Here is a 50,716-nt window from a genome sequence, read left to right on the forward strand (position 1 = left end):
GGCCCCGTCCGTCGGTCAGGACCGTCCAGAAGTAGTCATTGACATGGCGATGAAACGGCAGCCTTTCGCCCGGCTTTAGCGTCAGGTGCCAGACGCGCACCCTTTCGGTTTCGGAGACCAACACCGTTCCGACGCGGCCAGAGAGGCCGCGTTCGCGCAGTTCGTCGCGCAACTGGCGGGTCCAATACATGGTGTCGAAAGACCCAGCCGCATTGTCCATTGTCGTGCTCATTCCCCAATCTCCGCCCAAAGCACGACGAGCGATGCGCATCCGAGCGGCATCTGGGGATTGGTGTAGATCATGCGGGTGTGGCGCCCGCGCGCGCCGAAGATGTCATTGAGCAGATCCGAGGCGCCGTTCAACGCCTTCGGGTGGTCCTGGTAGCCCGCGCCGACGCCGAGCGTGCCTTCGAGCCGGACGATCTGCTTCACGCGGGACAATTCTCCCAGCGCGTCCTTCAATTGCGAGATCGCGTTCAGACAGGACAGTCGGCAGGCTTCGTAGCCCTGTTCCGAGGTCAGATCAGTGCCGATCTTGCCCTTGTAGAGCAGCTTCCCGTCGATCCAGGGCAACTGGCCCGACGTATAGACGATGCCGCCGCTGATCACCCACGGCGCGTAGTTCGCCACGGCGCTCGCCACCGGCGGCAGGGTCAAGCCGCTTTGCCTCAACCTTTGCTCGGGCGTTTCCACCCGCTCGATCCCCAACGCCATGACCCGCCTCCTCTGCGTCGCGTTTTCCATGTTGCAATGTTTGCAACGTTGTTATAATCGGTCAAGTTAACGGACGTTGCAATAATGTCAACAATCCTCGGGAGGGCAATTCATGACGCGCCGCAAATTCATTCAGGGCTCCGTTGTCGCCGCCACGGCCGCTACCATGATTGCCAAGCCCGCATTGGCGCAGTCCTCGCCGCAGATCAGTTGGCGCCTCGCCTCGAGCTTTCCGAAATCCCTCGACACGATCTATGGCGGCGTCGAGTTCATCTCGAAGTACGTCTCGGATCTGACGGACGGGAATTTCAAGATTCAGCCGTTTGCCGGCGGTGAAATCGTCCCTCCGATCCAGGCGATCGACGCGGCCGCTACCGGCACCATCGAGATGTGCCATTCGACCTCGTTCTATAATCTTGGAAAGGATCCGGCCTGGGCGATCGGGGCCGCCCTGCCCTTCGGGTTGAATGCGAGGCAGCAGAACGCCTGGATGTTGCATGGCGGCGGCAACGAGTTGCTCGATGCGTTCTATGGCAAAAACGGGCTGGTTGCCTTCCCGGCGGGCAATACCGGCGCCCAGATGGGCGGCTGGTTCCGCAAGGAGATCAAGACGCTCGCAGACATGAAGGGACTGAAGTTCCGCGTGACCGGCATCACCGGTCGCATTTTCGAGAGGATCGGCACCGTTGCCCAGGCCATCGCCGCGGCGGACACCTATCCCTCGCTTGAGCGCGGCACGATCGATGCCGCCGAGTGGATCGGCCCCTATGATGACGAGAAGCTCGGCTTCCTCAAGGTGGCGCCGTATTACTACTATCCGGGCTGGTGGGAAGGCGGCGTCGTCGTGCACGCCTTCATCAACCAGGCGAAATGGGCCGAGCTGCCGAAGCCTTACCAGGCCGCGGTTCGCGCCGCCTGCCTTGCGGCGAACACCGATATGCTGGCCAAGTACGACGCGCGCAATCCCGTCGCGCTCAAGCGCGTGGTCGCTGCCGGCGCGCAGCTGCGGCCGTTCCCGAAGGATATTCTCGACGCCTGCTACGCGGCTTCGAAAGAGGTCTATGCCGAGGCTTCCGCCAAGAGCCCCGACTTCAAGGCTCTATACGACAGCCTGCAGGCCTTCCGCGGGAACAGCTATCTCTGGTGGCAGATCGCGGAAAGCGGCTTCGATATCTACAATATCCAGAACCGCCTTCGCTGAAGGGCGCCACAATGTCCCGCATTCGTCTCGGGCATATTGCTCTCTCTTTCCATGAAGCCAGCGCGGCCGTCGTGCAAATCCTGCTGGAGCGCGCCGGGTATGAAGTCGAACTGTCAGCGGCACCACATGCGCAGATGTTCGAGCGCTTCGGCTCGGGCGAGGTCGACGGCGTCGTGTCGGCCTGGCTGCCAGCGAGTCACGGCCTCTATCTCGATCCGCTCGCCGACCGCGTGTCGAAGCTCGGGGTTCTGTACGAACCCTACTGCATCTGGGGCGTTCCGGACTATGTGCCCCAGGACACGGTGGCCTCCGTCGGGGATTTGCTGAAGCCGGAAGTGGCGCAGCGGATGACCAAGCTCATTCAAGGCATCGGTCCCGGCGCGGGTATCAGCCGCTTCTCCGCTGCCATGGTCGAGGAATACGGGCTCGGCTCGCTCGGCTATCGGTTCCAGCCGGGCAGCGAGGCCGATTGCTTCGGCCGCTTCCTCGAGGCGGTCGAGCGGGCGGAATGGATGGTCGTTCCGCTCTGGCATCCGCAATGGCTCCATCACAGGCACCGGATCCGTGCCTTGTCGGAGCCCAAAGGGCTCCTTGGCGGGGTGGATCAGGCGACGCTCGTGATGAGCCGGAAAGTGACCGAAACCATGGAGCCTGCCCTCGTCGAGGGGTTGCGGGATCTGCGGATCGGGAACGCGGCCGTCACCGCGCTCGACCATGCGATCTGCCGAGAAGGTCTGTCGCCTCGGGAGGCTGCCGAGCGCCTGCTTCGCACCGAAACCATCGCCGGCTGAGGTTCCGGAGCTCCCCTTGAGCCGCCGGGGCGGCGGCGACGAGCGGCAATAGTTCTCTGCCGCAAGAGGTATAGATGTTCAAGCTTTGGTTGGCGCTCGCCACGGTGGGCGGCATGGCTGCGATCGTCTGGCTGGCCTGGACCTTCTGCCGCCAGCTCATGCCGGTTGCCCGGGCGATTGACCGGCTCGGCGGCTTCCTCGGTGTCATCGCGAGCTGGCTCGTCCTGCTCGCCTGCCTGATCAGCGCCGGCAACGCCACGATCCGCTATCTCTTCTCCTCCAGCTCCAACGCCTGGCTGGAGCTGCAATGGTACATGTTCGCCGGCATGGTGCTGCTCGGCTCGGCCTACACGCTGCGGGTCAACGAGCATGTCCGTGTCGACCTGTTCTACGGCGCGGTTTCGGATCGGATGCGGCACTGGATCGACCTCGTTGGCGGGGCCGTGTTCCTGCTGCCGATGTGCCTGGTGATGATCTGGTTCACATGGCCCTGGTTCGTGCAGTCCTGGACGCTGAACGAGGCCTCCAACAATGCCGGCGGCCTGATCCGCTGGCCGGTCATCCTGCTCCTGCCGGTCGGATTCACCCTGATCCTGCTGCAGGGCCTCTCGGAGATGATCAAGCGCGCCGCAGCGCTGCGCGGCTTCCACCAGCACGAATACGCTTACGAGAAGCCGCTGCAATGATCGACGCCATCCGCGCCAATCTCGGCCCCATGATGTTCGGGGGGCTGATCGTCTTCCTGCTGATCGGCTATCCCGCTGCCTTCTCGCTGGCGGCGGTCGGGCTGTTCTTCGGCTTCATCGCGATCGAGATGGGGGTGATCGCGCCCCAGTACATGGGCAATCTCACCTTCCAGCTCTATTCGATCATCTCGAACGACCTGCTGCTCTCGATTCCGTTCTTCACTTTCATGGGCGCGGTGCTGGAGCGCTGCGGCCTGGCCGAGGACCTGCTCGATTCGATCGGCCAGCTCTTCGGCAGCGTCCGCGGCGGCCTGTCCTATGCCGTCATCTTCGTCGGCGCGATCCTCGGCGCCATCACCGGCACGGTCGCCGCCTCGGTGATCGCCATGGGCGTGATCTCGCTGCCGGTGATGATGCGCTACGGCTACAACATGCAGCATGCGACCGGCGTCATCGCAGCGTCCGGCACGATCACCCAGCTGATCCCGCCCTCGCTGGTGCTGGTCGTCCTCGCCGACGTGATGGGCAAGTCGGTCGGCGACATGTATGCCGGCGCGATCGGCCCCAGCATCGTCCAGGTCGTGCTGTTCTGCATCTGGGTCGCGATCCTCGGCATCCTCAAGCCGGCCCATATCCCGGCGCTGCCGCCGGAGGCGCGCACGCTCAAGGGTTGGGCGCTCGCCTTCAAATGCGTCCGCGGCATCGTCCCCTCGGCGGCGCTGATCTTCCTCGTGCTCGGCACGATCTTCATGGGTCTGGCCACGCCGACGGAAGCGGGCGCCATGGGCGCGGTCGGCGCACTCGCTCTGGCGGCGCTGTATCGCACGCTGACCTGGAAGCTGACCTATCAGGCGATGTCCTCGACCATGCGCATCACCGCGATGGTGACGATGATCCTGATCGGCGCGCGCGTCTTCAGCCTGGTCTTCCAGGGCGTCGGCGGGGGCTTGTGGATCGAGCACATGCTGACGGGGTTGCCCGGTGGTCAGGTCGGCTTCCTGGCCTTCACCATGGTGTTCGTCTTCTTCATCGCCTTCTTCCTCGATTTCTTCGAGATCGCCTTCATCATCATCCCGCTGCTGACGCCGGCGGCGGCGAAGCTCGACATCAACCTGATCTGGTTCGGCCTCCTGATCTGCGCCAACATCCAGACCTCGTTCATGCATCCGCCCTTCGGCTTCGCGCTGTTCTATCTGCGCGGCATCGCGCCGCCGACGGTGAAGAGCCGTGACATCTATTTGGGATCGATCCCCTGGATCGTGCTGCAGCTCATCCTGGTCGCGCTGATGATCGCCTTCCCGGAGATGGTGACCTACTGGCTGGAGCAGCCAGCAGCGCTCGACCCTGCGGCGGTCGAGCGCCAGCTCCAGAGCCTGCCCGGCCTCGACAATCTGCAAGTGCCAAGTCAGCATCCCTGACATCTGCGTCAGACTTCCCTGCGGCCGCTACCGGCGACCTTGTGATCATCTGGAGCGTCGCGCCCGCTCTGCACGTGCCACGCCGAACTGCTTGAGGTCGCGGGCACCATCCGGCATCGTGGGACAGCCCGCGATCAATGGAAGGCGAGCCCGTCGAGCTGATCAGGCCAAAGGAGCGAGAGATGGGCGCGGTGAATCTCGAAATCGACCTGTTGCGCTGCTTCGTTGCCGTAGCCGATACCGGCAGCTTCACATTGGCCGGCGACGTCGTGGGCCGCACGCAATCGGCGGTCAGCCAGAGAGTGAAGCGGCTTGAAGATCTGGTCCAGCGGCAGCTTTTCCTGCGCAACAGCAGGGAATTGTCGCTGACGCGCGATGGCGAGCTCCTTCTTGGCCATGCGCGGCAGATGCTGAGCTTCAACGACACGGCCGTGAGGACGCTCGCGCCCCGGCAAGTGCGGACGCGCCTTCGCCTCGGTATCGCCGAGGATTTCATCCCCCGCCAACTCGCCGGCCTGCTGGAAGACATCCGCCGTGGGCATCCGGGTCTCACCGTCGAGGTGCAGACCGGGATGAGTTGCGGCTTGACTCGCGCCTTCGACGCCGGCGAGGTCGATCTCGTCTTCGCGAAGAAGGATGGCGACGCACAGCGCGGCCGCGTGATCTGGCGCGAGCCATTGTGCTGGATCGCGGGAGAAGGCTTTCGATACGAGATGGACGAGCCTTTGCCGCTCGTTCTGCTGCCTCCGCCCTGCTCCTATCGCGCCGTTGCCATCGACACCCTCGACAAGAGCGGGCGCACCTTCCGCGTCGCCTGCACGGCCGAAAACATCCTGGGTGTCCAGGCTGCTGTCGAATCCGGGATGGGGGTGACCGTCCTCGGGCGCTCCTTCGTTCGGGCCGGCCTGCTGCCGCTCTCCCATCGGGAGCCTCTGCCGGTGCTGCCTTACACCGAGATCACCCTGCTCGGCGAAGAACGGGTTTCCGCCGAGATGGTCCATACTCTGGTCGAGACTCTGCGCGAGTCATTGCGCCTGAATAGCGGCGCGGCGAGTTTGGCTGATGCCTGATCCTGATCTTAGTCGCCAAGTCATGGCGTCTTGCTCGATTTTGATGGCCCGCGCGCAACCTCGTCAGAAGTTACTGCTGCAATGCTGCTCGATCACGGAGCCGTCGAATGCCGGTCGGCGACCGACGCCACAGATAGGTGCACTGCCGCAGCCCTTCCCGACGAAAAAAAGCTGGCGGCAAACTCTTCGTTGAAAGGTCGGTAGAGGGACGGCGTGAGGCTCATGCACGCTCAGAAGAGCGGCGGTGAGTCATTTCTCGGATACGGTGATCGATCCGGAGGACGAATGTCGCCCTCCGGATCGATGCGTCAGCGGGAGATATAGCCCGGCGCCAGCGGCTTGAACCGGTAGATCAGGTAGGGCGTCTTGTTCTTGGCGACCCCGCCATTGAACATGGCGGCGGCCGAGATCTGCGAGGCCGACACATACATGTAGCCGTCCGGCGAGGCGGTGATGCCGTCGGGCCAGACCATATCGGGGTCGGTGGCGATGACATGATACTTCTTGTCGGTGGTGATGACGCCGACTTGCTTGGTCTCCACGGCCGTCAGGTAGAGATTGCCCTGATAGTCGATCGACAATCCGCCATTGTTGGGCTTGTCGGCGTAGCGCTCGACCTTCTTGCTCAGCTCGCCCGCGGAAATTGTCTCGTTCGCGAGATCGGCGGCCCTGATGCGATAGACGGAGCGCCCGTTCAGCGGAGCGTAATAGACCCACTCCGAATTGACATCCATTGTGATGCCGTCGCAGCCGACCTTGATGACGGCCGGTTTGCCGTCGCTGCCGGTCACCGTGAGGTCCTTGCCGTCGACGGTGATCGGAACATTTTCCGGAACCGTCGAAGCATCGCCTTCGAGGACGCGGCGCGCGAGGCCCGATTTCATGTCGATGACAATGATCGCTGCCTTGGAGCCGTTGCCGCCTGGGCCGATATCCTCGTCGGCGATGTAGAACTTGCCGCGCTTGCGGTCGATGACGATGTCCTGAGGCTGCGAACCGTCTCGGGTTGCTGGCTTCGGCATGTAGTAGATGCGCTCGAGGCTGTTCGTGCGCGTGTTCCATCCGACCAGCTTCGGGGTGATGCCGGTGCGGAACCCCATGTCGATGATCCAGACCACGCCATCCTCGTCCGAGCGCAGCCCGAGCACATTGTCCAGGAAGTGATCGGAGTCCTTGCGCGGCGTGTTCCAGTCGGCGTTCGGAAACGGCTCGAACGTCGTCGGCGAGGTCAGCTTTGCGACGCGGACATCCGGCGAAAAGAACGGATGATGGCTGAAGATGAGCTGATTATCCGGCGTGAAGGCGATGTTGCCGACCGACTGGGGCAGCCTGGCTACGATCTCCGGCTTCGACTGTGCGATCTCGGCCGCGGATGCAAGGTCGCAGAAAGCGAGGCTGGCAATCACGGATGCCAATTGTATCGATTTCATATCTTCCTCCTGAGCAGGAGGATTGTCAGTGAGATGACCTTCCGAGTGAAATTCAAACCGCTAATCGCAGCTAGTAGCGCACGACGTCAGCGGCAGCCGAGAAGGCTCTGTTCGCTATCGGCGCTTCTTGGCTCCACTTTGCTTTGCCAATTCGGCAAGTTTCGCAGCGATGCCATGAAGTATCCCCTGGAAGGTCTTGAGGTCGCTTTCGGGTAAGTGGCCGAAGAGCAACTGGGCGAACTCGGTCACCTCCGCTTGCAGCCTCGCAACGGCTGTCTGCCCTTGCGGCGTCAGGACGATCACGGTCGCGCGCCTGTCGGTCGGATGGGCCGTGCGACGGACGAAACCGGTCTGCTCGAGCGCATCGATCAGTGTGGTCACGTTGCGCGGCGTGACCCTCAGCTGCGCGGCCAGGTCTCGCTGAGTCATGCGCTCGGCTTCGCCCAGGAGCCAGAGCACCTGCGCCCTGGCCTGCGTCAGGCCGCGCTCGGCCAAGCCGCGCTGCATGTCCTCCGACATGAGCGTGGTGACGAGGAACAGCTGCAACAATGTGTCGCGGCTGCTTGATGTATCAAGATCATTGTGTATCATATTCACGATGTGGTTTTTACCGATTCAGCCACCGAAGCGGAGCCCTGTCGTGCCTGTCAACAATACCGCCGCCCAAGAGAATATCGAATTGATGCGCAATGCCTTCGCCGTTCTGAGCCGTCGGGACATCACCGCTGCAGCCGAGTTCCTGGCACCGGATTTCATCATCAACCTAGCTGGAGTGCCGCATCAGATGCGCGGCCGGGAGAAGTGGCGAAAGAACACAGGGATATTTCTTGACGCCTTCCCCGATTTCAAGCTCGAGGAGCAGGACATGTTCGCGGCCGGCGACAAGGTGGCGGTGCGTTTTCGCATTACCGGAACGCATAGCGGCGAATTCCTGGGACATCCGCCGACCGGAAAGCGGGTCGACTACCAGAGCTACGAACTCTATCGCATCGCCGACGGCAAGATCGCCGAAGAGTGGATCTGCTCCGACATGCTGACCCTGATGGCTCAGATCGGCGGTGGGGGCTATTCGATGGGCAAGCTCGGCTTGATGTGGCTTGCAGGTTATCGAGTGTGGTTCGCGCTTGGCCTGGGCGTCGCCGTTGGCGCCCTGACCATGGCGGTGCTGCCCTTCTGATCCGCTTTATCGTAGCTAGCTGGCCCGATCTCTCACCAGCGTCCAGATGAGATAGGGCGCGCCGATCAGCGAGGCGAACAGGCCGACGGGCATCTGGTAGGGGAAGAAGACCATCCTGGACAGCCAGTCGGCCAGCGCCAGCAGGAGCGCTCCGACGAGGGCGGCACCGGCCAGATGCGCACCTGCGCCGCGCAGGCCCAGCATCCGCGCCAGATGCGGCGCCATCAGGCCGACGAAGCTGATCGGTCCGACGATCAGCGTCGCCGCGCCCGTCAGCAGCGCGGCGCTGATGATCAGCCGCGTCTTCGCGGACAGGAGCGCAATGCCGAGACCGGCCGAGACCGCCTCGCCCAAAGGCAGGATCTGGAGCCAGCGGGCGAAAAGCGGCAGCGGCAGGAGCAGCATTGTCGCCGTCACCGCGGCGGCAATGGCGAGCTCGGGGGTCACCTGCTGGGTCGAGCCGGTGAGCCAGGCCAGGATGGCGAAGGATTCCAGGCCTCCGCGCGCCAGGATCACCGTCAGGATCGAGCCGGAGAACGACGCCAGCGCGATGCCGCCAAGCAGCATGCGGCCTGCAGTAAGCGCAAAATGCCGCGCGATCGTCAGCAGGACGAGCAGGCCGAGCCCCGCGCCGGCGGCACAGGCCACCCCCTGCTGCCACCAGCCGGCGCCCGGAACGAACATGATCGTCAGGGCAAGGGCCAGGCCGGCGGTGCTGCTGATGCCGAGCACTTCCGGACTCGCCAGCGGATTGCCGGTCAGGCGCTGGATCAGCGTGCCCGCCGCGGCCAGCATGGCGCCAGCCGCCATCGCTGCCACGAGGCGCGGCCAGCGCCAGGGCAACAATTCGCCGAAAGCCAGGCCGGTCGCGATCTCGAACCCGTCCGCGTCGCGCCCTATGACAAGGGCGAGGATCGTGACGACCGAGAGCGCCGCCGCGATCCCACCCACGAGCCGCCATGGCCTGCGCGCAACGGCGCCGATCATCGGCCCGCCATCGAGAGGCGGCATGGTGAACACCGGCAGCCGCGGCAGCAGCCAGAGCAGGAACGGCCCGCCCAGCAGGGCGGCGACAGCACCCGTCGGGGCGCCAAGACCGCTCGCGGCATTGGTTCCCTGGACCAGCCCGTCGGTGAGGCTGAGCAGAAGCGCCCCGACCAGCGCCGAGGCGAGCAGCAGAGAGCCCGGCCGGCGCGCGCCGAGCATGCGGGCGATATTGGGCGCCGCGAGCCCGACGAAGCCGATGATGCCGACCTGCGAAACGACCGAACCGGCGAGGGCGACAGCCACCAGCACGATGCCGAAGCGTGCGCCGCGAACCGAAAGACCGAGATTGCGGGCGCCGACATCGCCGAGCGCCAGCAGAGCGAGCGGCCTCTGCAGCAGGATAGCAAGGCCAGCGGCGAACGCCAGCCGCAGCGCCAGCGCCTTGGCCGGCTCCCAGCTCTGCTGGGCGAGCGAGCCGCCACCCCAGATGAACATCGAGGTCAGATACTGGCCCGAGAACAGGATGATCGCCGCGCCCGCCGAGGCGCAGACCAGCCCGATCAGCAAACCGGCGAGCGCCAGCGTCGTCGGCTCGAAACCGCGCCGCCAGCCGAGCGCAAGCACGATCGCGACCGCCGCGCCGCCGCCGACCAGCGCGACCGTCTCGCGGCCGAGGCCGCCAAGCTCTGGCAGGAAGGCTGTGGCGGCAACCAAAGCGAGCTGCGCACCCGCCGAGATGCCGAGTGTCGACGCATCGGCTATCGGATTGCGCAGGACCCGCTGAAGCAGAGCCCCCGCCAATCCGAGCGCGGCGCCGGCGATCAACGCGACCGCGATCCGCGGCAGCAGGGCATTGAGCACGATGATCCGCCTGAGCCCATCTGCCGGTAGCGGCTCCGTCAGGACCGACAAGCCGCGAGGCCCGAGACCAGCGAACAGCGCATGCAGGCTCAACGCCGCGCTCAGCGCGACCAGCGCGAGGCTGCCGGCTAGCAGCTTGTTGTGCCGTGCCGCGTCAACCAAGGCCGGGCGCTCCCTCTGACAGGGCCTTACCGAGCAGTCGCGCCAGCCGGCGCGCCGCCGGCAGGCCGCCGAAATGATTGACCGGATCGAGGACCATCACCCGGCCTGCGCGCACGGCGGGCAGGCTCTGCCAGATCGTACTCTCCGGCAGCACCCGTCGCGCGTCGTCCGGAACGGGGCCGAGGATCGCGATAGCCGCATTCGGATTGTCTGCCAGCGCCACGATGTCGACGGGCGCCTGCACGCTGTAGCTCGTCTGCCGCCCCCAGCCATTGGCCAACCCCAGCCGTTTGAGCACGGCCCCGACCATGCTATCGGCGCCGAAGACCCGGAAATGGCGGGGGTCACCGATGGTGATGACGAAGACGGGGGGCTGCCGCCTCGCGGCGAGGGCTTGTGCCACCGCCGCCAGCTCGCTCCGGGTCTCGGCAATCAGGGCCGCGGCGTCGGCTTCGCGGCCGAAACGGCGGCCGAGCTCGATCGCGACGGCTTCAGCCGCAGCGTACGGATCCTGCCCGCGCTCATGGATCCGCATCGAGAGCACCGGCGCGATCCGGCGCAGATTGGGCTCCATCCGCGTGTACCAAGGCGAGGTCAGAATGAGACCGGGCTGCGCCCGGCGCAGCACTTCGAAATTGATGCTGCCGCGCAGGCCGAGATCGGCGATGTCAGGCGGCAGCGCCGGTTCGATCACGAATTTGCGGTAGAGCATCAGCTCGGCGCCCGCAACGACGTCGACGCCCAGCGCCAGGGCCGTTTCCAGCATCGCCCAGTCGATCGCCGCGGCAGTGCCCTCGGAGGCCCGTGCGGGACAAGCGAGCAGCCCCGCCGCGCCGAGCGCGATCAGCCGGCGCCGGGAGAGCGAGGACGGCGTCACAGCACGTATCCGATCGGCCGGTCGCTGCCCGCCGGGACGGTCACGCCCATCCGCGTGCCATAGATCCGCCCGAGCACCTCGGGCGTCATCAGCTCCGCCGGCGTACCGCGCGCAACGACTGCGCCCTGGCCGAGTGCGATGATCTCGTCGCAATAGCGCGCGGCCATGTTGACATCGTGCAGCACGACGAGCGTGGTCAGGGCGCGGCTCTCGGTCATATCCCGGACGACGGAGAGCACCTCGATCTGATGTGCGACATCGAGTGCCGAGGTCGGCTCGTCCAGCAACATGCAGCCGGCATCCTGGGCCAGCAGCATGGCGAGCCAGACGCGCTGCCGCTCGCCGCCGGAGAGGCTGTCGACCGCTCGCCCGCGAAACATCTCGACCTGCGTCAACGCCATCGCCTCCGCCACCTTGGCCCGATCCTGAGGCCCGAAACGGCCGAGCGCGCCATGCCAGGGATAGCGGCCGAGGGCGACGAGTTCCTCGACCAGCATCCCGTCCGTGGGCGGTGTGAATTGCGGGAGATAGCCGAGCTCGCGGGCGAAGGCGCGCGCCTCCCATTGCGGCAGCGGCCGGCCACTGAAACGGATCTCGCCGGAAGACGGCGCGAGCTGGCGCGCCAGCAGCTTGACCAATGTGCTCTTGCCGGAGCCGTTCGGGCCGATCAGCCCGTAGCAGCGCCCCGGCGTAAGCGTGAGGTCGAGCGGCTTCAACAGCTTCCGGCTACCGAGGGCGAAGCTTGCGCCGGTCAGCACGAAGGCCCGCTCGGACGCATGGTTCGCGCTTCGATCCCAGCTCATGCCGCCCTCCCCGTCTGACTGCGCCAATAGGCGACGGAGCGGAACTGGGTCGAACGCAGTCCCAGATCCGCGCTGAACACAGCTTTCAGCCGCTGGGATGTCGCAAACTCGCAGCCGGCATAGGCGCAGAGGGCATCATCCCCCGCCCGCGCCCGCTCCTGCAGCGCCGCTACGAGGCCACCGCGAGGCAACCAATGCAGCCGGCACCCTTCCGGAAGCGAAAGCTCCTGCCGTTCCGCTTCGTCGGCGAGCTCGACATAGGCATCGATGCGTTCGCCGAGGCGCCGCTCCTCGATCTGCCTGAGAATGGTCGGCAAGGCCGTCTCGTCGCCGGCGAGGATGCGCAGCAGTGCATGAGTCACGGGCCGTCCGATCGGACCGAGCGCGCCGATCTCGTCGCCCGGCCGGCAAGCCCGGGCCCAGGCCGTGGCGGGCCCGGCCGGCTCGTGCAGGACGAAATCGACATCGACCTCGTCGCGCTCCGCCCTGACCGTGCGGATCGTGTAGTTGCGCAGCACCGGCATCAGCTCGCCCTCCGGCCAGACCGGAAGACCTGCAGGACAAGGTGTCGGAAAGGCAAAGACTCCGCCCGCGCGCTGCGGCAGGAGCAGGCGGACGTGGTGGAGATCGCTGGCATAGAAGGCCGCGTCCTCGACCCGGAACGTCACTCGCCGCAGATGGGGCGTCGCCCGTCGCGCAGCCTTGACCTGCCAGTGCTGGACATGGCCGAGACGCTCGGGATCGCCATCACCCTTCCAATTCAGGGCGACAGCCGCACATCCCGACATGCGGCGAATTTCCCCTGCGACGCGCGCCTTGGCCAGCGCCAGCCGCCGCCAATCCCCCGCTGAGAGGCTGAGGCAGAGCCCCTGCCGCGAACGTTCGCAGGAGACATGGAAGCTCTCCCCGGCAAAGAGGTGGCCGACGGCATCGAGCTGACCGGCCAGTAGGTCGGCGGCATCGCCCTTTAAACGGCAATATGCGGCGAGTTCGGTCACGGCGTCCGGATCACCAGCGGTAGTTGAGGCCGGCGGTGACGACCCGCCCCTGGCCATAGGAGCACAGCGTCGAGGTATAGCAGGCGCCGACATACTCCTTGTCGAACAGGTTCTTCACATTGAGCTGCAGCGCCATGCCCTTGAGCTGCGGCACGAGCTTGCCGAAGTCGTAGCGCAGGGCGGCGTCGACCAGTGCCACGCTCGGGACCTCGATCGTGTTGTTGGTGTTAAAGGTGCTGCCGACATAGCGCACGCCCGCGCCGATCGACAGGCCGGGGATGAGGTTCGCAGGCAGGTCGTAATAGAGCCAGAGCGAGGCCATGTGGCGGGGTACGCCGGTCGGCACCAGCCCCTGCAGGCCGCTATTGTCGCGGGTGTATTTGGTATCGAGATAGGTGTAGCTCGCCGCGACGTTCAGCCCGAAATCGAGGCTCGCCTTGGCTTCGAGCTCGACACCGCGCGAGCGCGCCTCGCCGACCTGCACCGAGAAGCCGGGATTGGCGAAGTCGCCGGTCAGCAGATGCTCGCGTATCAGGTCGAAGACGGCGGCGCTGAAGAGAGCATTGATCCCGATAGGCTGGTACTTGATACCTGCCTCGTACTGGACGCCGCGCTCTGGATCGAAGGCGCGGCCCGCGGCGTCCGTGCCGGCAAGCGGCGTGAAGGATTGCGCGAAGCTGACATAGGGCGCGATGCCGTTGTCGAAGCGATAGAGCAGCGCCGCCCGCCCCGTGAGAGCGTGGTCATCCGTCTTGCTGCGCACGCCTGCGACCGTGGTCCTGTTCTCTGCCCAGTCGGAACGCCCGGCGAAGGTCGCGACGAAATTGCCGAAGCGGATCTCGTCCTGGGCGTAGAGGCCGTACTGCCGGGTCGTCTGATCGGTCCGGCGTGTGGTGGGCAGCGTGATGGCCCGGCCATAGACCGGCGCAAACAGGTCGATCGCCGGGGCCGCGCCCGTGCCGTTGACGAAGTACCCGTCGGAATACTGCGCGTCGAAGCCGGTCAGCAGAGTGTGCGAGAGCGGACCGGTCCGGAACTTCCATTCGAGCTGGTTGTCGAAAGCGAGCGCATCCATCTCGTCATGGGAGAGCGAGACCGAACGCGACAAGGTCCGTCCGTTCGCCGCGAGCGAGGTGCCAAAGACGCTGAAATAGTCGATATCGCTGCGGAACCACTGGCCGTTCATCCGCAGCGTCACCGCGTCGTTGAAGCGGTGGCTGAACAGGTATCCGGCTGAGGCCTGCGTGCGATCAAAGGTCTCGAGGTTCGGCTCAGAAACATTGGTCCGGCGGCTCAGCCGGCCATTGGGATTGAAGACGACCGAGCCGACCGCGGGGACGCCGACATAGGCGTTGGCCTTGGGCTCGCGCTGATAGAGGCCGAGCAAGGTGAGGCTCGTATCTTCCGAGGGCCGATAAGTGAAGGCCGGAGCGATGGCGAAGCGCTCCGCTTTTGTGTCGGCGATCTGGCCGTTCTCCATTCGGCCGATGCCGGTGAGGCGATAGAGGAAGCGCCCCTCCGGATCGATCGGTCCGCCAATGTCGAAGCTGGCCTGGCGCTGCTGATTATTACCGAACTGGACGCCGACCTCGCCGAAGCGCGTCAGGGTCGGCAGCTTGCTGATCTGGTTGACCATGCCGCCGGTCGGCGCCTGGCCGTAGAGCACCGAGGAGGGGCCGCGCAGCACCTCGGCCCGCTCCAGCAGATAGGGATCGACCTGGGGTGAGACCCAGTTCATCTTCTGCATGCGCAAGCCGTTGAAATAGGTCACCGAGTCGAAGCCGCGGATCTTGAACTGGTCGAAACGGCTGGCGCCGGCGCCGCGGCTCTCAGTGGTGACGCCGGGCGAGTAGCGCAGCGCCTCGTTCAGGCTCTGGGCGTTCTGCTGGGTGAGCTGGTCGCGCGTGATCACCGAAACGCTCTGGGCGCTTTCGGCCAGCGGCGTACCCGTCTTGCTGCCGGTCGTGCTGCGCTGGGCAACATAGCCGCGCACCGGGCCGGTGGCGCCCTCCCCCTCGACCGTGATCGTATCGAGCGAGATCGCGCCTTGAGCCTCCTGCGCGAAGGCTGTGCCCGCAACCGGACCCACGGCAGCCAGAACCAGCGCCGTCAGCGACAGGGAAGCTCGAATGGTCATGCTCTCGCCTTCTCGCGCGTGCCAGCCTGCCGTTCGGGGTGATCGCGCCAAAGCGCCGATCGCATTCCGTCGCGGCAGGTCGAATGAAGAAGGCGTTAATGCAGGGGCAAGGCTTGCGTCCAATAAACGCGGCTTCGATTTTGATAAGTATATCCTATGAAATTGATTGATTATATCAATTCTAAATTATGAAACTCCGCCGGAAATCGACGCGCGAGCTGCGCGGCTGCGACAATGGGTGATGAAGGCCTGGACAGCCGAGGCGGACTCGTTTCGCCGAAATGCGACGGCGACATCGGACCGCACCTCGTTCCTCGTCAGGCTGCGGTAGACGACACCCGGCAGTTGCAGGCAGGTGGTCGACAGGGGCGCGAGCGCGACACCGAGGCCCACCGCGACCATGCTGGCGATCGTCGTGAAATCGCTGCCTACCGCCTCGCTCCTTGGCTCGAAGCCCGCCGCCTTGCAGGCCATGATGGTGAGGCGGTGGAAGCCGACATCCGCCGGCTGGTTGAGCATGATGAAGGCCTCGTTGACGAGACTCTCCAGCGCGATGCTCTCACTGCCCGCGAGCGGATGGCCGGCCGGCAGCACGGCGGCAAAGGATTCGCTCAGCACGCCCAGGGTCTGGAGATTGCGCGGGATCGGCGCAGGCGGGCGGATGAAAGCAAAATCGAGCGCGCCCTCGGCGACCCGGTCGAGCTGGCGGCGCATCTCCATCTCGATGATCCTGAGCTCGACATGGGGATAGGCGCTACGGAAGCTACCGATCAGCTCGGTCAGGATGCCGGCATAGGCGGCCGAGGCGACGTAGCCGATCGAGATGCGCCCGGTCTCGCCGCGCGTCGCCCGCTCCACCGCCGAGATGGCGGCATCCGCCTGGGCCAGCGTCTTGCGCGCCTCGGCCAGGAAGACCTGCCCGGGCACAGTCAACTGGAACAGCCGCCGGCTGCGGTCGAGCAGGCGCGTGCCGACCAGCGTCTCCAGGCTGGCGATCTGCTGGCTGAGACCAGGCTGGGCGATGCCGAGCCGTTCCGCGGCGCGTCCGAAATTGCGCTCCTCCGCCACGGCCACGAAATAGCGCAGATGGCGCAGCTCGAAGGAGGGGCCGTCCGAAGGCCTGCCGTTCACGGACGCACCCCCTTGGCGTGCAGCCCTGCAGTGTCGGGCAAAGCGTTCCATGCGGATAGTGAGGAGAACGACATCGCCGATCAGTAGCCGAACGCGCCGCCCTTGTCCCCCTGCCCTCCTCGGGACGTCAGGCGACCGCAGCGGCCTCCCGCGCCAGGCCAGGCACCGCTGCCAGCAGTTCGCGGGTATAGGCATCTTCTGGCGCCTCAAAGACCCGTCTGGCCGCACCGATCTCGACGATCCGCCCGCGCTTCATCACCGCGATCCGGTCGCAGATGTTGGAGGCCACGCGCAGATCGTGCGTGACGAAGATCATCGCGAAGCCGAGGCGCTTCTGGAGGTCCTCGAACAACTTGAGCACCTGGGCCTGCACGGAGACGTCGAGCGCCGAGACCGCCTCGTCCGCGACGATGACCGAGGGCTCCATCGCCAGCGCCCGGGCGATGCAGATGCGCTGGCGCTGGCCACCCGAAAACTCGTGCGGAAAGCGATCCAGTGCATCGCGACGCAAACCCACCAGCTCCATCAGATCCTCTGCGCGCTTCGTCGCGTCGCTGGCGGCGAGGCCGTGCTGGACCGGCCCTTCGATCAGCGACTGGCCGATCCGCCGGCGCGGGTTGAGCGACTTGTATGGGTCCTGGAAGACCATCTGGATATGACGGCGCATCTGGCGCAGCGCCGAGCCGGCGAGGCCGGTAATGTCCTGTCCGCGAAACAGGATGCGCCCCGAATCCGGCGTCTCGAAATGCAGCAGCGTCTTGGCGAGGCTGGTCTTGCCGGACCCCGATTCCCCGACGACGCCCAGCGTCTCGCCTGGCGCCAGGCTGAACGAGATGGCGTCGAGCGCGCGGGTCTCGCGCTTGGCGCCGAGAAAACTCGTGCTGCGGTATGTCAGCGAAAGCCCCTCGACGGCAAGGACGGGGGCCTCGCTTCGCTCGGGCTCGGGCCGGTAGCGGAAACGGGGAACGGCCTCGATTAGCGCGCGCGTATAGGGGTGTTCCGGCGCGTCGAGAACCTTGTCCGGCGCGCCGCGCTCGACGACTTCGCCTTGCCGCATCACCACGACATGGTCGGCGACGTCGGCGACGACGCCGAAATCATGGGTGATCATCAGCACGCCGCTGTCGTGCTTGGTCAGCAATTCGCGCAGCAGCCGCAGGATCTGGGCCTGGGTGGTAACGTCGAGCGCGGTCGTCGGCTCGTCGGCGATGATCAGCGCAGGCTCCAGAGCGAGCGCCATCGCGATCATCACGCGCTGGCGCTGGCCGCCGGAGAGCTGGTGCGGATAGCTCTTCGCCAGCCGTTCCGGTTCCGGCAGATGCACATCCGCCATCAGCTCGACGACCCTGGCTTCGACCTGCCCGGAAGCCATCTCACGCCGGTGAATGCGCAGCACCTCGGCAATCTGGTCGCCGACCCGCATCACCGGATTGAGCGCGGTCAGCGGCTCCTGGAAGATCATCGCCATGCGGTTGCCGCGCAGCTCGCATAGCCGCGCCGGCGGCGCGGCCGCAATGTCCTCGCCCTCCAGATGGATCGTGCCACCAGTGATGCGCAGCACCTTCTCCGGCAGCAGACGCATCACGGCCGCCGCCGTCACCGATTTCCCGGAACCGGATTCGCCGACGACGCAGACGATCTGCTTGCGATGGACCTCGAGCGAGATGTCGTGGACCGCGTGCTTGCGATCGAGTCCCTCGGGCAGCGCCACGCTGAGATTCTCGATGCGCAGGATCGGCTCGGACGCGCTCATGACGACACCTTCGCTGCGCGAGAGAGGCGCGGATCGAGCCGGTCGCGCAAGCCGTCGCCGAGCAGGTTCACGGCCATGACGGTGACGGCGAGGAAGAGGCCCGGCGCGATGATCGTCCAGGGGGCGCGCTGGAAGACGGCTCGGCCTTCCGCCAGCACATTGCCCCAGCTCGGGATGTCTGGCGGGAAGCCGACGCCGAGGAAGCCGAGCACCGCCTCGGACAGGATGGCGGCTGCGAACATATAGGTGGTCTGCACGATCAGTGGCGCGATGCAGCTCGGCAGGATATGGCGCAGCAGGACGAGGTGAGGCGGAATGCCCAGCCCCTCGGCGGCGCGGACATAGGATTCCTCGCGGACGCTGAGCACGACGGCGCGCACCAAGCGCGTGACGCGCGGGATCTCGGCGAAGGTGATCGCCGCGACGATCGTCACGAGGCTCGGGCCGACCAGCGAGACCAGCGCCACGGCGAAGAGGATGCCGGGGATCGCCATGATGCCGTCCATGATCCGCATCCCCACCGGATCGAGCCAGCGCAAATAACCGGTCAGCAGACCGATGACGGTGCCAACCGCAGCACCGGCCAGCGCCGCGAACAGGCCGACCAGCAGCGAAATCCGACCGCCATGCAGCACCAGTGCGAAGACGTCGCGGCCGAGTGCGTCGGTGCCGAACCAGAACTCGCCGCCTGGCGGGCGTAGCCGCAAGCGCGGGCGGATCAGGAAGGGATCGCCGCCGGTGATCAGCCCGGCGAAAACCGCCGACAGCGCGATGGCGAGGAGAAGGGCGCCGCTGAACAGGGCGACGCGATTGGAGAGCAGCGCGTCGATCAGGATGCTACGCCGCGCCAGGGAAGAGGCCTGTCCGGTTGCCGACATGGCGGGCCTCAATAGCGGATGCGCGGATCGACGATCACATAGGCGATGTCGATCAGGAGGTTCACGCCGACATAGATCAGCGCGAAGAACAGCATCAGGCCCTGTACGACGGGATAGTCGCGGGCGAGGATGGCGTCGATCGTCAGTCGCCCGACGCCGGGCAGGTTGAAGACGCTCTCGGTCACGACCACCCCGCTGATCAGCAAGGCGATGCCGAGCCCAATCACGGTGATGATCGGCACGGCGGCATTCGGCAGGGCATGGCGCCAGAGCACGCGGCGCTCGACATTGCCCTTGGCGCGAGCGGTGCGGACGAAATCCTCGCCGAGCACTTCGAGCAGGCTTGAGCGGGTGACGCGCGAGATCAGCGCCATGAAGACGAGCGCCAGCGTGATCGACGGCAGCGCGAGATGGCGCAGTGCGGCGAGCGGATCGACGAAGGGGCTGACATAGCCCTGCACCGGGAAGATGTCGGCCTTCACCGAGAGCAGCAGGATCAGGATGTAGCCGATCACGAAGGCCGGCACCGAGAAGCCGACCACCGAGAGCATCATCACCGCCCGGTCGATCCAGCTATTGTGCTTCCAGGCCGCGACGGCGCCGAGCGGCACGGCGATCACCACCGTGATCAGGATGGCGCTCAGCGCCAGCACCAGCGTCGGCTCGAGCCGGTCGAAGATCAGGCTGAGCACCGGGATCCTGGAGAGGATCGACATGCCGAGGTCGCCGCGCGCGATCTCGGCGAGCCAGGTCAGGTATTGCACCGGCAAGGGCCGGTCGAGACCCATTTCGGCACGGATGCGGGCGAGTGCCTCGGGGCCGGCGGTCTCGCCGGCGATGATGAGCGCCGGGTCGCCGGGGCTCAGGCGCAGCAGCAGGAAGACGATGGTGGCGACGACCAGCATGACCGGAACCGCCATCGCGATCCGCAGGGCGATGAGCCTGAGCATCAGGCCTTGTCCACGCCCCAGACGACCATGACCGGCGACGGCACATAGCCGGAGACGTTCGCACGGAAGGTCTCGTAGTCGAAATAGGTGCCGAGCGGGACGTAGAAGACGAGGTCATAGGCCCGCTGCTGCATCTCCTCGGCGATCGCCTTCTGCTTGGCCGGCTCCGTCTCGCGCTGGTAGCGGCCCTTCATCGCCTCGGTCTGCGGATCGTCGACGAAGCCGGTATAGGCGACCTTGCCGCGCGCATCGAAGTTGAGGTTGCCGAGCGGCGAGATCAGGTCGATCCGGTCGAAGACCGCATGCGCCAGGTTCCAGCCGCCCTCCGCGACCGGGTCGGGCTTGGCCCGCCTTGCCAGGAAGGCGCTCCATTCCATGGTCTGGATCTCGGAGGGAATGCCGATCTGGCGCAGGAGCTGCTGGGTCATCGGCGCCAGCGGCGCGAAGGAGGCAATATCGCCTGGTGTGATGATGACGATCTTATCGCCCTTGTAGCCGGCTTCCTGCAGCAGGGCCTTGGCCTTGGCGATGTTGGGCTTGCCGGTGTCGGGGAAGCCGACAGCCGTCTCCAGCGGCGTGCCGCAGCCGAAGAAGGCCGGGCATATCTGGTAGGATTCGGGGTCGCCGATCGAGGCGTCCATGTAGTCCTGCTGCGTCGCGACGGCCTGCACCGCCTGCCGGACCTTGACGTTGTCGAAGGGCGGCTGCGCCCAGTTGAAGCGGATCGTCGAAGCGTTCGGACCCGGCCGGCGCCGGATCACCACCTCCTTGTTGCCCTGGAGCAGCGAGCGCTGGTCGGCGTTCATGTTCTCGAGCAGGTCGATCTCGCCCTTGGCGAGCGCGTTGATCGCGGTCTGCTTGCTCGGAAACCAGACGACCTCGACCCGGTCGACCTTCACCGCCTTGCCGCCGGCGAGGCCGTCCGGCGGCTCGGCCCGCGGCACATATTTCTCGTTGCGCTCATAGGCCCAGCTCACGCCGGGGCGGAACTCCGACTGGATGAACCTGAACGGGCCGGAGCCGACGACCTCCTCCAGTACCTTGTCTGGCGCCAGCTCGGCGATGCGCCTGGGCATGATGAAGAGCGGGATCGAGCTCGGCCGGGCAAAGGCCTCCAGCATCGGCCCGAACGGCTCCTTCACGGTGATGCGGAAGGTCCTGGCGTCGATGGCCTCCATGCCAGCTGTGACCGCGGCGAGACGGATGCCGACCACGTCCTTCTTGGCCCAGCGCGCGATCGAGGCGATGCAGTCCTGCGCCGTGACCGGCTGCCCGTCATGGAAGGCGAGACCGTCGCGCAGCGTGAAGATCCAGCCGAGCTTGTCGGGGCTGACCGACCACTCCTTCACCATCTGTGGCTGCGGCCGGTACTGCGCATCGACCGAGAACAGCGTGTCGTAGACCATGTAGGCGTGGTTGCGGGTGATGTAGGCGTTGGTCACCACCGGATCGAGCACGCGCAGCGCCGCATGCGGCGCGACCCGCAGCGTCTTCTTCGCCTGCGCACGGGCCGGGTTCATGGTGGCGAACAGCGCACCGGCCGAGAGCGCCAGCGCATCGCGTCGATTGATCAGCATGTCCTGTTCCCCTCGTTGTCGGGCTTTTCCGCCCATTCGACTGCGTCTGCGTGTTCAGTAGCTCCGGCCCCGGCGCGGATCGGGCCAGAAGGAGGTGCCCGCGCGCGCAGCGCCGCCGCCCATGCCCATCGGCACGCCGTCCGCCCGCCAGCAGGCCGCGCCCGTCATCGTGCCGTCGGCCTCAAAGCCGATGATCCCCATGCCGCCGGCGACATGATCGACCGGCGCGACCCGATGACCGAGGCTGGCGAGCGCCTGGCGCACCGGCTCAGGTACGCCGCGTTCGATCTCCGCCTCCTGGCCCCAGGTGAAGACGCGCGGCGCTTCCGCCGCTTCCTGCGGACTCATGCCGTGGTCGACGAGGTTGAGAACGGCCTGCATCGCCGAGGCCGGGATGCGGTGGGCACCGGGCAGGCCGAGCGCGAAGATCGGACGCCCGTCGCGCTTGCCGATCAGCGCCGTAATGCCGCTGGTGATGCGCTTGCCGGGCTGAAGCGAGAGCGCCTTCCCCGGATGCGGATCGAACAGATACATGTAGTTGTTGGGGATGATCCCGGTGCCGGGGATCATGATCCGTGCGCCGAACAGGCTGTTGATCGTCTGCGTCGAGGTGACGATGTTGCCGTCACCATCGGCGATCGTGACATGGGTGGTGTTGGCCGACTCGTTGGAGAGGATGCGGGCCTCGAAGCTGCCGGCGCGGTCGCGCTCGATCTCGGGCCTGCGCAGCGCGGCGTAGTCCCTGGAGATCAGCCGGGCCGTCGGCACCTTGATGAAATCGGGATCGGCCGTGACCGCACGCCGGTCGGCGGCGGCAATCTTCAGCGCCTCGAGCACCAGATGCAGCGTCTCGGGCGTGCCGAAGCCGAGCTCTCCGATGTCCCAAGCCTCAAGCAGATTGAGAATCTGCAGGGTCTGGACGCCGCCGGAACAGGGCGGCGGTGGTCCGACGATCTCGACGCCGCGATAAGTCCCGCGCACGGGTTCGCGCTCGATGGTCTTGTAGGACTCAAGATCGCCAAAGCGCAGGAAGGATCCGACACTTTCCAGATGGCTCGCGATCCTCTTGCCGAGCTCGCCGCCGTAGACGGCCTTCGGCCCTTCAGCCGCGATCTGCCGCAGCGTCCCGGCATAGTCTCGCTGGACCAGCAGGTCGCCGGCGGCGAGCGGTTGTCCGCCAGGCAGGAAGACGGCGGCGATGGCTGGATCCAGCGCGAGGTCGGGCGCAATCTCCGCGATGCAGGTCGCGAGATAGGGCGAGAGCCGGAAGCCGCGCTCGGCATGGCGGATCGCCGGCTCGATCAGGTCGGCCAGCGGCAACCGGCCGAAGCGCTCGGCGGCCTCGCACCACGCCTTCAGCGTCCCCGGCACGGCGATCGCCTTGGGCCCGACGCGGTTGGCGCGGCCCTTGGCCTCCATATAGTCAGGCCATTCGTCGGAGAGCGGCTCGAAACTGTCGGGCCGCGCCGCAGCCGGCGCCGTCGACAGGCCGTCGAGCACGATCTCCCGGCCATCCGCGAGCCGGATCAGCGCCGCACCGCCACCGAGAATGCCGACCATCATCGGCTCGACGACAGTCAGCGTGAACAGCGCCGAGACTGCTGCATCGATCGCATTGCCGCCGGCCGCCAGCATCTCGACGGCCGCCGCCGAAGCGAGCGGATGATTGGTCACGGCCATGCCGCGATGCGCGGTGACCGCCGTCTTCTCGCAGATGAACGGGCTTCCCGCCCGGTCGCGCCAATCCATCGCCGTCAATCCGATCTCGATGATCAGCGATTATCGGCGCGGAAAATCAGATCAGTCCAATACGCGGTCGGTGCATTTTCGATAAGTTGGAATTATTGATCAGATTTCGCCGTAGCCTGGGCGCGCCGTGCATGAGCGGCGAAGGCGCGCGCCACCGGCGAGGGCTCGTTGCGGCGATAGGCGACGGCGAGCTCCGCCAGCACCGGTTCGCCCGCGATGGCCCGATAGCGCAGCCCGGGAACCTGGATGCTTCTGAGCGACTGCGGCACCAGTGCGACGCCGAGACCGACGGCGACCATGCTGGCGATGGTGACGAAGTCGCGCCCCTGCGGGCCAAGCCGCGGGAAGAAGCCGGCAGCGCGGCAGGCCGCCGTCGTGTGCTCGTGGAAGCTGACTCCGGCAGGGTGGCGCGGCATGATGAAGATGTCGCCGTTGAGCGCCGAGAGCGGCACGCGCTCCTGCCCAGCGAACGGATGGCTCTCCGGCAGGGCCAGCATGATCTCCTCGAACAGGATCGGCGTCGAGATGATGCCGAGTGGCAGCGGCACGGGCGGGCGGATGAAGCCGATATCGAGCTTGCCCTGATCGAGCTGGCCGAGCTGCTGCATCATCTCCATCTCGGAAATGTCGAGCTCAACCTCCGGATAGGCCTGGCGGAACTGCCCGACCATTGTCGTCAGCGCTCCGCTATAGGCGGCCGAGCTGACATAGCCGATGGCGATGCGCCCGACCTCGCCGCGCCCGGCGCGGCGGGCGACGAGCAGTGCGGTCTCGGTTTGCTGCAGGGCCTTGCGCGCCTCTTCGGCCAACAGCTCACCGGCGAGCGTCAGCTTCACCGCACGGCGCGTCCGGTCGAACAGCGGCGTGCCGACGATCTCCTCAAGGTTCTTGATCTGCTGGCTCAGGCCCGGCTGGGCGATATGCAGCTTCTCGGCGGCCCGGCCATAGTTCAGCTCCTCGGCGGTGGCCAGGAAATAGCGCAGATGGCGCAGTTCGAGCATCGCGCTGCTGGGACGGCGGCCGGGCGCCATGGCGATCTCCTGAGAAGTCGTAGTTCTTGAAATCCGTGAATGCGCATATTGGACTGATGTGATAGGCGCCAGCAATATCGCCGACACATGTCGACCGGTGTCCGCGAGGCGTCGGCCCTCTTCTTTGCGAGCTACGCATGGATGATCCGGTTGTGCCGTCGCGCGGCATCCCCCACGCAGCCCATTGGGGCAGCTTCTTCGCGGAGCGCGACGGCGACCGGCTCGTCGTCACGCCGCATCCGGACGATCCGGCGCCTTCGCCGATCCTTGGCAACTTCACCGACGTGCTGCGCCACAAGGCGCGAATCCGCCGGCCGATGGTCCGGCGCGGCTGGCTGGAGAACGGGCCTGGGCCGCGGCGGCGCGATTTCCGCGACGATCTCGTCGCGGTCGGCTGGGACGAGGTGCTCGACCGGCTCGCTGCTGAGATCCGCCGCGTCCGGCACGACCATGGTCCGCAAGCGATCTATGGCGGCTCCTATGGCTGGGCGAGCGCCGGGCGTTTCCACCATGCTCAGAGCCAGATCCACCGCTTCTTCAATGTCGCCTGCGGCGGCTATGTCCGCTCGGTCAACAGCTACAGCGCCGGCGCCTCCTCGGTGATACTGCCGCATGTGCTCGGACCGTTCGAGAACCTGTCACGGCGCAACGTCACCTGGGAGCAGATTACCGGGCACACCGACTTCGTGCTCGCCTTCGGCGGCATGCCGCTGAAGAACTCGATGATTGCCAGTGGCGGCATCACACGCCATGTCGAGCCCGACGCCATGGCCCGAGCCGCCGCCCGCGGCTGCGCCTTCTGGTCGGTCAGCCCCCTGCGCGACGACATGCCGGACGAAGCCCGGCCGCTCTGGCTACCGATCCGCCCCGGCACGGACGTGGCGCTGATGCTCGGCATCGCCCACACGCTCCTTGTCGAGAACCTGCACGACCGCGCCTTCCTCCATCGCTATTGCGTCGGCTTCGACCCCTTTGCGGAGTATCTGCTCGGCCGCTCCGACGGCATCGCGAAACATGCCGATTGGGCTGCTGCGATCAGCGGCATCGATGCGGCGGCGATCCACGAAATCGCCCACAGGCTCGTCGCCGGCCGCAGCCTGATCACGATCGCCCATGCGCTCCAGCGCGCCCAATATGGCGAGCAGCCTGTGTGGATGGCGGCGGTGCTGGCGGCGATGGTCGGCCAGATCGGCCTGCCCGGCGGCGGCTACAATTACGCGCTCGGCGCGATGGGCCATACCGGGAGGCGGGTGAACGCCGTGCCGATCCCGACCATGGCGCAAGGCACGAACGGCGTGAGCGATTTCATCCCGGTCGCCCGCATCGCCGACATGCTGCTCGGACCGGGCACGCCCTTCGAATACAATGGCCAGAGGCTGAGCTATCCCGATATCCGGCTGGTCTACTGGGCCGGCGGCAACCCGTTTCACCACCATCAGGACCTGAACCGGCTGCGGCAGGCCTTCTCGCAGGTCGACACCATCGTTTGCCATGAGAGCGCCTGGACGCCGATGGCGCGCTTCGCCGATATCGTGCTGCCGGCGACGATGTCGCTGGAGCGCGACGATATCGGTGCCGCCGCCACCGACCCGCGCCTGATCGCGATGAAGCGTGTGGCCGAACCCGTTGGCGAGGCCCGCGACGATTTCGAGATCTTCCGCGAACTCGCGGCCCGGCTGGGCTGCGAGACCGCCTTCACCGAGGAACGCTCCGCCCGCGATTGGTTGGAGCACCTCTACGAGCCCACCCGTCAGGCGTTGGCAGAAATGGGCTGGCCGGCGCCATCCTTCACCGAGTTCTGGGAACGCGGCGAGATCGCCCTCCCCTCCGCTCCGGACGATGGCGGCCTGCTGCGCGCCTTTCGCGACGACCCGGAACGCAACGCCCTACCGACACCGAGCGGGCGCATCGAGATCACCTCCGCGACCATCGCAGGCTTCGACTATGACGATTGCCCCGGACATCCGAGCTGGCTGCCGGCGACCGAACAGCCTGACGAGGCCGCACCGCTCACACTGATCGCCAACCAGCCGGCGACGCGATTGCACAGCCAGCTGGATTTCGGCGCCTACAGCCAGTCGGCCAAGCATCTCGGCCGCGAGGTCGTGCGCCTCAATCCGCTGGAAGCCGCCGCGCGCGGCATTGCCGACGGCGATCTGGTGCGCCTGTTCAATGCTCGCGGCGCCTGCCTCGCTGCGGCCCATCTTAGCGACGGTGTGATGCCCGGCGTGCTCAACCTCTCCACCGGCGCCTGGTATGATCCCTTAGAGGACGGTGCGGATCATCCGCTCTGCGTCCACGGCAATCCCAATGTCCTGACCCGCGACCTTGGCACCTCGCGTCTGGCGCAAGGCAGCTGCGGCCAAGTCACAACAGTGCAGTGCGAGCGTTTCGACAGACAGGCGCTGCCCGTGCGCGCCTACGAACCGCCTGATGATGCGGAGCTGCCGCGATGACGGGGCCGCTCGCCGGCGTCCGGGTCCTCGACATGACCTCCGTGCTCATGGGACCCTACGCCACCTCGATCATGGGCGACATGGGCGCCGATGTAATCAAGCTGGAGTCGCCGGAGGGCGATCTCATCCGGCAGGTCGGACCAAGCCGCAGCGGCGCTATGGGTGGCATGTTCATGCACGCCAACCGCTCCAAGCGCAGCATCGCCGTCGACCTGAAGAAGCCCGCCGGGCGGGATATCGCGCTCAAGCTCGCGCAGACCGCCGACGTGCTGGTCTACAATCTGCGGCCGCAGGCGATGGAGCGGCTCGGGCTCGGCTATGACGACGTGGCGAAGGCGCGGCCCGACATCATCTATGTCGGCACCTTCGGCTTCGGCCAGGACGGCCCCTATGCGGCAAGGCCCGCCTATGACGATCTCGTCCAGGGCCTTTGCGCCGTGCCGTCCCTCATCGCTGAGGCCGGCGACGGCACGCCGCGCTATGTGCCGATCAACATCGCCGACCGCGTGGTCGGGCTGCATGCGCTGACCGCGATCCTCGCGGCGCTGCGTCACCGCGACAGGACGGGCCAGGGCCAACGTGTCGACGTGCCGATGTTCGAAACGATGGCGAGCTTCGTGCTCGGCGACCATCTCGGCGGGCTGAGCTACGAGCCGCAACTGGACGAAGGCGGCTATTCCCGCCTGCTCGCCCCCGAGCGCCGCCCCTTCCGGACAGCGGACGGCTTCCTCTGCGTCGTCATCTACACCGATCGCCACTGGCAGCGCTTCATCGAGATCGCGGGGCGTGCGGGATGGCTCGCGGACGCCCGCTTCGCCAACCATGCCAGCCGCACACGACACGCAGCCGAGATCATGAAGAGCGTGGCGGAAGTCTTCGCCGGCCGGACGACGGCTGTCTGGGAAAAGGCCCTCGCCGCGGCGGATATTCCCCATGCCCGGATGCACACTCTCGCCACCTTGCTGGACGATCCGCATCTGTCCGAAGCCGGGTTCTTTCCGGTGTCGGAGCATCCGACTGAAGGGCCGGTCCGCACTATGCGCGTTCCCTCGCGCTGGAGCGTCAGCCAGCCGCGGCCGACACTGCCCGCGCCGAGCCTCGGAGAGCACAGCTGCGAAGTGCTACGGGAACTGCGCTTGGCCGAAGGGGAGATCGAGCGCTTGCTGTCGACGCGCTCCGTCATCTGCGGTGGCGACCGGCCCGACGCAGCATAAGCCGAGGTCGTCAGTTTCCCTCCATCATCCGACGCCAGCGGGGCGAGCCTGCACGTGCGCGAGACGCACTTGGTGCTTCTGTGAATCATGGTGCGGGCTGAGACGATCTCGGCCTGCCCTCTGGGGTCCCGGCGTCGACACCGACGATAACGCGATGATCGAAGTCGATCAGATTGAGGTCGCGTCGACCGACGCGAGCGGCTGATGCCGTTCGATGCAGCGACGGCTCACCATCCTCCGGTCGGCGAAAAGGCGCTTGACAATGAGCGACTAGACAGTCATTTAATAAGCAACATGAAAATGCGAACGCAAGCGAAACAGCATGGCTCGACCTCTTAGTGACGATCGCAGGCATACCATCATCATGGCGGCGACCGCGCTGATCGCAGAACGAGGTCTGGGCACATCCACCGCCGACATCGCGAAACAGGCAGGCATCTCGAACGGCTCTCTCTTCACCTATTTCGGGACGAAAACAGATCTGTTCAACGCCATCTATTCCGAATGGAAGGAGGACCTCATCGAAACCGTTTTGGCCGCTATCCCCGGCGACCAGGACGAGAAGTCGAAATTGAAGTGCTTCTGGCGGGCCCGTACGCGCTGGGGTGTCGCAAATCCCGGAAAACGTAAGGTCCTGGCGCAGCTGCATGTCTCCGATACGATTACCGATGCGAGCCGCCGGGCAGCCACGCTATCAGCCGGGCCGATACTCGACCTGATCGATCAGGTAGCTAAACGCGGAATATTGCGCGCCGCGCCGCGCGGCTATGTCGTCGAGCTGGTCGAAGGAATGGCCGGCACGACGATGGATTTCATGATCGCAAATCCTGCGATGGCGGACGAAGCCTCACAGGCTGGCTTCGATGCCTTGTGGAGAACGCTGGCCTGAAATTTGAATCTTAAATGACTGTCTAGTCAGTCATAGTCCAGAAGGAGAACGATATGTCTAAGGTATGGCTGATCACAGGCAGCGGCTCGGGCTTGGGACGGGCAATTGCAACCAAAGCGCTGGAAGCGGGCCATCATGTCGTCGCGACTGCGCGCGACGTGAGCCAGTTGGATGACCTGGTTGCTTCCTATGGTCCTCGCGTCAGGCCTTCCCGTCTCGATGTGACCGATGAGCGGGAGGCTGTCGCCGCCGTAGACGTTGCCATATCGGCTTTCGGACGCCTCGATGTGCTCGTCAACAATGCGGGGTTTGGTGAAACGCGGCCCTTCGAAGAGGTGTCATCGGGCGATTTTCGCCGGGTGGTGGAAACCAATTTCTTTGGCGTCGTGAACCTCACGCGCGCCGCCCTCCCCGGAATGCGCCAACGAAAGAGCGGTCACATCATCCAGATTTCATCCGTCGGCGGGCGCTCCGCCTTGGCGGGCAACGCGGCTTACGTCGCGTCCAAATGGGCGGTGGGTGGCTTTACCGAGACGGTCGCTCTCGAGGCCGCACCGTTCGGCGTCAAAGTGACCGCAATCGAACCGGGCGGCATGCGTACGAATTGGGGCAAGCGGGCGTTTGGAAACGTGCCGCCCATGTTGCCGGATTATGATGCCTCGATCGGGGAAACGGTTCGGCAACTTCAGGCCTATTGGGGCAATGAACCAAGTGATCCTGCAAAGATCGCGCAAGTCGTCATCGGCGTAGCCGAAGCCGGTCATCTGCCGCCCCACATCCTCCTCGGCTCGGACGCATTCCAGGTCGCACTTGGAGCCGACGCAGCGCGACATGCCGCCACCGAGCGGTGGCGGGCCGTAAGTACATGGACGGATTTTGCGGCCCAGGGACCACTACCCGATCTCCCGTCTGAATAGTCAATCAGCTCCGTCCGACTGACTTATCGCAAGTGGGGAACCGAGCGTCCGGCGATCGAAGCCGGGCGCATCCTTCCTGCGCCCTTCCTCGCCGAGTGAAATCGCCATGATCGCTGCCATTCTCGTTCCCCTCCTTGCTGCCCTCGGCGTGGCCGGGCTCGTCGCCTATGTCGGTACGAGACTCGGCTCGTTCTTTGGAATTCGGCGGCGCCACCTCTCCCTCCTCGCGGGCGCGATCATCCTTGCAGCATTGACGACCAGCCAGTTCACTGCGTCCCAGGATTCCGTGCTCCTCGACCGAGCCTATCTCGTCTCCGGCGTGCTGCTGGGTCTGCTCTTTTATGTCTTCATCTGGCTACTCGTGTTCGAGCTGCTCCGCCCGCTCCTTCGGATCCCAACGCGGGCGGCCGGCGTCGCGGTCCTGCTGCTGGCGGCATCGACCACCGGCTATGGCGTCTGGAACGCCTATCGGTTCGAGACGAGGATCATCGACGTCGCGGTGCCGAAGCTCGCCCGCCCGGTCGAAGTCGCCGTGCTGGCCGACGTCCATCTTGGCGGACATCGGGGCAAGACCTATCTTGAACGCGTCGTCGCGGCGACCAACGCCATCGCCCCTGATATCGTCGTGATGCCGGGCGACCTCGCCGACAGCAATGCGATCCTGAAGGACGAGAATTTCGCGCCACTCGCCCGGTTGAAGGCTCCCGTCTATTTCGCGACGGGCAACCACGACACCTACATTGACCAGAAGAGGCTGATCGCAATCGCCCAGAAGCAGGGCGTCCGAGTCCTTCGCAACGAGGTCGTGTCGGTGGACGGTCTGCAGATCGCAGGCCTCGACTACATGAACGCCGACGACAAGGCGTTCAACCTTCATCCCTCGCCGGGCAAGGCGACGATCGAGAGCACGTTGCCTAAGCTCGGCCTCGATCCGTCGCGCCCGTCGATCCTCATCCACCACAGTCCGGTCGGCACCCAATATGCCGATCAAGCCGGCGTCGACCTGTTCATCGCCGGCCATACGCATGGCGGCGGTCAGATTTTCCCGGCGACTCTGCTCGCGAACCGGCTGGTCTATCCTTATAGCAGCGGACTCTATCGCATCGGCGCAATGCAGCTTGTCGTCTCACCCGGCATCGGAACCTTCATGTCACCGCTGCGCGTCGGCACGCGGAACGAAATCACGCTGCTCCGCCTGCGGCCGGCGAACTGAGACGACGCAGTTTTGTCATCGGCATAAGCGGGACCACGGTCGAATCTGTGTTGCTGTGGCTCAACCCCGAGTGTCCGCAATTTGACCTGTTTGACCAGGAGCGCCGGACACTATCGCTTGTAACCGAGTGGTTAGAGCCTCCAGAGCCATGGTGCAAAAACTCGGGCGCTCGACTGACCAGAATCCAGCCTTGGCTATTCCCTACGCTGATGAATCACGTTTTCCTATCGCGGAAGCCCCGCGGTGAGAATGTCTCGGAACTGGCGAGCGATACGAGCCCAGCTGTCGCTCTAGTACCAGCCAAGCAAGAGAGAACATTCAAGCGACGGAATGGTCATCTACGAATGTCACGGAAACTCCGAAATGAACTTCATGAAGTGGTATCAGATCGAAGTCTTCCAGGCCGTCATGAAAACTGGCTCTATGACGGCAGCCGCGCGGCTACTCAACTTGTCTCAACCATCCGTCAGCAAGCATATCCAGGCGCTCGAAGCCACGATCGGCGCGAAGCTTTTTGCACGCGAGGGACGCGGCATCATTCCGACGCCCGCGGCTATTTCGGTGTTCGAAGAAGTGCATGTCCTCTTCGATCAAGCCAATAGCATCGACCGTCTGCTCGAGTCGTTCTCGAGAAACGCCAAAAGCCGCCTCAAAATCGGGCTCCCGCCCGTCCTGAATTCCCGCTTCGTCAGCGACGTCCTCGAACATATGAACGCGGACAAGACGGAGCTTGCCATCTATATCGCCGTAAAGGACTCGGCGATCCTGAAGAACTGGATCACGTCCGGGCGCCTCGACGTGGCGATCATCGGCGACCACATCTATGGCTCGGGGATCAATATCGCAAAAAGTCCGATGGTCTGCATCATGCCGGCCGGACATCCCTTGTCATCCAGAACACAGGTCGAGCCCCAGGACCTGGCGGAGCACGACTATGTTGCGTTTGAGAGCGACAGCCCATTGCAATCGGATATCGACGGGCTCCTTAGGGACAGCGGCATCAAACTCTACCCGAAGGCGATCGTCACGACGACGCCAACTCTGGTGGAACTCGTCGGGCGCGGCATGGGCATTTCCGTTGTCCATCCCTTCGCCCTGATCGGCGCGAGCACGAAGCTCGAAATCCGCCCCTTCAGCCCTCCAATATTTTGGGACTACAAGATCATCTTCAGCTCGACGATGAACAACGCCGCGCGTATCGCCGAGTTCGTCGATGCGGCCAAGGCGACAGCAGCCACCTACCTGCAATCCCTAGCGCTCAGCCACATCATGGAGGCGGATGGCTCGGCATAGCGAGCTGCCAGGGACAGCCAAACCGGCTTCGACCGGAAAGCGGTCCCTGACGGAGATGTCGTGGCGAAGCGCCAGTGCCGCCGCGCGCGCGATGGAATGCGTGGCTGGTTAAACGATCCCAGCGAGACTTTTCACCTCGCCCGCCGAACGATGCGGGAAAACGACACCCAGCTTCCAAGGGAACATCAGATGGATCCACTGGTGGAGCTTGATGATGTAAGTGTGCATCGAACCCGTGAGTTCTCGATACTCTTCCTTCGTCTCCACGAGGTCGAGCGCCTTGTTGTACTTCTCGCCGAGCTCGTGCATGCCCGTCAGGCCGAGGTCCTCCATGAACTCGAAGAGATGGAAGGTGCCGAACAGGAACTCGCGCGTGATGGTGACCATCTGCTCGAGCTGGATGTTCTCGTGAAGCGACGACTTCTGGAATCTGAAGATGATGTCCTGGCTGACGATCATCAGATAGGCCTCGAGGTGAACTAGTACGCTGAACACCTGCTTGCCCGACCCCGCCCCGCTGTCCATCACACCGGCTAGGACCTTTCGCAGTTCCGGGGGCTCCTCGAGCCAGATCCGGTCGATGTTATTCTCGATTTCGGCGACGACGTCGCGCCAGTCGGCTACCTGCACCTGTTTCATGCTCACCACTCCCGTATCTCAACTTCGACGTTGTGCCGCACCGGATTGGCCACAGTGTCGCCCCAGACCCGGCTGCCCAGGTCTCGTAAGATCTCCAGATCTTCCGGGACCACCTCGGCAAACTGATTGACCGTGGCGCTTTCGGTGATCTCGCCGTAGCAGAGGTTTATCTTCTGGCTCGGCTGGTAGAAGAACACCGAGCCGAACACGCGCGGAACCATGACGCCGGGGCCGTCATACCGAATGCGTGTCACCGCGCCGATGGTCTGCCCGGACACCACCACATGCGAGTAGAGACAGCGCGTGGGCAGCGCCGAGCGGATGGTCGCGACCAGGCGCGCATTCCGTTCGAGCCATCGGGCTTTGACAGAAAAATCATATCTAGGGACATGAAACATTATTCCATTACCAGATGGCATGGCTTCCTCCTTTTGGTGATGAAGAATTGGTGAAGTAAGCGGGCGCCTACATTGCTTTGAATTTCTGGACGCCCATGATGCGGTTCACGACGATGATGAAGGGAATGGCGATCAGAAGCATGAGTACGCCATAGGCCGCGGCGAGTGAGTCGTATTCATTGGCCATGTAGGCGAATAGCTTCATGGCGAAGGTCTGGTTGTTGACGCTGCCCAGGAAGGTTCCGATCACGGCGTCGTTGAAGACGGCAACGACCGACATCACCGCTGCGACGACCGCTCCTCGGCTGATCGCGCGCAAGGTGGTTGCCACAAACGCCCTGAAACGCGACATGCCGAAGACCCGCGCAGCATCCTCGACATCCGTGTTGACGTGCTGGAGCGCCCCGACCAGCGCGCGATACATCAGCGGGAACGCCACCACCAGATAGGCAATGAACAGGATGGTGACCGAGCCGATCAGCCCCATGGCGGACGCCATCACGAGCATGGCGAACGCGAGGACGCTGGTCGGAACGAAGATGGGCGAAATGGCGAGGAAATTCGTCGCCTTCAGCCAGCCTCCCCTACCCCTGATGACAGCGACCGCGAGCAGGATGGCCAGGATGCCGGCAATGAGCGTGACGGTCAGGCTGATCGACATCGAGCGCAACGCCGCTGTCAAATAGTCGGGTCGGGACAAAGCCTCATTGAACCAGCGCAGGCTGAGCCCCGTGACCGGATATGGAACGCTATTGTCGTTGACCGAGGCCAGAAGCAGCAGGACCAGCGGCAGGCAAATGAACACAAGGACAAGATAGGTGATGATCCGGCCGGCGATTTTCGTCATGGCAAGCCTCCTAGACGACCTGGCGCCGCGCCAACCAGGATTGGATGGCCAGGATGATGCTTCCGCTGATGAGAAGCAGCAGGATCGAGAGCGTCGCCGCCATCGGCCAGTCCGCGCCCGCCGTGCCGGACGAGGACTGATAGATCTGGGTCGAGATCATGTTGACCCGGCCGCGCCCCATCAGCATCGGCACTTCGAATGCAGCGATATTCGCTGGAAGGGAAAAGACGATGCAGGTCAAAATCCCGGGCATCGATAGCGGCAGATGGACATGCCAGAACCTCTGCCATCTGCTGGCACCGAAACATGCCGCCGCGTCGTCATAATGGTCCGGCATCTGCTCGAACTGCGCCAACAGGACCAGGATCGAGATCGGCAGGGACGCATAGACGAGGCCGATGAAGACGGCGAGTTCGGTGCCCATGAAGATGATCGGGCGGGCAATCAGGCCCATGGCGCCCAGCCCGCTGTTGACCGGCCCACCTGGTGCCAGAATGATCTGCAAGGCGTAGATCTTGATGACGAAGCTGACCATGTAGACAGCGAAGATCGTCGATACGATCAAGTCTTTGCGCTTCTCGTGGCGGGAGATGTGCCCGGCCACGATGTAGCCCATGGCCACCGCGACTGCAGTGGACGTGATCCCGAGATATATGCTGCGGACGATCGAGTTCGAGATGAAGGCCTTGCGGAACAGCGCCGAGACATTGTCGATCGTCAGAGGAAGCGAATAGAGCAAGCGTGGACTGCTCGAAGAGAAGCTGACGAAGGCCACCCAGGCGATGCTGACGCAGAATACTGCAATCAGCGGCAGGGTCGGCACGGCAAGAAGGTTTGCCCTGCTCCTCATGACTGCCGCGCCCCGGTTGAACCTGCGAGCACCATGCGGATCTTGCGACGATCGATCGCGAGCTCCGTCATGGCACCCACGACAGGCGCCACGTCGTCGACGATCCGTGCCGTGCACAGGGCTCGCTGACTAAGCCCGGGGATGGCCAGCAGGAGCCGGTAGTGATCGCCTCGATAGACGACGGATGTTATCTCGGCCTGCAGCCGGACGGCACCATCCGGCGCGGCGGAGCCTGCTCCGATCGAGATATCCTCGGGGCGGATCATGAGGCTGGTCTCCCGCTCCATGGGCAGGCCCGTCTGCTGCGCGCGAATTTCAGCGATGAGATTCTCGGGGAGCGCCGCCAGCTCCCAGATGTTGGCCTCTCCCAGCGTCTTCGCGGTGATGGCGTGCTCCGGAGCCCGATAGAGTTGCGCGGGGGAATCGATCTGGACGATGCGCCCGGCATCCATGACCGCGATGCGGTGCGACATTGACAGGGCCTCGGCGCGATCATGGGTCACGTACAGCACCGAAAGCGTTAGCCGACGCTGAAGGTTCATCAGCTCCACGCACATGCTCTCGCGCAGTTGCGCGTCGAGGTTCGAGAGCGGCTCGTCCAGCAACATGACGTCGGGTTCCGTCACGATCGCCCGCGCAAGACCGACTCGTTGCTGCTGACCCCCGCTCAATTGCTTGGGGTGCTTGTGCTTGAAGTCCTGGAGCCCGACGAGGTCGAGCGCCGCCTCGACTTTCGTCGCGCGTTCCGCTGGCGGCAGCTCCCGCTTCATCTTCAAACCGAAAGCGACGTTGTCGAAGACATTGAGATGGGGGAAGAGCGCGTAGTTCTGGAACACCATCGAGATATTCCGGCTCTCCGGCCCCAGCTTCGTCACGTTCTTTCCGCGGATCCGGACCTCGCCCCGGCTGGGGCCGAGGAGTCCGGCCACGATCTTCAGGGTCGTCGTCTTGCCGCAGCCGCTTCGGCCCAGCAGTGAGACAAATTCGCCCTTGGCAATTTGCAGGTCGAGGTTGTCGATACCGCCGCCAACAGACGCTTCGTATCTGAAAGTAATGCCTTTTACTTCGACTTGTGGCTCAAACATCTCACCCTCGCTGCCCGCCGATCTCGCACCAAGAGAGGCGCAGGACCGTTTCGCCTGTCGCTCAATTCTCGACAGCGCTGAGAAACGCCTGGCCGAGTTCCGACGCGATCGGGGTGATCTTCTCCCAAGGGATCTGCATGAGCTTTGCGACGTTGTCCTCGCCCTGGATGACCTTGCCGTCATAGTCCGGACCGAGCGCGGTCATGGCATTGGTGGGGCTGTAGTAGCCGCACTCCGCGAGCGCTTTCTGGACGTCGGAATCCAGCATGGTGTTGACGAGGACGTGCGACCAGTAATTGTTCCGCGTCTTCGTTATCGCTGCTTCCGTGGTGAGCAGATAAGCCCCCTCCTTCGGCGCCGACCACTTGATGTTCAGCCTGTATTTCTCGGCCATCGCGATGGACACGTTCAGCGGCCCCACGGTGACGGAACTCCTCGGATCGTCGACGAACGAGGATTGCATGGCTCCGGCCGTCGGCAGCACCGCGCCGAGCTTCGGCTTGAGATGCCTGCGCACGAGATTCAGCACCGCATCGTATTCGGACAGCTTCTCGGGCCACGCACCATTCAACGCCTTGGCCATGATGGCGAGCCAGGCAACCGTGTTCTGGCTGTCCGGCACGCGCACGTTGATGACGCCCGGCGCATCTGCAGACGCCAGGTCGAACCAAGACGCCGGTGGCTGCTTCCACTTCGCAGCGTCATAGATCAGACCGGTCGGATTGTAGGTGAAGACGACCGAATAGCGCTTACCCCCATCGGTGCCGATATCGGTCAGCGGCTTGTAGATATTCGGCAGGTTCGGAAGCTGCGACGCGTTGAGCTCGGCAAGGACGCCCAACTCATAGGCGGCACGCATATCCGATTGGCCGGCAACCAAAACGTCGATCTCGGGAGAACTGCCTTGCGCTTGGAGCTTGGCAACCGGGGGCTGTGTCGTGACGACATTCAGCCTGATCCCGGTTCCCTTTTCGAATGCGGGTACCGCTGATTTTTTGAAACAGGCTTCGAACACGCCCGAGAACATGTTGATGGTCAACGATGCCGGCTTTGCCGGCGTTTGCGAGAAGGCCGGACCGAGCAACGATGCGGTCGCCATCAAACTAGTGGCGAAGGCGGACACCGTTCGCGAGCGTTTCGAAATTGATCCGCTTGATGGGTTGCTCATGTCATTCCCCGTTTATTTTTTCATTCTGTGCCGAGGCTACCCAGCGATCTCGCCCATCGCCAATTCAGTTTTCTGGATGACATATTCCTGCTATGAATGCATAATGCCGAAATCAACTTGACTTTTTCATTAAACTATTGAAATTACTATGATATTTGTATTTCTTTTGAGAGAATAGATAAGCAAGAAGATGATGATCTGACGGTCCTGAAGTAGCTGAGAAATAAAACGCCCCAGCGGCGCCTCAAGCGGGGCTGCGCGATGCGCACTTTCGAGTGCGCCGCCTCTCTGGTAATGGCTGTGCTTGCGATTGGACGCATGGGCGACCCGACAGGTTTCCCGCACGATGTCAGCTATGCCGGATCGACAGAAAGCTTTGCGCGGACGACCGCCGAGCGACCAGGCCACTCTCCAGCGGGTCGAAGTCATGGGTGGCTTCGACTATCTCCTGGCGGCCTACAGGAAGCAGATCTTCCCGCGCCACGCCCATGATGAATACCTGATCGGCCTCATCCAGTCGGGCACGCACGATGTCTGGTGCAGAGGCGAGCTGTGGCATGCCGATGCCGGCGCCATCGCCACCTTCGCGCCTGGCGAGCCTCATTTCGGCGGCGCCGGCATCGACGACGGCTGGAGCCAGAGGATCGTCTACCTACCGGAGCAGCTCGTGCAGGAGGTGATGCGCGACGTCGCCGGGGTTCCGCGGGGAACGTTGAGCTTCCGCTTGCCCTTCCAGCATGATCCGCACGCAGAGCAAGGTTTGCGGCAGCTCTTCGAGCTGTTCGATGCCGATGCCTCCGCCTTGGAGATCGAGGAAGCGCTTCATGATGTCCTGCCGCGCCTGTTCATCGGCAGCGCGGGTGCGGATCGCGCGGTCAAGAGCGCACCGGCCGCGCTGGAACGAGTACGCGACTATCTCCATGCGCATGTCGAGCAGGCGATGCGGCTGTCCGACCTGGCCGCGATCGCGGGACTTCCCAAGGGAACCCTGATCGCGGGCTTCAAAGCCCATTTCGGCGTGCCACCGCAGCGTTACCTGATCCAGATACGCCTCGACGAGGCCCGCGCTTTGCTGCGTCAAGGGGTCGGAATCGCGGAAGCCGCCTACGCCGTCGGTTTCGCCGACCAGGCGCACCTGACGCGCCATTTTCGCTCCGTCCTCGGCGTGACGCCCGCGCGCTATCGGGTTCCGGCGTAAAAATCCCGTTCAATAATCCGGCCGCGGCCTGGCCCATGGTGATGACGACCCGTCATCCGCCATCGAGGCTGCACCATGAAGAACCAGCACAATCATTTTGACGTCCTCCCGAGAGGCTTCACGAGCGACAACATCGCCGGTGTCTCCCCCGAGATCATGGAAGCCCTCGCTGCCTGCAACGCAGGGCAGGCTGCGCCCTACGGAAACGACGCGCTGAGCCAGCAGCTCGAGCGACGCGTGTCAGAGATCTTCGAGCACGAAGCCAGCGTCTTCCTAGTTTCTACCGGCTCAGCCGCGAACGCTCTCAGCCTCGCGGCGATGACACCGCCCTGGGGAAGCGTGCTGAGCCATGCGGAGGCCCACATCAACCGCGATGAATGCGGCGCCCCGGAATTCTTCACCGACGGCGCCAAACTGGTGCAGATCGGCGGCGAGAGTGCCAAGCTCGACCTCGCCGCGCTCAAGACCCAATCGATCCGCATGATCGGAGATGTCCATTCCGTGCAGCCGTCCTGCGTCAGCATCAGCCAGGCGACGGAGGTGGGCAGCGTCTATTCGCTGGACGAGATCGAAGCAATCGGCACGATCTGCCGTGACAACGGGCTTGGCCTGCACATGGACGGCTCGCGCTTCGCGAACGCCCTCGTCACCCTCGGCTGCTCGCCGGCCGAGATGACATGGAAGCGCGGTGTGGACGCGCTGTCCCTGGGGGCGACCAAGAACGGCACCTTCGGCGTCGACGCGATCGTGCTGTTCTGCAAGGAGCTTGCTCCGGCGCTGGCTTTCCGGCGCAAGCGCGCCGGCCAGCTGAACTCGAAAATGCGGTTCTTCTCGGCCCAGATCGAGGCCTATCTCGCGGATGAACTCTGGCTGCGCAACGCGCGGCAGGCGAACGCAATGGCCAAGGCGTTGGCGGTCGGGCTCGCCTCGATCTCAGGAGTCGAGGTCCGGGGCGAGCCTGAGGCGAACATCCTGTTCTGCCGGATGTCGAGCTCCCTCGCAGAGGGGCTGCTGGCCGAAGGTTTCCAGTTCTATCACGACCGTTGGGAGCCCGGCATCGTTCGCTTCGTCACCTCCTTCGCCACGACACAGGAAGACGTGGACGATCTCCTCGCAGCGGCAAAATGGCTGGCGGGTCAATAGGAGCGTACATCTGGCTCGCAGATGGTGAAGTCGCCATGGCCGATCGTCGCCCTACCCGGCGCGATCGGCGGATTTAAGACGTCGATCGAGAGATGGACGGGCTCATCGTAGGGAATATGGCCGAGCGTTTAAAGCTTAGGATCGAGCGCATCTCGCAGCCCGTCGCCGATAAAATTGAAAGACGTAACGGCTAGGGTAATCGCCGCACCAGGGATGATCGCAAGCCAGGGCGCGCTAGTAAGATAGCTCTGGGCGCTCTCAAGCATATTGCCCCAGCTTGGTGTCGGTGGCTGGATCCCGAAGCCGAGGAAGGAGATGTAGCTCTCCGCGAGGATCGCATGGGCGACGTTGAGCGTCGCCGCGACGACGATCGGTGCGACGGCATTGGGCAGAAGTTCGCGGAACATGATGCGCCGGCTGCTGGAGCCGAAGGAGATGGCAGCTTGGGCGAATTCGCGTGTCTTGAGAGACCGGATCTGAGCCTCGACGACCCGCGCGACTTCCATCCAGGATGTCATGGCGATCAAGAGCACGATCGATGGCACCGAAGGCGAGACCAGCGCAGAGATCGCCAGCAGCAGGAAGATCGACGGAAAGCAGAGCATCGCATCGACGAAGCGCATCAGGACTGCACCGACAGCTCCCTCATAGAAGCCGGCGATCATGCCCACCACGATACCGATGCCCATCGCGATGAGCATGGCGCAGAATCCGACCGCGAGCGAGATGCGACCGGCCATCAGCAGGCGCGCGAGAATGTCGCGACCAAGCGGGTCGGTCCCCAGAATATGCGGGCCCGAGAAAGGAACCGCGAAGCGCGAACGAATGTCGATAAAGGTGTCCGTGTAAGGCAGCAGCATCGGCCCGAAGGCGCAGGCCAGCGTCAGCAGTATGATGGTGACGGTGCCGAAAACGGCGAGCCTGTGGCGGCGGAAACGGCGCGCACCCGGGCTGTTCCAGAAGCCTGGACCTGGTCCGAGCGAGACCTCGCTCACGAATGGCGCATCGCTCATCAGCGACTCCCAGAAATGCGCGGGTCGGCAACCCCGTAGAGCAGGTCGGCGATCAAGGATCCGAGCAGGACGAGGACAGCCGTGAACATCAGGATGCCCATCACGACGGGGTAGTCGCGATAGCCGATCGAATCGAGGAACAGGCGCCCCATGCCGGGCCAGGTGAAGACCGTCTCGGTAACCAGGGCACCCGACAGCAAGGTCGGCACATGCAGGCCGGTGACGGTGATCATCGGCAGCAGTGCATTGCGAAGCGCGTGACGGAGCAGAATCTGTCGCTCAGGCACGCCTTTGGCACGAGCCGTGCGGATGTAGTCCTGGTTGACGACGTCCAGCATGGAGGAGCGCATGTAACGGCTCCAGACAGCGGTCGAGACCAGGGCCAGCACGAGGCATGGTCCGATCAGGTGATGGATCTGGTTCAGAAGGGAGCCGTCTCCGACGGTATACCGGTTCCCTGACGGAAGCCAACCGAGCTCGACCGAGAAGACGTAGATGATGACGAGGCCGAACCAGAAGGTCGGGATCGAAAGCGCGACCATCGCACCAACTGTCGCGAGCGCGTCGAACAGGGAATAGCGCTTGATCGCTCCGAGAATGCCGACCCAAGCGCCAATCACCATGGCGAGCAGCGTCGAAGTCAGCATCAGTTCGAGCGTCGCTCCCAGATGGGAAGCGATGACGTGGAGGACGGGTTGCTGGTCGCGGTAGGAGCGCCCCCAGTCACCGCTCAACATGCGCCAGAGCCATTCGACATACTGCACCGGCAGCGGGCGGTTCAGGCCGAGCTGCTCGGCGATGCGGTCGAGGTCGGCCTGGACCATCTCGCCGCCGGCCGCGAATTGCGACAGCGGACCGCCTGGTGCCAGATGCAGGATCGCAAAGCCGATCATCGAGACGATGAGCAGCAGCAACAGCGATTGGCCCAAGCGGCGGATGAGAAAGCCGATCATGACACAACTCTCCCGGTCGTGGTCATGGGTTCACGCGGCCCGTTTCACTTGGCCCAGTACCAGCTGCCCATGTTCCAGGCGTTCTGGCGCTGGTTGATATTGGGGCGATAACCGACAAGCCCTTCCTTGACGCCTTCGATCGGCGCGTACTGGAAGATGGGGAGGATCGGGAGCTCCTCGCGGACGATCTCCTGCAGCTTGGAATAGATCGCCTTGCGCTTTTCCTGGTCGAAGGTTTCCTGGCCCTGTTTCATCAGGGCGTCGGCCTCCGCGTTCTCCCACTGCATGTAGTTGCCGCCGCTGCCACCCTTCACCGGAATGGCATCCGAGGCGAAGCGCGAGGCCGGATCGGGATCGACGCCCGTTCGGAAGGTGGTTCCAACCAGCAGGGACTCGAATTTGGAGCGCACATAGAACTCGCCCCAGATCACTGCGGCCGGCATGTTGTTGATCGTCATCTTGGCGCCGATCTGCTGCCAGTCCTGCTGCATCAGTTGCTGGCACTGCTCGCGCAGCTGGTTGCCCGTTGTCGTCGAGACGGCGAATTCGAGCGGTACCCCGTTTTTCGTGCGCGTACCGGATCCCGAGCGCTTCCAGCCGGCCTCGTCGAGGAGCTTGTTTGCTCTGTCGAGGTCTCGCTTCTGCGTGGGAAGGCTGGGATTGAAGGCCCATGATTCCCGCGGCGCAAACGACTCGGTCGGCTTCGGGACGCCATAGTAGATCGCGTCGATGATGGCCTGCTTGTCCATCGCCGCGTAGAGCGCATGCCGGACAGCCTTCTCGGCAAAAACCTTGTTGCCGAGGTTGGGCATGATGATCTCAAGATTACCGCTCGGAGCGACCGCGACCTTGCGCCCGGGAAGCTTGATGGCTTCCTGGTAGAAGTTGGCGGGGATGCCCGAGATGATCACGAGATCGACTTGCCCGGTCCGGAACTGAGCATAGAGCGCCGTCATATCGGGCACGTATTTCAGGACGGCCTTCTCAAGATAAGGCCCGTCGCCGTGGTAGCCCTCATTGGCGACGAGCGTGATGTTGTCGCCGGGCTGACGCGTGCCCCAGCGGAAGGGACCTGTTCCGACGGGTGCATTGTTGAACGGCGCCGTGTTCGGGTCCCCCGCCTTCCCCAGAATATGCTTCGGAACGATGTGGGTGTTGGCGAGCATCGCCAGATAGGGCGCGTAGGCCTTCTCCATCCGCCAGGTGATCTCGTGAGGGCCCTTGACCACGATATCCTTGACGAAGGCGTGGCCGACGCGCGTGCGCGCCTTGAAACCGGGCGTGTTGATCAACTCCAGGGAGTATTTGACGTCCTCGGCCGTAAACGGCGTGCCATCATGCCACTTTACGTCGTTGCGTAGCTTGACGGTCCAGGCGAGGCCGCCCTCGGCAATGCCGCCATTGGCCTCGCTTGGAACCTCGACCGCAAGGTCGGGCTTCAAGCTACCATCGGGCTCCGCGACCCAGAGCGAGTTGAAGACGCTGGTCCAGACGACCTCGTCGACCTCGACGCCGGGCATCAACGGATTGAACGCAACCGGCTCCTGGGAAAGGCCGACGACAACAACGCCTTTTGGCTTAGCCGGAGGAGGCGGATTTGGCTTGCCTGCGACTTGCGCCTGGGCGCCGAAGCCGCTGATGGTAGCCAGCGCTCCGGCCCCGAGCCCGAAGAGATCGCGGCGATCGAGTTCAAGCGGCCAGCCAGCGCGATTGATCGTCATGTTGGATCTCCCCTTGAGGCTCCCTGCAGCGTTCAAGGCTGAAAAGAGACATCAGAATATTGAATTACAAACCCAGCCGGGTCTCTCATTCAGCGTTATTTGGCAAAAAATTTTCATCATAATTGACACGCGTCAAGCGCAGAATCGGTACATTTATCGCCACCCGCAACAAAAAAATATGTAAGCTATTGAAATTTCAGAATATTCAATCTGAAGTTTGTTTTTTCAGTAAAATGGTTGCGCCCAGCGGATCGTCATCATATCGTCGGGCAATCCCAGTCAGCGACGAGATCCCATGTCGGACGCAGTTCAGATCCCTGAAGACCTCGAACCCGATACTGAAGAGCAGTTGGAGTCCCTGAGGATCGGACGTCGCCTTCGTGCGCTCCGCACCGAGCGTGGAATGACCATACTCGAGATGGCGGCGAAGGCCGGAGTGTCTGTCGGAAGCATCAGCCAGATCGAGCGCGGCGCCTCCAACCCTTCGATCAGTACCCTGCAGAAGCTACGCGCGGCGCTTGGTGTGACGCTGTGGTCGTTTCTGGAAACCGAGGCGGAAGCCCCTCGCGAGAACCGCTATGTCCGCCGGCCCGGCGAGCGTCCGAAGATCGTTGTCGGCGGCAGCCACTTTACGAAAGAGCTTCTTTCGCCGCGTGACAATAATCAGCTCCGCTTCATGATCCTCACGGTCCCGCCAGCGGCGCAAAGCACGGACGTTCTCACGGGCCCGGGCGACAAGGCCGGCTACGTGATGTCGGGAAGCGTGGAATTGACGGTGGGAGAAGAGGTCTTTCAACTCGTGGAAGGCGACAGCTTCCAGTTTCCGAGCACGATCCCGCACCACCTTACCAATCGCTCCGAGCGCGAGGCGAGGCTGATCTGGATCATCAACATCCGGGAATCGCACCTATAGGGCGATAGCGTCGGGCCGCGTGAGGCTGCCCATCCTTCCTAAACCGTCACGAGGGTTCATGATTACGCGTCACGAAGTCACCGGCCGCCTCAGCAAGGTGCTGGTCGCGAACGGGTTCGCTTTCCTTTCCGGCTTGACCGCCAAGGACCGCAGCGGCGGCGTCAAGGAGCAGACCGCGGACATCCTCGCCCAGATCGACAGCTACCTGGCTACGGCAGGGACCGACAAGACGCGCATCGTCGTCGGGAACATCTGGCTGAAGGATGTGAGTACCTTCAACGAAATGAACGAGGCTTGGGAAGCTTGGGTCGACCCCAGGCAGCCGCCGGCCCGGGCGACCGTCGAGTCGCGACTGGCCGCCGACGATATTCTCGTCGAGATCCAGGTTCAGGCCTTGGTCTGAGCGTTGCTGCCTCCGCTGCGGCTTACAGCGGAGGCAGCCAATTTCCGGCCCCAGATCGCCTGCCATTTTGGTGAATGCCCATGTCGCAGCCCTCCGCCCCCCTGTCGATCTTGCCCGGTGATCCTTCCTGGTGGTTCAGCGATGCGCTCCGCGCCGAGGGCGGCGAAATGCCTTCACCTTCGCTGTCAGGCCAGATCACGGTCGACGTGGCGATCGTCGGCGGCGGCTTCACGGGGCTTTGGACGGCACTGGCTCTGCGCGAGCGTGCGCCTCAGCTTTCGATTGCCCTGATTGAAGCGTCACTCTGTGGTTCCGGGGCCAGCGGCAAGAACGGCGGTAAGGTCCATGGATATTGGGCCTCCCTCGCCGGCATGGCCGCCAATATCGGCCCCGACGGCGCGCTCGCCGTGGCACGGGCGGGAACGCGGGCTCAGGATGCCATCCGGGCTTTTGCGAGGGCTCCCGGCCGCGATGTCTGGTGGCGCGAGTCCGGCAATGTCCGTGTTTCGGCGGCTCCAGCGCAGGATGCCAAGATCAAGCTCTATGTCGATGCAGCCAAGCGTCTCGGCGTGCCCGACAGCGCCCAGGCACTGACGCCAGAGCAAGTGGCTGATCATTGCCGTTCGCCGGTCTTTCGCGGCGGCCTCTATCTGCCCGAGGGCGCCAATGTTCATCCCGCCCGCCTGGCGCGAGCGCTGCGGAAGGCCGCCATCGAGGCGGGCGTCGCTCTTTACGAGAATACGCCGATGACCGGGCTTGCCACCGGCTCGCCCAACCGGATCTTGACGCCTGGCGGTGAGGTCATCGCCCGCGAGATCGTGCTTGCCACCAACATCGAACTGGCGAAACGCCCCGAAGTCAGCCCGCATGTCAGCGTGTTTTCGTCTTATGCGCTAATGACCGCGCCAGCCCCCGAGAAGCTGGCTGCGATGGGATGGAGCCGTGACGAGGGGCTCGCTGACCTGCGCATGTTCGTCCACTACTTCCGCAAGACAGTGGATGGCCGGGTCCTGATGGGATCCGGCTCAGGCCCAATCAGCTTCGCCGGCAATACGCGCGATCCCGGGCTGACCGCTGATCGTGCTTCGGCGGCTCGTGCCGAAAATGGGCTGCGCAGGCTTCTGCCTGCCTTCGCGGCTGTCGGCATCGAGAGAATCTGGGGCGGAGGCATCGATGTTTCGTCGGACCGGCTGCCATTCTTTCGGACCGTGCCCGGCACCCGCGTCCATTACGGTGCCGGTTACTCCGGCCACGGCGTCAATCCGACTTATATAGGTGGCCAGTGCCTTGCCTCGCTCGTTCTCGACGCGAAGGATGAATGGTCGACACTCCCCCTTTGCACGCGCGATGTGCCGAGATTACCGCCAGAGCCCTTCCGCGCTGTCGGCGGCAGGCTCGTGCGTTGGGGCATCATCGGATGCGAAGAGGCGGAAGAAAAAGGCGGACGCGCCGGTCCCCTCATGCGCGGTGCAGCTGCGATTCCAAGAATTTTTGGGCTAAAAATCGGCACCCGATAGCTGCAACGGAAATACCGTGGACGAGTGCCGTGCAATCGCTGAACAAGCATAATCCACGATCGCTGCGCCAAGCCGCCACCAGCGTTGATTTCCCGGCCATCGGGACAGCATTCTGCTTAATGCCGGACATCGCGATGGTAGCGAAGTGGACTTGGAATACTCAGGCCTCCTCAAGCTGAAGCCATTGCGGCGATGATGCTGCAAGCTCCACCCAGTCGAGCTCTTTCTCGATTGCGTGGAACACATCGTCCTCGACCTCGCCGGTGCCGCGCATCATCGCGAGCCGGGATCGCATGCCGGCCAGCGTCAGGCGCCGAAGATGACCCGCTTCGCCGACCGCGCGGGGATGATGGCCTTCTGCCGCCGTCGCCAGGCACCAAACGTGGCAACGAACTCGAACAGCCGCCCCCCGAGCGTGCCGGCAAAGCCGGGGGCGAGCTTGAGATAGCAAAAGCCCAGGGCCACGCCCCGTGCCGGACAATTGAATTCGAAGATGCGGTTCTTCTCGACCCAGATCGAGGCTTATCTCGCGGACGACCTCTGGCTGCGCAACGCGCGACAAGCGAACGCGATGGCCAAGGCACTGGCTGCCGGGCTCGGCTCGATCCCGGGAGCCGAGATCCAGGGCGAGCCCGAGGCAAACATCCTGTTCTGCCGGATGTAGCGTTCCCTCGTAGAAGGACTGCTGGCCGAAGGCTTCGGGTTCTATCACGACCGTTGGGAGCCCGGCATCGTCCGCTTCGTCACCTCCTTCGCCACGACCCCGGAAGATGTGAACGATCTCCTCGCGGCAGCGAAAAGACTTGCAGGACAGCGGTAGCACGCATCAGACTGAGAATTGCCTCTCGGCGGGCCGCTATGTGTCGGCCCGCCATGGGCTTGTTCCGGATGTTGCGCGCCTTCGAAGCCTCTCTGGTTCACCCGAGCTTGACGAGGTTCTGGTTTGGGAGCGGGCCTCCGGGAAACTGAGCGAGCTTCCCCCCGGCCGCGAGCGAACCGAGATCGATTCCGGCGAAGCCGAGCCGCTCGATCAGAGCGGCGACCTCCGCCTTCGCCGCAGCATCGTCGCCGGAATAGAACAGCACGCGCCGCCCGCCGTCGGAGCGAGGATCAGTGGCCAGCAGCTCCGCGCGGAGGTGATTGAAGGCCTTCACGACGCGGGCTTGCGGAACGAAATCGGCAATGACCTCGCTCGATGCCCGGCCACCGAGGTCCAGTGGCTGGAACAGCGGCGCTTCGATCGCGTTGTTGGCGTCGATGACGATGCGCCCGTTCCAGGCAGGAAGTCTCGCCAGCGCGGCCGGGAGCTTGGTCCAGTTGACGGCGACGAAGACGATGTCGGCGCGCGCCGCTTCCTCACGGCTGACCGCCGTGATGGATGGCCCGAGCTCGCGGACCAGGCCTTCGAGAGAATCCGGGCCGCGACTGTTCGAGATGCCGGCCGCCACTCCTGCGCGTGCCAATGTCCGGGCGAAGGCCGTGCCGATCGCGCCGGAGCCGATGATGCCAATGGTCATGTGATGTTCCTTCAGGGTCGGCGCCGGCAGCGGTAGACCGTGCCGGCGCACGTGATTTCACGGTTCGTGTCAGACGGCTGGCGCAGCGCCCAGTTGCTGCATCAGCGAGAAGAGGTTGGCGACGCCCCAGTGCTCGCTGATCTTCCCATCGCGGACGCGCATGACGTCGACGGTCTCGAACTGGATTGTCCGGCCCGTCGGCTTGATCCCGAAAAGCTCTCCCCGATGCGTGCCGTGATAGGTCTTGTAGGTCGTCACACGGTCGCCATCGGCGAGCTGCCAATGGATCTCGGCATGGAAATCGGGAAAGGCGGTACGAAGCACCTTGTACAATTCCCTCGCGCCAGCCTTGTCGGGGGTGCGACCCGGCTGCGGCGTGTGATCGAGGAAATCGTCGGCGAACAATTCCTCGAACACCGCGAAATTGCCTCCGCCCTGCACTTCTTCGGTATTGCGGCGAATGACCGCCTTGGCGGCTTCGCTTGCATTGCTGCTGGTCATGACATGCTCCGAGAGGTTGATAGGTCTGGGCTACGGTTGCTTGCGAAGGCGGCTCACGCCTTGCCGGCAGCCGCCTGGCCGAGCAGTTGCAGTTCCCAGGCGAGCGCGATGCCGGTGCCGCCGCCATGCTCGATGAAGATCTCGCCGCCCTTCGCGGCCGTCTCTTCGCGAGCCCAGTCGCGCTGCAGCTCGCCGGCCACCGCCATCCAGGTGATCGGAATGACGCCCGCCATCACCATGCGGCGCACTGCCATGTCGTGCGCTTCCGCGCTCACGCCGCCGGAGGCGTCGGTGACGGCATAGACCTCGTAGCCTTCGCCCGCGGCCTGGATGGCCGGCATGGCGAGGCAGATCTCCGACCAGAGCGCGGCGATGATGAGCTTCTTGCGGCCCGTCTTCTTCACGGCATCGACGACGCGCGCATCTTCCCAGGTGTTGATGAAGGTACGGTCGATCGGCTTCTGATCGGGGAAGACATCCTGCAGGCCCTTGATCAGCTTGCCGCCGCGGTCTTCCAGAACAGTGGTCAGGATCGTCGGCACGCCGAAGAGCTTTGCCGTCTTGGCCAGCGCGATGACGTTGTTCACGATCATCGTGGGCTCGTGGCTGTGCAGATTGGCGAACTGGAACGGCTGGTGGTCGATCAGCACCAGCACCGACTCTTCAGGGGTCAGCAGGGCCTTGAGACCGTTCTTCGGGGCGGTGGGCTGGGTGGGCATGGGCATTTCTCCGATTGGTTCTGCGTTGTCCGCCCCACAGAGATCGCCCGTTTATTCACCTATGATTAGTCGGCAATGATCGGTAAGTCTTACAAGCATCGCTTGAAGGAATGCGCTTGGAGACACTGGCCAACCTCGAATCCTTCGCCCGCAGCGCAGAAGCCAGCAGCTTCTCGGTCGCGGCGCGGCGGCTTTCCCTGACCCCGGCGGCGGTCAGCCGAAACGTCGCGACGCTCGAACGCAACCTCGGTGTCCGGCTGTTTCATCGCAGCACGCGCAAGCTGACGCTGACCGACGCCGGGGAGCGTTTCCTGCTGGAGATCCGGGACAATCTCGAAGGGCTTCAGCAGTCCATTTCGAGCGTGGCGACAAACGGCGGAGAGCCGGCCGGCGTACTCAAGGTCAGCATGGGCCTCAATTTCGGGGCCGACTACATTCTGCCGATGCTGCCGGCGTTCCTGGCCCGCTATCCCGGTATCCGGCCCGACTGGCAATTCACGACCCGGCAGACCGATCTGATCGCCGAGGGATTCGATGCCGCGATCGGCGGAGGCATCGAGCGGGGGCCCGGCATTATCTCGCGCACGCTCGCGCCGCTGCATCTGATCGCGGTCGCGTCGCCCGCATACATGAAGAAGCACCGACCGCCGACCGACCCCACGCAGCTTTCCGCATTCGATGGGATCGCGTGGCGCTCGTCACGGACGGGTCGCATCCGCGAACGCATCATGCGCGACGTCGAAGGCACCGCAATTCCAGTCAAGCTCAAGGAGACGATCGTCCTCGACGACCCCGAAGCGACCTGTCGCGCGGCGCTGCTCGGCCTCGGCGTGACCCTGAACGCCATGTGCCATGTGCTGCCGCATCTGGAGAGCGGCGCGCTCGTTCGCCTGCTGCCGCAATGGTATATCGACGAAGGGCCGATCTCGATCTACTACGCAAGCCGTACGCTGCTCCCGTCGAAGACCCGTGTCTTCGTCGATTTCGTCGCCGACGCGTTTCGACGCCAGCGGCTCGCCGAGAGATTTGCCGGCAGTCTTGGCTAGCCATACGTGCGGCACGCGCTTCTAGCAGCGCCGTCATAGGCCTCGGACCAATGCCGAGACCGTTGAGAACGCCGTCATCGCCCAGAATGGCGGACTTCCATCGCGGCCATTCCGACTTCACTCGGTAGCGTCGGGCTTTGTGGTTTCGTCCGGGCTCACGGCGTCACGCATGCCGTTCCTGAGGGCCTGAACGCATGTGTTGAGTTCGATCATCTGGGGAATCTCGAAGCCTGAATGGCGCAGGAGGGCATCGGTGAGGCAGCCGGTCTGAGGGTGGAGTTCCCTGCCCTTTGCGGTGAGATGAACCTCGACGAGGCGCTCGTCCGCGGTGCTGCGCCGCCGGCTGAGGAAGCCGGCCGCTTCCAGGCGCTTGACCGCCGGCGTGATCGTGCTCGGCTCCAGCGCCAGCCGCTCGGCGATGGCGCCGATCGTCAGCCCGTCGCGTTCCCACAGCGTGCTCAAGGCCAGATACTGCGTATAGGTCACCCCCATCGCATCGAGCATTGGCTTGTAGACGCGCTGGATCGCCAGCGACGCCGAATAGATCGAGAAGCACAGCTGCGCGTCGAGCGGCAGCGTCGGGGCGTCGGCATTGGGTTCATCGGTCATCAGGGATCTCCGGGATCGGCAGCAGGTCGCTCTATCGAAAAATGATATCGCGATAAAGAAATCGCTTTACAAGCCCTGAGGCACTCTGTATGAGAATGATTATTGCGATAATG

51 protein-coding genes (1 of these 51 only partly in view) are annotated in these 50,716 nt (G+C 64.3%); 20 read left to right on the forward strand and 31 right to left on the reverse strand.

Annotated elements, in window-relative coordinates; translation table 11 throughout:
* Positions 1 to 232 carry the 5' portion of a cupin domain-containing protein gene (locus AC07O0_RS09510; protein WP_494622265.1) on the reverse strand. The gene continues 182 nt to the left of window position 1, outside the view, so 232 of the gene's 414 nt are visible here — the first part of the coding sequence; its start codon is at positions 230 to 232; its stop codon lies beyond the left edge, outside the window.
* Complete coding sequence (locus tag AC07O0_RS09515) at positions 229 to 714, reverse strand: RidA family protein (RefSeq protein WP_494622267.1); 486 nt, start codon at positions 712 to 714, stop codon at positions 229 to 231. The genes AC07O0_RS09510 and AC07O0_RS09515 overlap by 4 nt, the downstream gene beginning before the upstream one ends.
* Before the next feature lie 112 nt (positions 715 to 826).
* Between AC07O0_RS09515 and AC07O0_RS09520 the strand changes: the two genes are divergently transcribed.
* The 5 genes from AC07O0_RS09520 to AC07O0_RS09540 all read left to right on the forward strand — a co-directional run bounded on the left by AC07O0_RS09520 (position 827) and on the right by AC07O0_RS09540 (position 5,880).
* The gene (locus tag AC07O0_RS09520) at positions 827 to 1,915 is read left to right on the forward strand and encodes a TRAP transporter substrate-binding protein (protein WP_494622268.1); all 1,089 of its coding nucleotides are present in this window, start codon (positions 827 to 829) and stop codon (positions 1,913 to 1,915) included.
* A gap of 11 nt (positions 1,916 to 1,926) precedes the next feature.
* Entirely contained in the window at positions 1,927 to 2,706 is a 780-nt protein-coding gene (locus tag AC07O0_RS09525) for a glycine betaine ABC transporter substrate-binding protein (RefSeq protein ID WP_494622270.1), read from the forward strand.
* 113 nt (positions 2,707 to 2,819) lie between these two features.
* Positions 2,820 to 3,392, forward strand: coding sequence for a TRAP transporter small permease subunit (locus AC07O0_RS09530; RefSeq protein WP_494622377.1), 573 nt, complete (start codon positions 2,820 to 2,822; stop codon positions 3,390 to 3,392).
* Positions 3,389 to 4,810, forward strand: a complete 1,422-nt coding sequence (locus AC07O0_RS09535) for a TRAP transporter large permease (protein ID WP_494622272.1) — start codon at positions 3,389 to 3,391, stop codon at positions 4,808 to 4,810. The genes AC07O0_RS09530 and AC07O0_RS09535 overlap by 4 nt, the downstream gene beginning before the upstream one ends.
* A 182-nt stretch (positions 4,811 to 4,992) precedes the next feature.
* Entirely contained in the window at positions 4,993 to 5,880 is an 888-nt protein-coding gene (locus AC07O0_RS09540; RefSeq protein ID WP_494622274.1) for a LysR substrate-binding domain-containing protein, read from the forward strand.
* A 308-nt stretch (positions 5,881 to 6,188) separates the two neighbouring features.
* Here AC07O0_RS09540 and AC07O0_RS09545 read toward each other — a convergent pair whose 3' ends face one another.
* Entirely contained in the window at positions 6,189 to 7,310 is a 1,122-nt protein-coding gene (locus tag AC07O0_RS09545; protein ID WP_494622276.1) for an L-dopachrome tautomerase-related protein, read from the reverse strand.
* Between the two features lie 114 nt (positions 7,311 to 7,424).
* Positions 7,425 to 7,856, reverse strand: a complete 432-nt coding sequence (locus AC07O0_RS09550) for a MarR family winged helix-turn-helix transcriptional regulator (protein ID WP_494622278.1) — start codon at positions 7,854 to 7,856, stop codon at positions 7,425 to 7,427.
* A 94-nt stretch (positions 7,857 to 7,950) separates the two neighbouring features.
* Between AC07O0_RS09550 and AC07O0_RS09555 the strand changes: the two genes are divergently transcribed.
* Positions 7,951 to 8,487, forward strand: a complete 537-nt coding sequence (locus AC07O0_RS09555; protein WP_494622280.1) for an ester cyclase — start codon at positions 7,951 to 7,953, stop codon at positions 8,485 to 8,487.
* Positions 8,488 to 8,502: 15 nt separating this feature from the next.
* On the opposite strand, the gene fhuB is transcribed toward AC07O0_RS09555, so the two are convergent.
* The 12 genes from fhuB to AC07O0_RS09615 all read right to left on the reverse strand — a co-directional run bounded on the left by fhuB (position 8,503) and on the right by AC07O0_RS09615 (position 24,381).
* Positions 8,503 to 10,497, reverse strand: a complete 1,995-nt coding sequence (gene fhuB / locus AC07O0_RS09560; RefSeq protein ID WP_494622282.1) for a Fe(3+)-hydroxamate ABC transporter permease FhuB — start codon at positions 10,495 to 10,497, stop codon at positions 8,503 to 8,505.
* A complete protein-coding gene (locus AC07O0_RS09565; RefSeq protein ID WP_494622284.1) occupies positions 10,490 to 11,374 on the reverse strand; it encodes an ABC transporter substrate-binding protein in 885 nt (294 codons plus the stop codon). The genes fhuB and AC07O0_RS09565 overlap by 8 nt, the downstream gene beginning before the upstream one ends.
* Positions 11,371 to 12,177 (reverse strand): ABC transporter ATP-binding protein, encoded by an 807-nt coding sequence (locus tag AC07O0_RS09570; protein ID WP_494622285.1) that lies wholly within the window; start codon positions 12,175 to 12,177, stop codon positions 11,371 to 11,373. The genes AC07O0_RS09565 and AC07O0_RS09570 overlap by 4 nt, the downstream gene beginning before the upstream one ends.
* Positions 12,174 to 13,175, reverse strand: a complete 1,002-nt coding sequence (locus AC07O0_RS09575) for a siderophore-interacting protein (protein WP_494622286.1) — start codon at positions 13,173 to 13,175, stop codon at positions 12,174 to 12,176. The genes AC07O0_RS09570 and AC07O0_RS09575 overlap by 4 nt, the downstream gene beginning before the upstream one ends.
* A gap of 10 nt (positions 13,176 to 13,185) precedes the next feature.
* A complete protein-coding gene (locus AC07O0_RS09580) occupies positions 13,186 to 15,312 on the reverse strand; it encodes a TonB-dependent siderophore receptor (RefSeq protein ID WP_494622287.1) in 2,127 nt (708 codons plus the stop codon).
* Positions 15,313 to 15,498: 186 nt separating this feature from the next.
* Positions 15,499 to 16,443 (reverse strand): LysR substrate-binding domain-containing protein, encoded by a 945-nt coding sequence (locus AC07O0_RS09585; RefSeq protein ID WP_494622288.1) that lies wholly within the window; start codon positions 16,441 to 16,443, stop codon positions 15,499 to 15,501.
* A gap of 127 nt (positions 16,444 to 16,570) precedes the next feature.
* A complete protein-coding gene (locus tag AC07O0_RS09590) occupies positions 16,571 to 18,196 on the reverse strand; it encodes a dipeptide ABC transporter ATP-binding protein (protein ID WP_494622289.1) in 1,626 nt (541 codons plus the stop codon).
* Complete coding sequence (locus AC07O0_RS09595) at positions 18,193 to 19,074, reverse strand: ABC transporter permease (RefSeq protein ID WP_494622290.1); 882 nt, start codon at positions 19,072 to 19,074, stop codon at positions 18,193 to 18,195. Before AC07O0_RS09595 ends, AC07O0_RS09590 begins: the two co-directional genes overlap by 4 nt.
* A gap of 8 nt (positions 19,075 to 19,082) precedes the next feature.
* Positions 19,083 to 20,024: an ABC transporter permease gene (locus AC07O0_RS09600; RefSeq protein WP_494622291.1), complete on the reverse strand. Its 942-nt coding sequence runs from the start codon at positions 20,022 to 20,024 to the stop codon at positions 19,083 to 19,085.
* Positions 20,024 to 21,601, reverse strand: coding sequence for an ABC transporter substrate-binding protein (locus AC07O0_RS09605; RefSeq protein ID WP_494622292.1), 1,578 nt, complete (start codon positions 21,599 to 21,601; stop codon positions 20,024 to 20,026). The genes AC07O0_RS09600 and AC07O0_RS09605 overlap by 1 nt, the downstream gene beginning before the upstream one ends.
* A 54-nt stretch (positions 21,602 to 21,655) precedes the next feature.
* Positions 21,656 to 23,350: a gamma-glutamyltransferase gene (gene ggt, locus AC07O0_RS09610; RefSeq protein WP_494622293.1), complete on the reverse strand. Its 1,695-nt coding sequence runs from the start codon at positions 23,348 to 23,350 to the stop codon at positions 21,656 to 21,658.
* A 92-nt stretch (positions 23,351 to 23,442) separates the two neighbouring features.
* Complete coding sequence (locus AC07O0_RS09615) at positions 23,443 to 24,381, reverse strand: LysR substrate-binding domain-containing protein (protein WP_494622294.1); 939 nt, start codon at positions 24,379 to 24,381, stop codon at positions 23,443 to 23,445.
* A gap of 137 nt (positions 24,382 to 24,518) precedes the next feature.
* On the opposite strand from AC07O0_RS09615, the gene AC07O0_RS09620 reads away from it, so the two are divergent.
* The 6 genes from AC07O0_RS09620 (at position 24,519) to AC07O0_RS09645 (ending at position 32,363) form a co-directional block, all read left to right on the forward strand.
* Entirely contained in the window at positions 24,519 to 26,837 is a 2,319-nt protein-coding gene (locus tag AC07O0_RS09620; protein WP_494622295.1) for a molybdopterin guanine dinucleotide-containing S/N-oxide reductase, read from the forward strand.
* A complete protein-coding gene (locus AC07O0_RS09625) occupies positions 26,834 to 28,051 on the forward strand; it encodes a CaiB/BaiF CoA transferase family protein (RefSeq protein WP_494622296.1) in 1,218 nt (405 codons plus the stop codon). The genes AC07O0_RS09620 and AC07O0_RS09625 overlap by 4 nt, the downstream gene beginning before the upstream one ends.
* A gap of 364 nt (positions 28,052 to 28,415) precedes the next feature.
* On the forward strand, positions 28,416 to 28,940 hold the full coding sequence (locus AC07O0_RS09630) for a TetR/AcrR family transcriptional regulator (RefSeq protein WP_494622297.1): 525 nt from the start codon (positions 28,416 to 28,418) through the stop codon (positions 28,938 to 28,940).
* A 53-nt stretch (positions 28,941 to 28,993) separates the two neighbouring features.
* Positions 28,994 to 29,857, forward strand: coding sequence for an SDR family NAD(P)-dependent oxidoreductase (locus AC07O0_RS09635; RefSeq protein WP_494622298.1), 864 nt, complete (start codon positions 28,994 to 28,996; stop codon positions 29,855 to 29,857).
* Positions 29,858 to 29,963: 106 nt separating this feature from the next.
* Positions 29,964 to 31,070 (forward strand): metallophosphoesterase, encoded by a 1,107-nt coding sequence (locus AC07O0_RS09640; protein WP_494622300.1) that lies wholly within the window; start codon positions 29,964 to 29,966, stop codon positions 31,068 to 31,070.
* Positions 31,071 to 31,433: 363 nt separating this feature from the next.
* Positions 31,434 to 32,363, forward strand: a complete 930-nt coding sequence (locus AC07O0_RS09645; RefSeq protein WP_494622302.1) for a LysR family transcriptional regulator — start codon at positions 31,434 to 31,436, stop codon at positions 32,361 to 32,363.
* Between the two features lie 108 nt (positions 32,364 to 32,471).
* On the opposite strand, the gene AC07O0_RS09650 is transcribed toward AC07O0_RS09645, so the two are convergent.
* The 6 genes from AC07O0_RS09650 to AC07O0_RS09675 all read right to left on the reverse strand — a co-directional run bounded on the left by AC07O0_RS09650 (position 32,472) and on the right by AC07O0_RS09675 (position 37,221).
* Complete coding sequence (locus tag AC07O0_RS09650; RefSeq protein WP_494622304.1) at positions 32,472 to 33,002, reverse strand: cucumopine synthase-related protein; 531 nt, start codon at positions 33,000 to 33,002, stop codon at positions 32,472 to 32,474.
* 2 nt (positions 33,003 to 33,004) lie between these two features.
* A complete protein-coding gene (locus tag AC07O0_RS09655) occupies positions 33,005 to 33,421 on the reverse strand; it encodes a hypothetical protein (protein ID WP_494622306.1) in 417 nt (138 codons plus the stop codon).
* A 46-nt stretch (positions 33,422 to 33,467) separates the two neighbouring features.
* On the reverse strand, positions 33,468 to 34,247 hold the full coding sequence (locus AC07O0_RS09660) for an ABC transporter permease (protein WP_494622308.1): 780 nt from the start codon (positions 34,245 to 34,247) through the stop codon (positions 33,468 to 33,470).
* 10 nt (positions 34,248 to 34,257) lie between these two features.
* Complete coding sequence (locus AC07O0_RS09665; protein WP_494622310.1) at positions 34,258 to 35,097, reverse strand: ABC transporter permease; 840 nt, start codon at positions 35,095 to 35,097, stop codon at positions 34,258 to 34,260.
* On the reverse strand, positions 35,094 to 36,182 hold the full coding sequence (locus AC07O0_RS09670; protein ID WP_494622312.1) for an ABC transporter ATP-binding protein: 1,089 nt from the start codon (positions 36,180 to 36,182) through the stop codon (positions 35,094 to 35,096). Before AC07O0_RS09670 ends, AC07O0_RS09665 begins: the two co-directional genes overlap by 4 nt.
* 61 nt (positions 36,183 to 36,243) lie before the next feature.
* On the reverse strand, positions 36,244 to 37,221 hold the full coding sequence (locus AC07O0_RS09675) for an ABC transporter substrate-binding protein (RefSeq protein ID WP_494622314.1): 978 nt from the start codon (positions 37,219 to 37,221) through the stop codon (positions 36,244 to 36,246).
* On the opposite strand from AC07O0_RS09675, the gene AC07O0_RS09680 reads away from it, so the two are divergent.
* From AC07O0_RS09680 to AC07O0_RS09690, 3 genes are all read left to right on the forward strand, one after another.
* Positions 37,214 to 37,471, forward strand: coding sequence for a hypothetical protein (locus AC07O0_RS09680; RefSeq protein ID WP_494622316.1), 258 nt, complete (start codon positions 37,214 to 37,216; stop codon positions 37,469 to 37,471). The genes AC07O0_RS09675 and AC07O0_RS09680 overlap by 8 nt on opposite strands.
* 306 nt (positions 37,472 to 37,777) lie before the next feature.
* Positions 37,778 to 38,548, forward strand: a complete 771-nt coding sequence (locus tag AC07O0_RS09685; protein WP_494622319.1) for a helix-turn-helix domain-containing protein — start codon at positions 37,778 to 37,780, stop codon at positions 38,546 to 38,548.
* A gap of 75 nt (positions 38,549 to 38,623) precedes the next feature.
* Positions 38,624 to 39,691 carry a threonine aldolase family protein gene (locus tag AC07O0_RS09690; protein ID WP_494622321.1) on the forward strand — a complete coding sequence of 356 codons (1,068 nt, stop codon included), beginning with the start codon at positions 38,624 to 38,626 and terminating at the stop codon, positions 39,689 to 39,691.
* Between the two features lie 128 nt (positions 39,692 to 39,819).
* Here the strand turns inward: AC07O0_RS09690 and AC07O0_RS09695 are convergent, their stop codons facing one another.
* From AC07O0_RS09695 to AC07O0_RS09705, 3 genes are read right to left on the reverse strand one after another with little or no spacing between them, the layout of a single operon-like run.
* The gene (locus tag AC07O0_RS09695) at positions 39,820 to 40,704 is read right to left on the reverse strand and encodes an ABC transporter permease (protein ID WP_494622323.1); all 885 of its coding nucleotides are present in this window, start codon (positions 40,702 to 40,704) and stop codon (positions 39,820 to 39,822) included.
* Positions 40,704 to 41,657 (reverse strand): ABC transporter permease, encoded by a 954-nt coding sequence (locus tag AC07O0_RS09700; RefSeq protein WP_494622325.1) that lies wholly within the window; start codon positions 41,655 to 41,657, stop codon positions 40,704 to 40,706. The genes AC07O0_RS09695 and AC07O0_RS09700 overlap by 1 nt, the downstream gene beginning before the upstream one ends.
* 44 nt (positions 41,658 to 41,701) lie before the next feature.
* Complete coding sequence (locus tag AC07O0_RS09705) at positions 41,702 to 43,378, reverse strand: peptide ABC transporter substrate-binding protein (protein WP_494622327.1); 1,677 nt, start codon at positions 43,376 to 43,378, stop codon at positions 41,702 to 41,704.
* A gap of 295 nt (positions 43,379 to 43,673) precedes the next feature.
* On the opposite strand from AC07O0_RS09705, the gene AC07O0_RS09710 reads away from it, so the two are divergent.
* The 3 genes from AC07O0_RS09710 (at position 43,674) to AC07O0_RS09720 (ending at position 46,211) form a co-directional block, all read left to right on the forward strand.
* Positions 43,674 to 44,291, forward strand: a complete 618-nt coding sequence (locus AC07O0_RS09710; protein WP_494622329.1) for a helix-turn-helix domain-containing protein — start codon at positions 43,674 to 43,676, stop codon at positions 44,289 to 44,291.
* Positions 44,292 to 44,349: 58 nt separating this feature from the next.
* Entirely contained in the window at positions 44,350 to 44,694 is a 345-nt protein-coding gene (locus AC07O0_RS09715; protein WP_494622331.1) for a RidA family protein, read from the forward strand.
* A gap of 80 nt (positions 44,695 to 44,774) precedes the next feature.
* Positions 44,775 to 46,211 (forward strand): NAD(P)/FAD-dependent oxidoreductase, encoded by a 1,437-nt coding sequence (locus AC07O0_RS09720; RefSeq protein ID WP_494622333.1) that lies wholly within the window; start codon positions 44,775 to 44,777, stop codon positions 46,209 to 46,211.
* A gap of 160 nt (positions 46,212 to 46,371) precedes the next feature.
* Here AC07O0_RS09720 and AC07O0_RS09725 read toward each other — a convergent pair whose 3' ends face one another.
* Entirely contained in the window at positions 46,372 to 46,506 is a 135-nt protein-coding gene (locus tag AC07O0_RS09725; RefSeq protein WP_494622335.1) for a hypothetical protein, read from the reverse strand.
* 11 nt (positions 46,507 to 46,517) lie between these two features.
* Positions 46,518 to 46,676, reverse strand: a complete 159-nt coding sequence (locus tag AC07O0_RS09730) for a hypothetical protein (RefSeq protein ID WP_494622337.1) — start codon at positions 46,674 to 46,676, stop codon at positions 46,518 to 46,520.
* Between the two features lie 28 nt (positions 46,677 to 46,704).
* Here AC07O0_RS09730 and AC07O0_RS09735 point away from each other — a divergent pair, with 28 nt between their 5' ends.
* The gene (locus tag AC07O0_RS09735; RefSeq protein ID WP_494622339.1) at positions 46,705 to 46,875 is read left to right on the forward strand and encodes a hypothetical protein; all 171 of its coding nucleotides are present in this window, start codon (positions 46,705 to 46,707) and stop codon (positions 46,873 to 46,875) included.
* 253 nt (positions 46,876 to 47,128) lie between these two features.
* On the opposite strand, the gene AC07O0_RS09740 is transcribed toward AC07O0_RS09735, so the two are convergent.
* Genes AC07O0_RS09740 through AC07O0_RS09750 form a run of 3 tightly spaced genes read right to left on the reverse strand, consistent with a single transcriptional unit; the run spans position 47,129 to position 48,948 of the window.
* Positions 47,129 to 47,743: an NADPH-dependent F420 reductase gene (locus AC07O0_RS09740; RefSeq protein WP_494622379.1), complete on the reverse strand. Its 615-nt coding sequence runs from the start codon at positions 47,741 to 47,743 to the stop codon at positions 47,129 to 47,131.
* A gap of 54 nt (positions 47,744 to 47,797) precedes the next feature.
* Positions 47,798 to 48,229: an ester cyclase gene (locus tag AC07O0_RS09745; protein WP_494622341.1), complete on the reverse strand. Its 432-nt coding sequence runs from the start codon at positions 48,227 to 48,229 to the stop codon at positions 47,798 to 47,800.
* 53 nt (positions 48,230 to 48,282) lie between these two features.
* Positions 48,283 to 48,948: a hydrolase gene (locus AC07O0_RS09750; protein WP_494622343.1), complete on the reverse strand. Its 666-nt coding sequence runs from the start codon at positions 48,946 to 48,948 to the stop codon at positions 48,283 to 48,285.
* 116 nt (positions 48,949 to 49,064) lie between these two features.
* Between AC07O0_RS09750 and AC07O0_RS09755 the strand changes: the two genes are divergently transcribed.
* Positions 49,065 to 49,994, forward strand: coding sequence for a LysR family transcriptional regulator (locus AC07O0_RS09755; RefSeq protein WP_494622345.1), 930 nt, complete (start codon positions 49,065 to 49,067; stop codon positions 49,992 to 49,994).
* Between the two features lie 117 nt (positions 49,995 to 50,111).
* Here AC07O0_RS09755 and AC07O0_RS09760 read toward each other — a convergent pair whose 3' ends face one another.
* On the reverse strand, positions 50,112 to 50,603 hold the full coding sequence (locus AC07O0_RS09760; RefSeq protein WP_494622347.1) for a MarR family winged helix-turn-helix transcriptional regulator: 492 nt from the start codon (positions 50,601 to 50,603) through the stop codon (positions 50,112 to 50,114).
* Between the last annotated feature and the right edge of the window lie 113 nt (positions 50,604 to 50,716).

It is taken from the genome of Allobosea sp. GW821-FHT10B12, from assembly GCF_059415545.1.

Excerpts from the sequence above, each read along its gene's own strand:
- AC07O0_RS09715 (WP_494622331.1), top strand. The coding sequence starts at position 44,350 with ATGATTACGCGTCACGAAGTCACCGGCCGCCTCAGCAAGGTGCTGGTC.
- AC07O0_RS09680 (WP_494622316.1), top strand. The coding sequence starts at position 37,214 with ATGGTCAACGATGCCGGCTTTGCCGGCGTTTGCGAGAAGGCCGGACCG.
- AC07O0_RS09580 (WP_494622287.1), bottom strand. The coding sequence starts at position 15,312 with ATGACCATTCGAGCTTCCCTGTCGCTGACGGCGCTGGTTCTGGCTGCC.
- AC07O0_RS09525 (WP_494622270.1), top strand. The coding sequence starts at position 1,927 with ATGTCCCGCATTCGTCTCGGGCATATTGCTCTCTCTTTCCATGAAGCC.
- AC07O0_RS09600 (WP_494622291.1), bottom strand. The coding sequence starts at position 20,024 with ATGCTCAGGCTCATCGCCCTGCGGATCGCGATGGCGGTTCCGGTCATG.
- AC07O0_RS09705 (WP_494622327.1), bottom strand. The coding sequence starts at position 43,378 with ATGACGATCAATCGCGCTGGCTGGCCGCTTGAACTCGATCGCCGCGAT.
- AC07O0_RS09540 (WP_494622274.1), top strand. The coding sequence starts at position 4,993 with ATGGGCGCGGTGAATCTCGAAATCGACCTGTTGCGCTGCTTCGTTGCC.
- AC07O0_RS09605 (WP_494622292.1), bottom strand. The coding sequence starts at position 21,601 with ATGCTGATCAATCGACGCGATGCGCTGGCGCTCTCGGCCGGTGCGCTG.
- AC07O0_RS09645 (WP_494622302.1), top strand. The coding sequence starts at position 31,434 with ATGAACTTCATGAAGTGGTATCAGATCGAAGTCTTCCAGGCCGTCATG.
- AC07O0_RS09650 (WP_494622304.1), bottom strand. The coding sequence starts at position 33,002 with ATGAAACAGGTGCAGGTAGCCGACTGGCGCGACGTCGTCGCCGAAATC.
- AC07O0_RS09635 (WP_494622298.1), top strand. The coding sequence starts at position 28,994 with ATGTCTAAGGTATGGCTGATCACAGGCAGCGGCTCGGGCTTGGGACGG.
- AC07O0_RS09615 (WP_494622294.1), bottom strand. The coding sequence starts at position 24,381 with ATGGCGCCCGGCCGCCGTCCCAGCAGCGCGATGCTCGAACTGCGCCAT.
- AC07O0_RS09620 (WP_494622295.1), top strand. The coding sequence starts at position 24,519 with ATGGATGATCCGGTTGTGCCGTCGCGCGGCATCCCCCACGCAGCCCAT.
- AC07O0_RS09725 (WP_494622335.1), bottom strand. The coding sequence starts at position 46,506 with ATGCGATCCCGGCTCGCGATGATGCGCGGCACCGGCGAGGTCGAGGAC.
- AC07O0_RS09530 (WP_494622377.1), top strand. The coding sequence starts at position 2,820 with ATGGCTGCGATCGTCTGGCTGGCCTGGACCTTCTGCCGCCAGCTCATG.
- AC07O0_RS09670 (WP_494622312.1), bottom strand. The coding sequence starts at position 36,182 with ATGTTTGAGCCACAAGTCGAAGTAAAAGGCATTACTTTCAGATACGAA.
- AC07O0_RS09570 (WP_494622285.1), bottom strand. The coding sequence starts at position 12,177 with ATGAGCTGGGATCGAAGCGCGAACCATGCGTCCGAGCGGGCCTTCGTG.
- AC07O0_RS09545 (WP_494622276.1), bottom strand. The coding sequence starts at position 7,310 with ATGAAATCGATACAATTGGCATCCGTGATTGCCAGCCTCGCTTTCTGC.
- AC07O0_RS09745 (WP_494622341.1), bottom strand. The coding sequence starts at position 48,229 with ATGACCAGCAGCAATGCAAGCGAAGCCGCCAAGGCGGTCATTCGCCGC.
- AC07O0_RS09685 (WP_494622319.1), top strand. The coding sequence starts at position 37,778 with ATGGGTGGCTTCGACTATCTCCTGGCGGCCTACAGGAAGCAGATCTTC.
- ggt (WP_494622293.1), bottom strand. The coding sequence starts at position 23,350 with ATGGATTGGCGCGACCGGGCGGGAAGCCCGTTCATCTGCGAGAAGACG.
- AC07O0_RS09515 (WP_494622267.1), bottom strand. The coding sequence starts at position 714 with ATGGCGTTGGGGATCGAGCGGGTGGAAACGCCCGAGCAAAGGTTGAGG.
- AC07O0_RS09640 (WP_494622300.1), top strand. The coding sequence starts at position 29,964 with ATGATCGCTGCCATTCTCGTTCCCCTCCTTGCTGCCCTCGGCGTGGCC.
- AC07O0_RS09595 (WP_494622290.1), bottom strand. The coding sequence starts at position 19,074 with ATGTCGGCAACCGGACAGGCCTCTTCCCTGGCGCGGCGTAGCATCCTG.
- AC07O0_RS09630 (WP_494622297.1), top strand. The coding sequence starts at position 28,416 with ATGGCGGCGACCGCGCTGATCGCAGAACGAGGTCTGGGCACATCCACC.
- AC07O0_RS09760 (WP_494622347.1), bottom strand. The coding sequence starts at position 50,603 with ATGACCGATGAACCCAATGCCGACGCCCCGACGCTGCCGCTCGACGCG.
- AC07O0_RS09660 (WP_494622308.1), bottom strand. The coding sequence starts at position 34,247 with ATGACGAAAATCGCCGGCCGGATCATCACCTATCTTGTCCTTGTGTTC.
- AC07O0_RS09735 (WP_494622339.1), top strand. The coding sequence starts at position 46,705 with ATGCGGTTCTTCTCGACCCAGATCGAGGCTTATCTCGCGGACGACCTC.
- AC07O0_RS09695 (WP_494622323.1), bottom strand. The coding sequence starts at position 40,704 with ATGAGCGATGCGCCATTCGTGAGCGAGGTCTCGCTCGGACCAGGTCCA.
- AC07O0_RS09535 (WP_494622272.1), top strand. The coding sequence starts at position 3,389 with ATGATCGACGCCATCCGCGCCAATCTCGGCCCCATGATGTTCGGGGGG.
- AC07O0_RS09625 (WP_494622296.1), top strand. The coding sequence starts at position 26,834 with ATGACGGGGCCGCTCGCCGGCGTCCGGGTCCTCGACATGACCTCCGTG.
- AC07O0_RS09710 (WP_494622329.1), top strand. The coding sequence starts at position 43,674 with ATGTCGGACGCAGTTCAGATCCCTGAAGACCTCGAACCCGATACTGAA.
- AC07O0_RS09690 (WP_494622321.1), top strand. The coding sequence starts at position 38,624 with ATGAAGAACCAGCACAATCATTTTGACGTCCTCCCGAGAGGCTTCACG.
- AC07O0_RS09590 (WP_494622289.1), bottom strand. The coding sequence starts at position 18,196 with ATGAGCGCGTCCGAGCCGATCCTGCGCATCGAGAATCTCAGCGTGGCG.
- AC07O0_RS09665 (WP_494622310.1), bottom strand. The coding sequence starts at position 35,097 with ATGAGGAGCAGGGCAAACCTTCTTGCCGTGCCGACCCTGCCGCTGATT.
- AC07O0_RS09720 (WP_494622333.1), top strand. The coding sequence starts at position 44,775 with ATGTCGCAGCCCTCCGCCCCCCTGTCGATCTTGCCCGGTGATCCTTCC.
- AC07O0_RS09655 (WP_494622306.1), bottom strand. The coding sequence starts at position 33,421 with ATGCCATCTGGTAATGGAATAATGTTTCATGTCCCTAGATATGATTTT.
- AC07O0_RS09700 (WP_494622325.1), bottom strand. The coding sequence starts at position 41,657 with ATGATCGGCTTTCTCATCCGCCGCTTGGGCCAATCGCTGTTGCTGCTG.
- AC07O0_RS09750 (WP_494622343.1), bottom strand. The coding sequence starts at position 48,948 with ATGCCCACCCAGCCCACCGCCCCGAAGAACGGTCTCAAGGCCCTGCTG.
- AC07O0_RS09520 (WP_494622268.1), top strand. The coding sequence starts at position 827 with ATGACGCGCCGCAAATTCATTCAGGGCTCCGTTGTCGCCGCCACGGCC.